The 57,671-nt window shown below is 50.1% G+C and carries 55 protein-coding genes (1 of these 55 running past the window's edge); 37 read left to right on the top strand and 18 right to left on the bottom strand.

What is annotated here, in order from left to right; all coding sequences use genetic code 11:
* The 7 genes from VIS48_05555 to VIS48_05525 form a co-directional block, all read right to left on the bottom strand.
* Nucleotides 1–789 carry the 5' portion of a protein-glutamate O-methyltransferase CheR gene (locus VIS48_05555; protein ID HEY9165609.1) on the bottom strand. Its footprint begins 81 nt before the window's first position, so 789 of the gene's 870 nt are visible here — the first part of the coding sequence; the start codon lies at nt 787–789; its stop codon lies off the left edge, out of view.
* Complete coding sequence (locus tag VIS48_05550) at nt 790–2,169, bottom strand: HEAT repeat domain-containing protein (protein ID HEY9165608.1); 1,380 nt, start codon at nt 2,167–2,169, stop codon at nt 790–792.
* Nucleotides 2,170–2,175: 6 nt separating this feature from the next.
* Nucleotides 2,176–2,580, bottom strand: coding sequence for a hypothetical protein (locus tag VIS48_05545; GenBank protein HEY9165607.1), 405 nt, complete (start codon nt 2,578–2,580; stop codon nt 2,176–2,178).
* A gap of 76 nt (nt 2,581–2,656) precedes the next feature.
* Complete coding sequence (locus VIS48_05540) at nt 2,657–3,148, bottom strand: chemotaxis protein CheW (GenBank protein HEY9165606.1); 492 nt, start codon at nt 3,146–3,148, stop codon at nt 2,657–2,659.
* Nucleotides 3,145–5,052 (bottom strand): methyl-accepting chemotaxis protein, encoded by a 1,908-nt coding sequence (locus tag VIS48_05535; protein ID HEY9165605.1) that lies wholly within the window; start codon nt 5,050–5,052, stop codon nt 3,145–3,147. The genes VIS48_05540 and VIS48_05535 overlap by 4 nt, the downstream gene beginning before the upstream one ends.
* 9 nt (nt 5,053–5,061) lie before the next feature.
* Entirely contained in the window at nt 5,062–5,631 is a 570-nt protein-coding gene (locus tag VIS48_05530) for an ABC transporter substrate binding protein (GenBank protein ID HEY9165604.1), read from the bottom strand.
* Nucleotides 5,612–5,998, bottom strand: a complete 387-nt coding sequence (locus VIS48_05525; protein ID HEY9165603.1) for a hypothetical protein — start codon at nt 5,996–5,998, stop codon at nt 5,612–5,614. The genes VIS48_05530 and VIS48_05525 overlap by 20 nt, the downstream gene beginning before the upstream one ends.
* A 340-nt stretch (nt 5,999–6,338) precedes the next feature.
* Between VIS48_05525 and VIS48_05520 the strand changes: the two genes are divergently transcribed.
* The 9 genes from VIS48_05520 to VIS48_05480 all read left to right on the top strand — a co-directional run bounded on the left by VIS48_05520 (nt 6,339) and on the right by VIS48_05480 (nt 12,821).
* Nucleotides 6,339–6,566, top strand: a complete 228-nt coding sequence (locus tag VIS48_05520) for a hypothetical protein (GenBank protein ID HEY9165602.1) — start codon at nt 6,339–6,341, stop codon at nt 6,564–6,566.
* A 16-nt stretch (nt 6,567–6,582) separates the two neighbouring features.
* The gene (locus VIS48_05515; protein HEY9165601.1) at nt 6,583–6,792 is read left to right on the top strand and encodes a hypothetical protein; all 210 of its coding nucleotides are present in this window, start codon (nt 6,583–6,585) and stop codon (nt 6,790–6,792) included.
* Nucleotides 6,793–6,924: 132 nt separating this feature from the next.
* A complete protein-coding gene (locus VIS48_05510) occupies nt 6,925–7,860 on the top strand; it encodes a 3-hydroxyacyl-CoA dehydrogenase NAD-binding domain-containing protein (protein ID HEY9165600.1) in 936 nt (311 codons plus the stop codon).
* A gap of 27 nt (nt 7,861–7,887) precedes the next feature.
* Entirely contained in the window at nt 7,888–9,096 is a 1,209-nt protein-coding gene (locus VIS48_05505) for an acetate kinase (GenBank protein HEY9165599.1), read from the top strand.
* Between the two features lie 31 nt (nt 9,097–9,127).
* Nucleotides 9,128–9,280: a hypothetical protein gene (locus VIS48_05500; protein ID HEY9165598.1), complete on the top strand. Its 153-nt coding sequence runs from the start codon at nt 9,128–9,130 to the stop codon at nt 9,278–9,280.
* The gene (locus tag VIS48_05495; GenBank protein HEY9165597.1) at nt 9,280–10,062 is read left to right on the top strand and encodes a BtpA/SgcQ family protein; all 783 of its coding nucleotides are present in this window, start codon (nt 9,280–9,282) and stop codon (nt 10,060–10,062) included. Before VIS48_05500 ends, VIS48_05495 begins: the two co-directional genes overlap by 1 nt.
* A 160-nt stretch (nt 10,063–10,222) precedes the next feature.
* Nucleotides 10,223–11,500, top strand: a complete 1,278-nt coding sequence (locus tag VIS48_05490; protein HEY9165596.1) for a cation:proton antiporter — start codon at nt 10,223–10,225, stop codon at nt 11,498–11,500.
* Nucleotides 11,501–11,580: 80 nt separating this feature from the next.
* Entirely contained in the window at nt 11,581–12,156 is a 576-nt protein-coding gene (locus VIS48_05485; GenBank protein HEY9165595.1) for a sigma-70 family RNA polymerase sigma factor, read from the top strand.
* Nucleotides 12,157–12,488: 332 nt separating this feature from the next.
* Complete coding sequence (locus VIS48_05480) at nt 12,489–12,821, top strand: hypothetical protein (protein ID HEY9165594.1); 333 nt, start codon at nt 12,489–12,491, stop codon at nt 12,819–12,821.
* Nucleotides 12,822–13,003: 182 nt separating this feature from the next.
* On the opposite strand, the gene VIS48_05475 is transcribed toward VIS48_05480, so the two are convergent.
* Both VIS48_05475 and VIS48_05470 read right to left on the bottom strand, forming a co-directional pair.
* Nucleotides 13,004–13,681: an IS1 family transposase gene (locus tag VIS48_05475; protein HEY9165593.1), complete on the bottom strand. Its 678-nt coding sequence runs from the start codon at nt 13,679–13,681 to the stop codon at nt 13,004–13,006.
* Between the two features lie 427 nt (nt 13,682–14,108).
* Complete coding sequence (locus tag VIS48_05470; protein HEY9165592.1) at nt 14,109–14,762, bottom strand: hypothetical protein; 654 nt, start codon at nt 14,760–14,762, stop codon at nt 14,109–14,111.
* Between the two features lie 173 nt (nt 14,763–14,935).
* Between VIS48_05470 and VIS48_05465 the strand changes: the two genes are divergently transcribed.
* The 14 genes from VIS48_05465 (at nt 14,936) to VIS48_05400 (ending at nt 28,981) form a co-directional block, all read left to right on the top strand.
* Nucleotides 14,936–15,298 (top strand): hypothetical protein, encoded by a 363-nt coding sequence (locus tag VIS48_05465; protein ID HEY9165591.1) that lies wholly within the window; start codon nt 14,936–14,938, stop codon nt 15,296–15,298.
* A gap of 101 nt (nt 15,299–15,399) precedes the next feature.
* The gene (locus VIS48_05460; GenBank protein ID HEY9165590.1) at nt 15,400–15,912 is read left to right on the top strand and encodes an ImmA/IrrE family metallo-endopeptidase; all 513 of its coding nucleotides are present in this window, start codon (nt 15,400–15,402) and stop codon (nt 15,910–15,912) included.
* A 211-nt stretch (nt 15,913–16,123) separates the two neighbouring features.
* A complete protein-coding gene (locus VIS48_05455; GenBank protein HEY9165589.1) occupies nt 16,124–16,624 on the top strand; it encodes a DUF177 domain-containing protein in 501 nt (166 codons plus the stop codon).
* Between the two features lie 15 nt (nt 16,625–16,639).
* Entirely contained in the window at nt 16,640–16,822 is a 183-nt protein-coding gene (gene rpmF / locus VIS48_05450; GenBank protein ID HEY9165588.1) for a 50S ribosomal protein L32, read from the top strand.
* 81 nt (nt 16,823–16,903) lie between these two features.
* Nucleotides 16,904–17,911 carry a phosphate acyltransferase PlsX gene (plsX, locus tag VIS48_05445; protein HEY9165587.1) on the top strand — a complete coding sequence of 336 codons (1,008 nt, stop codon included), beginning with the start codon at nt 16,904–16,906 and terminating at the stop codon, nt 17,909–17,911.
* Nucleotides 17,912–17,914: 3 nt separating this feature from the next.
* Complete coding sequence (locus VIS48_05440; protein ID HEY9165586.1) at nt 17,915–18,925, top strand: beta-ketoacyl-ACP synthase III; 1,011 nt, start codon at nt 17,915–17,917, stop codon at nt 18,923–18,925.
* 2 nt (nt 18,926–18,927) lie between these two features.
* Entirely contained in the window at nt 18,928–19,863 is a 936-nt protein-coding gene (fabD, locus tag VIS48_05435; protein ID HEY9165585.1) for an ACP S-malonyltransferase, read from the top strand.
* Complete coding sequence (locus VIS48_05430) at nt 19,860–20,492, top strand: DUF3109 family protein (GenBank protein ID HEY9165584.1); 633 nt, start codon at nt 19,860–19,862, stop codon at nt 20,490–20,492. The genes fabD and VIS48_05430 overlap by 4 nt, the downstream gene beginning before the upstream one ends.
* The gene (fabG, locus tag VIS48_05425; protein HEY9165583.1) at nt 20,476–21,219 is read left to right on the top strand and encodes a 3-oxoacyl-[acyl-carrier-protein] reductase; all 744 of its coding nucleotides are present in this window, start codon (nt 20,476–20,478) and stop codon (nt 21,217–21,219) included. Before VIS48_05430 ends, fabG begins: the two co-directional genes overlap by 17 nt.
* Nucleotides 21,220–21,242: 23 nt before the next feature.
* The gene (locus VIS48_05420) at nt 21,243–21,482 is read left to right on the top strand and encodes an acyl carrier protein (protein HEY9165582.1); all 240 of its coding nucleotides are present in this window, start codon (nt 21,243–21,245) and stop codon (nt 21,480–21,482) included.
* 13 nt (nt 21,483–21,495) lie between these two features.
* On the top strand, nt 21,496–22,746 hold the full coding sequence (fabF, locus tag VIS48_05415) for a beta-ketoacyl-ACP synthase II (GenBank protein ID HEY9165581.1): 1,251 nt from the start codon (nt 21,496–21,498) through the stop codon (nt 22,744–22,746).
* A 171-nt stretch (nt 22,747–22,917) separates the two neighbouring features.
* Nucleotides 22,918–23,715 (top strand): ribonuclease III, encoded by a 798-nt coding sequence (gene rnc / locus VIS48_05410; protein ID HEY9165580.1) that lies wholly within the window; start codon nt 22,918–22,920, stop codon nt 23,713–23,715.
* A 321-nt stretch (nt 23,716–24,036) separates the two neighbouring features.
* On the top strand, nt 24,037–25,173 hold the full coding sequence (locus tag VIS48_05405) for a family 10 glycosylhydrolase (protein HEY9165579.1): 1,137 nt from the start codon (nt 24,037–24,039) through the stop codon (nt 25,171–25,173).
* Nucleotides 25,174–25,384: 211 nt separating this feature from the next.
* Nucleotides 25,385–28,981, top strand: coding sequence for a discoidin domain-containing protein (locus VIS48_05400; GenBank protein HEY9165578.1), 3,597 nt, complete (start codon nt 25,385–25,387; stop codon nt 28,979–28,981).
* Between the two features lie 89 nt (nt 28,982–29,070).
* Here VIS48_05400 and VIS48_05395 read toward each other — a convergent pair whose 3' ends face one another.
* Nucleotides 29,071–31,551, bottom strand: a complete 2,481-nt coding sequence (locus VIS48_05395; GenBank protein ID HEY9165577.1) for an AAA family ATPase — start codon at nt 31,549–31,551, stop codon at nt 29,071–29,073.
* Nucleotides 31,552–31,817: 266 nt separating this feature from the next.
* On the opposite strand from VIS48_05395, the gene VIS48_05390 reads away from it, so the two are divergent.
* Genes VIS48_05390 through VIS48_05380 form a run of 3 tightly spaced genes read left to right on the top strand, consistent with a single transcriptional unit; the run spans nt 31,818 to nt 33,461 of the window.
* A complete protein-coding gene (locus tag VIS48_05390) occupies nt 31,818–32,321 on the top strand; it encodes a sigma-70 family RNA polymerase sigma factor (protein HEY9165576.1) in 504 nt (167 codons plus the stop codon).
* Nucleotide 32,322: 1 nt separating this feature from the next.
* Entirely contained in the window at nt 32,323–32,769 is a 447-nt protein-coding gene (locus tag VIS48_05385; GenBank protein ID HEY9165575.1) for a hypothetical protein, read from the top strand.
* On the top strand, nt 32,766–33,461 hold the full coding sequence (locus tag VIS48_05380; GenBank protein HEY9165574.1) for an energy transducer TonB: 696 nt from the start codon (nt 32,766–32,768) through the stop codon (nt 33,459–33,461). Before VIS48_05385 ends, VIS48_05380 begins: the two co-directional genes overlap by 4 nt.
* A gap of 107 nt (nt 33,462–33,568) precedes the next feature.
* Here the strand turns inward: VIS48_05380 and VIS48_05375 are convergent, their stop codons facing one another.
* Both VIS48_05375 and carA read right to left on the bottom strand, forming a co-directional pair.
* The gene (locus VIS48_05375; protein HEY9165573.1) at nt 33,569–34,351 is read right to left on the bottom strand and encodes a hypothetical protein; all 783 of its coding nucleotides are present in this window, start codon (nt 34,349–34,351) and stop codon (nt 33,569–33,571) included.
* A gap of 405 nt (nt 34,352–34,756) precedes the next feature.
* On the bottom strand, nt 34,757–35,866 hold the full coding sequence (gene carA, locus VIS48_05370) for a glutamine-hydrolyzing carbamoyl-phosphate synthase small subunit (GenBank protein ID HEY9165572.1): 1,110 nt from the start codon (nt 35,864–35,866) through the stop codon (nt 34,757–34,759).
* A 195-nt stretch (nt 35,867–36,061) separates the two neighbouring features.
* Between carA and VIS48_05365 the strand changes: the two genes are divergently transcribed.
* From VIS48_05365 to VIS48_05350, 4 genes are all read left to right on the top strand, one after another.
* The gene (locus VIS48_05365) at nt 36,062–36,400 is read left to right on the top strand and encodes a P-II family nitrogen regulator (GenBank protein HEY9165571.1); all 339 of its coding nucleotides are present in this window, start codon (nt 36,062–36,064) and stop codon (nt 36,398–36,400) included.
* Between the two features lie 74 nt (nt 36,401–36,474).
* Nucleotides 36,475–37,401, top strand: coding sequence for a GTPase Era (era, locus tag VIS48_05360; GenBank protein ID HEY9165570.1), 927 nt, complete (start codon nt 36,475–36,477; stop codon nt 37,399–37,401).
* Nucleotides 37,402–37,543: 142 nt separating this feature from the next.
* Nucleotides 37,544–38,008: a DinB family protein gene (locus tag VIS48_05355; protein ID HEY9165569.1), complete on the top strand. Its 465-nt coding sequence runs from the start codon at nt 37,544–37,546 to the stop codon at nt 38,006–38,008.
* 181 nt (nt 38,009–38,189) lie between these two features.
* A complete protein-coding gene (locus VIS48_05350) occupies nt 38,190–39,458 on the top strand; it encodes a DUF1015 domain-containing protein (protein ID HEY9165568.1) in 1,269 nt (422 codons plus the stop codon).
* A 173-nt stretch (nt 39,459–39,631) separates the two neighbouring features.
* Here the strand turns inward: VIS48_05350 and VIS48_05345 are convergent, their stop codons facing one another.
* From VIS48_05345 to VIS48_05325, 5 genes are all read right to left on the bottom strand, one after another.
* Nucleotides 39,632–40,771 carry a hypothetical protein gene (locus tag VIS48_05345; GenBank protein HEY9165567.1) on the bottom strand — a complete coding sequence of 380 codons (1,140 nt, stop codon included), beginning with the start codon at nt 40,769–40,771 and terminating at the stop codon, nt 39,632–39,634.
* A 156-nt stretch (nt 40,772–40,927) separates the two neighbouring features.
* Nucleotides 40,928–42,184: a hypothetical protein gene (locus VIS48_05340; GenBank protein ID HEY9165566.1), complete on the bottom strand. Its 1,257-nt coding sequence runs from the start codon at nt 42,182–42,184 to the stop codon at nt 40,928–40,930.
* Between the two features lie 24 nt (nt 42,185–42,208).
* Nucleotides 42,209–43,510, bottom strand: a complete 1,302-nt coding sequence (locus VIS48_05335) for a hypothetical protein (protein HEY9165565.1) — start codon at nt 43,508–43,510, stop codon at nt 42,209–42,211.
* 216 nt (nt 43,511–43,726) lie between these two features.
* Nucleotides 43,727–43,939: a hypothetical protein gene (locus tag VIS48_05330; protein HEY9165564.1), complete on the bottom strand. Its 213-nt coding sequence runs from the start codon at nt 43,937–43,939 to the stop codon at nt 43,727–43,729.
* Nucleotides 43,940–43,954: 15 nt separating this feature from the next.
* Nucleotides 43,955–44,407: a hypothetical protein gene (locus VIS48_05325; GenBank protein ID HEY9165563.1), complete on the bottom strand. Its 453-nt coding sequence runs from the start codon at nt 44,405–44,407 to the stop codon at nt 43,955–43,957.
* 203 nt (nt 44,408–44,610) lie between these two features.
* On the opposite strand from VIS48_05325, the gene VIS48_05320 reads away from it, so the two are divergent.
* The 7 genes from VIS48_05320 (at nt 44,611) to VIS48_05290 (ending at nt 57,274) form a co-directional block, all read left to right on the top strand.
* Nucleotides 44,611–45,744: a UDP-N-acetylmuramate dehydrogenase gene (locus VIS48_05320; protein HEY9165562.1), complete on the top strand. Its 1,134-nt coding sequence runs from the start codon at nt 44,611–44,613 to the stop codon at nt 45,742–45,744.
* Between the two features lie 94 nt (nt 45,745–45,838).
* Nucleotides 45,839–47,521 carry a DEAD/DEAH box helicase gene (locus VIS48_05315; protein HEY9165561.1) on the top strand — a complete coding sequence of 561 codons (1,683 nt, stop codon included), beginning with the start codon at nt 45,839–45,841 and terminating at the stop codon, nt 47,519–47,521.
* Nucleotides 47,522–47,562: 41 nt separating this feature from the next.
* Nucleotides 47,563–50,280: a pitrilysin family protein gene (locus VIS48_05310; protein ID HEY9165560.1), complete on the top strand. Its 2,718-nt coding sequence runs from the start codon at nt 47,563–47,565 to the stop codon at nt 50,278–50,280.
* Between the two features lie 78 nt (nt 50,281–50,358).
* The gene (locus VIS48_05305) at nt 50,359–51,099 is read left to right on the top strand and encodes an acyl-ACP thioesterase domain-containing protein (GenBank protein ID HEY9165559.1); all 741 of its coding nucleotides are present in this window, start codon (nt 50,359–50,361) and stop codon (nt 51,097–51,099) included.
* A gap of 102 nt (nt 51,100–51,201) precedes the next feature.
* Nucleotides 51,202–54,447, top strand: a complete 3,246-nt coding sequence (locus tag VIS48_05300; protein HEY9165558.1) for a S41 family peptidase — start codon at nt 51,202–51,204, stop codon at nt 54,445–54,447.
* Between the two features lie 70 nt (nt 54,448–54,517).
* Entirely contained in the window at nt 54,518–55,984 is a 1,467-nt protein-coding gene (locus VIS48_05295) for a hypothetical protein (protein HEY9165557.1), read from the top strand.
* Between the two features lie 48 nt (nt 55,985–56,032).
* On the top strand, nt 56,033–57,274 hold the full coding sequence (locus VIS48_05290; GenBank protein ID HEY9165556.1) for an MFS transporter: 1,242 nt from the start codon (nt 56,033–56,035) through the stop codon (nt 57,272–57,274).
* A gap of 185 nt (nt 57,275–57,459) precedes the next feature.
* Here VIS48_05290 and VIS48_05285 read toward each other — a convergent pair.
* On the bottom strand, nt 57,460–57,671 hold a 212-nt coding region (locus tag VIS48_05285; GenBank protein HEY9165555.1), incomplete at its 5' end, for a hypothetical protein.

The following is a 57,671-nucleotide window of genomic DNA, read 5'->3' as shown; positions in this document are numbered from 1 at the left end:
GCCAATGAAGAAATAGCCGCCCTTGTTCAGGCTATCATATATCGAAGAGACAACTGTCTGTTTGGACTTGAAATCGAAATAGATCAGTACGTTTGCGGCAAAAACCACGTCGTAGTTCCTCATTGTTCGCATCATGTTCCGGTCAAAGAGATTCAGCTGCCTGAATTCACTCATGGCGGCTACCTCCTGATCCAGCTGATATTTATCTTGATCTTGTTTGAAATATTTCCCGAGATAGTTTTTCGGAATGTTCCTGACAGCATAATCCTTGTACACCCCTTTGGCGGCGGTCTCAAGTACATGCGTGTTTATATCTGTTCCGACGATTTCAAATTTCACACCCGGGTATTTCGGTCGGATCTTTTCCCGGATGATGAGCGCGATTGTATGGGCTTCTTCTCCGGTTGAGCAAGCCGCACTCCAGATCCTGATTGCATTTGCTCCGGCCTGCATTTTCCTTTCGGCAAGCTCGGGGAGAACGATTTCTTCGAGCGCTTTGAACTGCGGCTCGTTCCTGAAGAAGAACGTTTCATTGATCGTGACTGAATTGATCAGGTGCGACAGCTCCATCGCGCCACGTCCATTCATCAGCTCACTGAAGTACCGCGAGTAGGTCTCGAGGCCGAGGGCAGCGAGACGTTTGCTCACCCTGCTTTCCAGGAGATACTTTTTGTTCTCGGCAAAAAAGATGCCGGTCTTTTCGTATATGAAGTCTCTCAGACGTATGAATACGTCGTCGTCCAGCTTGGAAACCTGAGGTGATGTATTTGATTGCGGGGTGTAACTCATCTACTCTTTCCTGTCTTCTTCGGGTGTATCGGATACACCGAGCATCGATGCAGCCGCAAAACGTATGTCCTCATCGTAATCGGTGGTAAGTCTCTGGAGCTGCTCCACAAAGAAATGAGGACCGATTCTTGCGGCAAGGTCGAGCGCGTAGGTTTTTACGGACGACTCCTCGTCTTCCAGCGCCTTGCGTACGATTCCTGTGGAACTCGAAGGTCCAAGATGCGTGAATGTACTGAGGACCGCCATTTTTGAATCGACATTGAGTTTTGCAAAGATGCCGTCTATAAACTCCGCCGCATCTGAGAAAATCGTAGAATGTGTGAAGGCGGGATCGGTGGAGCCCGAGTCGTAGAGGAGCGACAGCACAAGCTTCAGAACGGGAGCGTATTTGTCTTCCGGCACATCGGCAGAGCAAATAAATTTCAATGTGTCTTCAACCCGGCCTTTGAGCGCCGTGCAGATCGCGTTGTCTACAATCTCAAATCTCCCGAGGTGATGTACCAGGCTTTCTATGGTCTCTTTGTCATCGAAGTACTTCAGTCCTCTCACCGCGGCGCGAACATAAGAAGCGTCTGCGTCATCAAGCATTCCAAGCAGGGTATTTCTTAGATCGGAGGGAAGAGCGACAGGGCAGTTGATCGATTCGAGGAGCTGTATTACTGAGTGAAGAACCACTGGTTTTGCGAGATCGGAAACGGAGTTCATTTTTCTTATCAAGACTTCGAGAAGTCCTCTGTCCTTTCTTGAAGCCAGGGCTTCGGCGGCAGCAAGCTGGACGACCGGGTCAGCGTCGTCGAGTGCTTTTTCGAGAAATTCCAGAGCTACGCGCTCCGAAAAAACTGCGAGGGCATTGACGACATTTGGCCGGAGCGATTCGTTCTTTCCGTATATTTCCATAAGCGCATCTATGTATTTCTCGCTGTGGAGCGCGCCAAGAGCATCGATACACGCTCCTACTACATTCTGGTCCGAATCTTCCAGGTGCCCCGCTATCTTTTCCACCGATGTGTCGCTAGGAGGAAGCTGTGCCAGTACGTCGATGGCAAACTTCCGGAGATCTTTGTCGGAAGAATCGACATATGGAATGAGGGCAGGGATCGCGGCAGCTTTCATCCGGACAAGAGAATCGCCAGCGAGATTCCTCACTGCGATGTTTCCGCTCGAAATGTGGACGGCAACCAGAACTGCAGCCTGTTCATTTGAGCACAGAACGAGTAAGCGGGAAGCCGCCTCCCTCACTCCCCTATCGTCATCTGTGATCAGATTCGCAGCGGCTTTCAGAACTCTTTCATCGGAAGAGAAGTCGTACAAGCTCTCGAGCGCGCTTCTACGCTCCGATGGGTCCTGATTTTTGAGTTGTTCCAGAAGTTTCTCTACCATATGCTCTCAGATATTCTTTGTGTGGATGAATTCGTTCTTTGTCACTTCAAATGTCGCGTTACTATAAGCCTGCTTGAGGGCGAGCCGGACACCGTTAATTTCCATTACAACACTCTGGTGCGCAGTTCCCAAGACCGCCGGCTTGGCGCTCTTCTTCTTTTTTAACTCGATTGCCGTCTCCTGTTTTCTAGTACCGAGAGTTTTAATTGCGTCGCCCATTTCGCGTAGCTTGTCCTGAAGGAACTTCAGCCGTTCGCGTTTTTCTTCGGTAAAGTTTTTTCCATCGCTCCTGTCGCGAACTAGAAGGTATACCTCGTTCTTCATTTCATTCAAAGTCTTCGTTTGAATTTCAATTTCCTTGTCGATGGCGGCGACCTCGACACTTATTCTGGTTGATACAAGTTCGGACATCGGGGGACCTGCTAACGAAGGATTCCTGCCGTATGGATATTGGCTGAAGTCCCCTGCCCACTAACATTGAGATGGATCATGCGTTTGACCCCGTGTTCACTTCGGACAGATGTTCCTGCTCGTCGGATGAAAGGACCTTGTCCAGGTCAAGCAGGATGAGGAGTCGGTCCTGAAGTTTTGCCACACCCGTGATATAATTTGCGCTGACGCTCGTCGTCAACTCCGGAGGCGGTTCGATTATGCTCTTTTCGACTCTGATGACTTCCTTGACCTTATCGACGAGGAATCCGACCACTTTATCTGTCAATTCCACGACGATTATTCGTGTTTCGTTGTCCTTTTCCTTTGCGTCTATTCCAAATCTTTTCCTAAGATCTATGACAGGCACGATCTTGCCTCTCAAATTGATCACGCCTTCCACGAAAGCGGGCGCTTTAGGCACCCGGGTTATGTCCACGGTCCGTATTATTTCCTGAACCTTCAGGATGTCGACACCGAACTCTTCATGCTCGACCACGAAGCTCACCAGTTGGTAAATTGTGTCGGTCGACTGATTGACAGCGTTCATTTGAGCCTCCTGTTGTGGTCGTTATTCTTGGCGCCTTTCATTGAGACAATCCTGCCATTTTCCTGCACTCCGAAACTTCCTCTCCCGTCGCCACTCGCATTTATCTGGAACCTTTGGATGAGACTCTTCAGGTGTTCGGTCAGGTTGCCGAGCTTTTCAGCCGTGTGCGCGAGATCGACCGTGGCGTTCGAAACATTTCCTGCGGCTGACGATATGCTGTCGACGTTGTGCGATATCTGTTCGCTCGTCGACGACTGTTCCTGGCTCGCCGCCGCTATCTGGTTTATCATGTTTACGACACCGTTCACCGATGTCACGATTTCTGTCAGTGAGTCGGCAGCTTTGTCCGCCAGCCTCAGTCCATTTTCTGCCTCAGTATTTCCTTCGGTCATTGCTACAACTACTTGAGTGGTTTCCTGCTGGATACGCTTTATCATGCCGGCAATTTCTTTGGTGGCGGCGGTAGTGCGTTCTGCGAGTTTCCTTACTTCGTCCGCGACCACTGCAAATCCCCGGCCTTGTTCGCCCGCGCGGGCGGCTTCGATCGCAGCATTGAGAGCGAGAAGATTTGTCTGATCCGCGATATCGTTAATTACCTGTATTATTTCCCCGATCTGTGCGCTCGACTTTCCGAGGGTATCGACTATGTCCGCCGATTTTTTGACCAGGTGGGCAATCTTCGTCATGCCGCCGATCGTCTCCTTGAAAACCTTTTCTCCGACGTTCGCCAGTGTCGAAGCTTTCTTCGCCATTTCGGCGGCTTCACTGGCGCTCTTCGATGACTCTAAAACCGTTTTCGACATTTGTTCGACTGCCGCGGCGACTTCCCGGGTTTGACCTGCCTGTTCGGAGGCACCAGCCGACATCTCTTCTGCCGCCGTAGAAATCTGGGTCGAAGACTGCGCAAGTGAATCTCCTGCGTCGTGAACCTCTCCGATCAGAGATCCGAGGTCGTGGATCATTTGGTTAATCTTATGCATGAGAGCCGCGACTTCATCATTATTGTCTTCGATCTGGAGATCTTTTCTCAGGTCACCTTTCGTTACCGCTTCGATCACTTCGGAGATTTTTGCAAATTGCGTCCTGAGATACTCCTGCTGTTCATCGGACTCGCGCTTCATCGTTTCGGCGAACACTCGCGCTTCTTCGGCCTGTTGCGTCTTCTGGTTTATTTCGTCCAGAACCCGCTTGTTGTTTTCTACCATCGTGTTAAACGCCGAAGCGAGTTCACCAATTTCATCCATCTGATTCAACTCGACCCTGACATCGAAGTCTCCACCTGCAACTCTCTGGGCGGATTTTTTGAGTGTTTCAACCGGCCTGACGACTTCCTTTCTGATCAATGTGAGCGCGAGCGCACCAAAAAGAGCGAAAAAGACAAATGCCACGATCGTCGCCAGCATGCAGTTTGTCTTCTCCGCCTGGAGTGCCTGAGCCGATATCGCAACAAAAACAAATCCGAGAACCTGACCGGTCGCCTGGTTGTCGATCTTCATGACGGCAATCGTGATGGGCATGCCGTCTCTCATGCTGGACGATTCCTGCGAGGAAGTCAGCTTCGAGAAATCAGGTTGGGACCAATTCACCTGACTGAAATTGACCTGTGCGATCAACTTGCCGTTCTGGTCGCAGAATGCTCCCGCGAGCGCGTCGCCCGCTGCGATTATGTTCTTCAGCGATTCGGTCAAACCTCCGGAGTCGCCCATCATGAGACTGTACTGCGATTGAGCACCCATGGTCTTCGCCATAAGCGTAGCTCTGTCCTTGAACTCGGCTTCGGTCATGCTGAGCGAGTACCTCGAGTAAATAAAGACCAGCGCCCACGCGAAGAACAATATGGCACTTAACAAAATCGCGAACTTCCTGCGAAGCTTCATGTTTGAAATTCTTCGATTCGTACTCATCACAACTCCTCAGTTTGATGCGATAAACTGTGTGTTGGCGATGTATTTGTCGGGTATCTTCAGGTTCAGCGCGTTCAGAGTCTTCTGATTGACATGAAGCGTTACTTCGCCGTCATCCACAGTCAGTGCAACGCAAGCTCCTTCTGAAACCCAATCAGTATTTGGTGCGAATAGAGGTATTCCATTCAGGGTACAATTCTTAATCAAGTAGTCCCGGCTTATCTGACTCCCGATGAGCCTTTCGTTCTGTGGAATCCACAGGGCCTGAATGTGATAGTTCTCTCTCAGGTCACGGAATTTTTCGGCAACCTCATTCAGTTGAGATATTTCCTCAACCACAACTTTGATATTCAATTGTCCTGAAGCCCGCTGAATCTTGGTTTCAAGATCAGCTTGGGGATTATAGGATACATCCAGCAGAACTCCCACCGTTTTAGCATTTGGAGCGAGTTCCTTCACCAGAAATAATTGTTGCTGCGGCGACGCGTTTGATTCTAGCGCACTAGGTGATCCGAACGCTATCAGTGTGATTACAACCCCCCAAACCAAGCCCGACGCCTTAGCCTTGAACAAGAACATCTTGCGGCACCTCTGAAGTTGAACGCGCTCCTGCCACCGCTCCAGTCAACTTGCTGAATGTGAAAGGAGCCTCCAGCACGACGAGGTTCTCTGCCTCAACGAGGATCGAGAGTGTAGCAGGGTCAAGCGTGGAAACCACGACGATTCTCGCGTACTGGTTCCTTAATTTGAGAACCTTTCCAAGAAGAAGCAAACTGCCTGGATCACTCGATGAGACAACAATCGCACCTATGTTGATCGCCGACACAATTTCGGCAGTTTCAAGGGAGTCTGCGGTTGTAAATACCACAAATCCACGCTGTGAAAGGTAGCTGGCCCAGTCATTTTCGACTCCCCGCTCTTTTTCCTGTATTAGTACTGTTTTCATTTTCCTGTGTATCGTCCGACAACTGATGTGCCACGTCGGGTGTTGATTTTTCCAGTCCCATTTGCACTTTCCAACAGTTACATCCCCTCAGATGGGGAATATTGGCCACGTGCATGAATAATAGTCACCAGTATTCCCGGCGAAAACGATCAACAAAACCGACGAGTTACTACATCACATCGGAACACTTTTGCCTCAGGCTCAACCCGGTGTCATATGAATTCAGGTGAGTGACCAGATCGAATGGCGAATAGAGATCAACGTTGGAGAATATTAAGCATGCTTGCTGATGTGCTCATCGAAAATCTGTCTATTCTGTGTGTTTGTGCCGGCACAAGCATTGAAAAGTATGTACGCACAAAGGAGTGATGAAGTCAAAAAGATTTACTTCGTACTCGCGATATTTGCAGCGAGGTTCCGTTCTCTCGAAGACCAGGACTGGTACCGCCGGTTGACCTCTGCAGCTATGATCGAGCTCGGCGAGTTCTCCAAAGCGATTGGATACCTCGAGAAGATTTCCCAGTACGATAACGTTTCGCTGTCGAGTCTCGCTGGCTGCAGAATGTAGCTCGGCGACTTCGAAGGTGCTGAAGGAAGCCTATTCGCGTGCATCGCGTCTCGGGCTGGACGATCCGCAGGCCATGGAGTTTTACGGGCTTGTCCAGTTCAGATTCGGAAAATTTTCATCTGCCATCGATACGCTGACCGGACTGCTGCGAGTGGATCCGGCGAACGAACGTGCGAAAAAATTCATACAAGCCGCGAGAGCGCAAGTCGGGGCTACTGTCGTCTGAATCACTCGTTCAGACCGGTCTCAAGTAATTACCTTGTTTCTATTCCTTTGAACTGATACGTTTTTACAATACCATTCACAATTTGCGATTTCTTGAAAAACTGAACCCCGTTATCTAATTTAATAGGGCATTATGGCGCGAGAAGAAACATTCAATGAAGTTTTTAACGTTACGCCGACCGATTCGGACCGGGCAGGTTACATCGCAATCGTCGGCGGTGGACTCATGGGGAGAGGAATCGCCCAGACCACGGCTGCAGCGGGAATAAACGTTCTCATCATCGAGAGAGACGACGAATCTTCCGAGAAGTCGAAGCAGCGTCTGGCGGAGATGCTCGACGTGGAAATCGACAGGTGGGCTCTCACAAAGGGAGAGAAACGAGCGATCCTCGCGCGCACAAAATTTTCCACGGAGCTCTCCGAAGTTTCCGAGTGCGATCTCGTCGTTGAAGCGATCGACGAGGACTTCGCTTCAAAGAAGGCGATCTTCAAGCAGCTCGACAAGATCTGCGACCCGGCTACCGTATTCGTATCAAACACTGCGACTCTCAGTCTTACGAAGCTTGCCGACGCGACTACGCGGCCCGACAAAATTATCGGCATGCATTTTCTCAATCCCGTTCCCCGGGTTCCACTGGTCGAAGTTGTCCGTGCGCTAAGGACGAGCGATGACACCTTTCGAAAAATAAAAAGATTTGCCGAAGACCTCGGGAAGACTGTGGTTGAGGTTTATGAATACCCCGGCTTCGTGACGACGCGGGTCATCCTGCCGATGCTCAACCAGGCCATGCAGGTTCTTCTCGAGGGAATTGCCACCGCAGACGGAATCGACACGGCGATAAAACTCGGATACGGTTTGAACGTCGGGCCGCTCGAGATGGCGGACTCGATGGGGCTGGATGAGGTCCTGACCTGGCTCGATACATTATATCGGGAGCTGGGCGAGCCGCAGTACAGAGCAAGTCCCATCTTGCGCAGGAAAGTCCGCGAGGGTAACCTCGGGAAGAAGACGGGCGAAGGATTCTTCAAGTACGACGAATCCGGCAAGAAGAAAGAAAACCACCAATAGAAATTCTTACCAGGAAAAGACCCTAGAATGAAAGTCCTCGTAATAAATTCGGGAAGCTCGTCCGTAAAATATCAATTTATAGACGCAGAAAGGCGCGAAGTCCTCGCGAAAGGCATAATCGACCGCGTTGGGATGAGCGATTCGGTCGTGACTCACGAACGTTTCGATGGTGATAAGGTAAAGATGAGCGCCGAGGTGCTCGATCACCAGACCGCAATAGAATATGTTCTTGCGGTTCTCTTAAGCAAGAATCATGGTGTCATTCAGGATAAATCCGAAATAGATGCGGTCGGCCATAGAATAGTTCACGGGGGCGAGAGTTTTTCGGAAAGTGTTCTGATCGACGACAGTGTGATGGAAGAGATTCGCGAGAACATTGAGCTTGCTCCGCTCCACAACCCTCACAATCTTCGTGGAGTCCAGGCCGTCCTCAAGCATCTGCCGGGCACACCGCAAGTAGCCGTCTTCGACACCGCGTTCCACCAGAAAATGCCGCCGCATGCTTTCCTGTACGCGATACCTTATCTCCTCTACAGGCGTTACAAGATCCGGCGATACGGATTTCACGGCACTTCACACTCTTACGTGTCTCATCGGGCCGCGGACATTTTAGGAAAGCGCGTGGAAGAGCTCAAGATCATCACGATCCATCTCGGAAACGGATGCAGCATGGCAGCCGTGGACAGAGGAGTTTCAGTCGACACGTCGATGGGATTCACTCCTCTCGAAGGACTCGTGATGGGGACGCGCAGCGGCGACCTGGATCCGTACCTGATACTCCACATCGTGGGAAGGGAAGGACTCTCGCTTGCCGAAGCAAACACGCTGTTGAACAAGCACAGCGGCCTCCTCGGGATTTCCGGACTGACGAGCGACATGCGTGAAATTATTTCGGAGATGAAAGCAGGCAATAAACAGGCAGATCTCGCATTTAAAGTGTTCACGTATCGCGTGAAAAAATACATAGGTTCGTATGCAGCAGCCATGGGAGGAGTTGACGCGATTGTCTTTACCGGTGGGATCGGCGAGAACAGCCCTGACGTTCGGGCTGCAAGCTGCAGCGGACTTGAGTTTCTTGGAATTGTGACCGATAATGAGAGGAACAATTCTGCCGAGAAGGAGAAACTCATAAGTTCCGATGCATCAAAAGTGAAAGTGTTTGCGTTGCCTACGAATGAAGAGCTGGTTATCGCTCTCGATACGATGAGAATAGTCAAATCAGCAAAAGGTTCTTAATTCAAACGGAGAAATCCGGGAGAGTTTGGGCATGAAAAAATTATTTCTTATCGCGACTGCCGTAGCGCTCGCCCTGGGCGTGGCCTACGTCGTGACAAAAGCTGTGGAGGAAATGCAGTTTGAAGACGAGGATGACGAATTGACTTCAGAAGATATCGAGGCACAACTTCTCGAGCACGAATAGTGGACTCCGCTATCCCGGGGATAATCGGCGTAATCCATCTTCTACCGCTTCCAGGGTCGCCGATGTACCGCGCGACGATGGATGAGGTTATTCAAAGAGCGTCGGCAGACTGCGAGACCTGCGAAGAATGCGGCGTCGATGGCGCCATCGTGGAGAATTTCGGAGACGCCCCGTTTTCAGCCGACAGGGTTGAGCCAGTCACCGTTGCAGCTATGACGGCGGTTGCGTACGAGCTCAAAAGAAATTTCCCAAATTTGAGATTCGGCATAAATGTTTTGCGAAACGATGCCGTCTCAGCGTTGAGCATTGCCTCGGCCGTGAGCGCAGAGTTTATCCGTGTAAATGTTCATGTCGGTGCTGTCCTGGCGGACCAGGGAATCATTCAGGGAAAAGCATACGAAACACTTCGGCTCAGGAAGAACCTTGATGCGAGCGTGAAAATATTTGCCGATGTCGATGTAAAACATTCTGCGGGGATCGGGGATTACGGTATTTTGGCGCAGGCCGCGGATGCGCTTGAAAGAGGTCTCGCCGATGCCATCATTCTGAGCGGGCAAAGAACCGGGTCGCCAGTGGAACTTTCCCAGTTGAAAGACATAAGAAAGAAATTCTCTCACGCCAGAATAATTATCGGAAGTGGAGCAAATTACCGGAATGTCAGACATCTTATGAGATTTGCTGATAGCGTAATAGTGGGGACCTCCGTAAAAAAAGACCGTGTTACGGCGAACCCATTTGATCCGCGCATGCTCAGAGAATTCGTGAGAGCTGCAAAAAGCTGAGTGGACCTCGTCGCCGGTCCGCGACTCCTCTTTGACCGGGAGATTAACATAGTGGTTCCTTCCAATTAATGTGAACCGAAATTTCTTGTGTATCCTTTCTATTGTTTCTATTTTTGTCTGAAATGGACCTGTATCATATCGTCGGAGTCGGACGACCCAGATGACCGGAATTGATCCCTCAGTCAAAGTACTGACCTATCTTATCCTCATGCTTGCCGCAGCAAAGATCGGTGCGGAGTTGTTCGAGAGAATGAAGCAGCCTGCGGTACTTGGCGAGCTTGTAGCCGGAGTGTTCCTTGGAAACCTCATCCTTGTAAATGGCAGTTGGACCTTTTTCGAGCCTCTCAGGGCGGCGGGGCTCACAGATCACGCTGCCATAGGAATCGATATCCTTGCCAGGATCGGCATAATTCTCCTCCTTTTCCAGGTGGGACTTGAGTCCAGCCTTAGTGAAATGAGACAGATCGGTAGCTCCTCGCTTCTTGTCGCGGCTGTTGGAGTTGTTATGTCGTTTGTGCTCGGCTATCTCGTCTCGGCGGCGTGCGTGCACGAAGTCCCGAAGGCCCTCCTCGCGATTTCCCCTGGCTTCAGCATTCGGAACATACACATGTTCATTGGTGCAACACTATGCGCGACGAGCGTGGGGATTACCGCACGAGTCTTTGAGGACTTGGGAAAAATCCAGACTCGGGAGGCGCGGGTCGTTCTGGGGGCGGCCGTTATAGATGATGTCCTGGGTTTGATCATTCTGGCGACTGTCACAGCGGTCGTGTCGTCTGCCGAGGCGGGAAGGGTGATTTCATTTGGGGGAATTGCGCGCCTTGCGTTGATCGCGGTAGTCTTCCTCGCCGGAGCATTGATCATCGGCACCGCGATAGCTCCGCAGCTGATCAAGGCGGCGGCGAAGTTTAGAACCCGGGGGCTGATGCTTATCTCCGCCCTGATAATCTGCTTTGCTCTGTCGGCTCTCGCAGGATCCGCCGGGCTCGCGCCAATCGTCGGTGCGTTTTCTGCCGGCCTGATTCTGGAGGAAATCCATTTCAAGGATTTTGCCAGCGAGGTAAACGTCAAGCGCCTTCTCCAACCGATCGCAACACTTTTTGTTCCCCTCTTTTTCGTTGAGATGGGCATTCAGGTTCACCTTGAAAGCCTCCTCGTCCCTTCTGTAGCCGTGATATCTTTGGGATTGATAATTGCCGGGGTATTGGGAAAACAACTCTGCGGACTTGTGGTGCGAGGGAAAGGAATCAACCGGCTCGCTGTCGGGCTCGGGATGATACCGCGCGGGGAAGTCGAATTGATCTTCGCGAGCATAGGAAGAACTCTTGGAGTGATTGACGACGCGATCTTCTCCGCAATTGTCCTTATGGTGGTGGTGACCACTTTTATGACGCCGCCCCTATTGAAATGGTCAATTGGGAGGAGTGGATTGAAGTAGTGATTAATCTGACGGATAATTTTTCTTGATTGAATTTTATTCGGTCAAATTATTAATGGCCATCGTATGTTTGGTCAATTATGCCTGATATAATTAAACTGGCTCCTTCAGAATGGGTCCGCAGCTATGCGGATTCACTTTTTAATTATGCGGCTGCGAGAGTCGGTAGCCGGGAGACAGCGAAGGATCTGATGCAGGAAACACTTCTTTCTGCTTTCGAAAGTCGGAACGCGTTCAGGGGCGAAAGCTCAGAAAAAACCTGGCTGTTCTCGATTCTGAAGAACAAAATTGTCGATTACTTCCGCAGGAGCGCGAATGACAAGTCCCTTCCTGTATCCCAATTAACCGCCTATGATGGCGACAGTCCCTACTTTGACGAGAGAGGAGAATGGACAGTGAGCGAGCAGCCGCGGGACTGGTCGAGTGCACTTGCAGATGAGTTTCGTTCCAAAGAATTCAAAGAAGTTCTGAAAAAATGCCTCGCCAGACTGGTTGAGCAGGCCAGAAGTGTCTTTATACTGAAATATCTGGAAGAATTGGAGTCCGACGAAATCTGTAAGGAGTTGGGAATATCTGCGTCAAATTACTGGGTAATAGTGCACCGGGCTAAGCTCCAGTTAAGGAGCTGTCTTGAAAAGAATTGGTTGGAAGTTTGAAGGCTGAATGAATGAAGTTGCTGATAAGTTGTAGAGAAGCGACATTTTACATTTCAAAACAGGAAGAAGGCGTTTTATCGCCGGGTGAACGCATCGAACTCTGGATCCATCTCCTCATATGTAAGTTCTGTCGATTGTTCAGATTGCAGACTCAAATCATTTCCACACAAGCCAGAGAGCCCTTCTCTGAGATTCGTCTAACGGAAGAAGAGAAGAAGAAATTGGAAGACTTAATGAGGAATAAGACCTGAAATTCGGTAGTGTCCTAATTTGAAGGTTGGCAATTCAAGGTTTGGGGAACTATTTTAAGGGAGGCAATGGGAGGCTAATCAATGTTGAAACGAAATCAATGGTACAAGATTGAAATTACATTCGCTCAAATGCGAGAGGGAATTCCTGAATTAATTCAACAACGGGCTTGGCAATGGGTGCTTTTACATAAGGCTAACGATAGCAGCGACATTGCAATTTACGGCTATGTCAAACATGATGGGTCATACGAAATGTACTTTACCCCGAAATTTGTTCAAGAAATGGACTTCATACTTTTGATTTTTTCGCCCATTCCATGCGAGCCACCAATCGCAATAAAAGACGACTTATCTTTTTTAGGGGGAGACAAAACCTTCTTCTCAAGAATGTTACGCCAATCACCAGAGGAATGAAAGTGTAACAGCCTCTTGATATAGTCTGCAACTTCTTTTGTGGACTTGGCTTCGCTCGCAATCGCATGGAGATGCATTAACACTCCCGCAACTTCATCACGTTCATAGGGTATCATTTTATGTTTCCTTTCGGAAGACAAATAAACAAGATCGGGAAACAAATGTCAAGCATCATGGTACATTTAAGCCGCTATTCTCTCCTTCCCGTAATTCAACAAATCGTTCCAATCCCACAATCTATTAGTAACCTTGGCTTGCATAGCGGGGGTTACTCTAAGCGTTTGATGAATGCGGATAAAATTGTAGTAGAAAAAGTGAAGGGCAACAGCACATTTTAGGTTTGTCAGCTTCTTAGAGAAAGCATTTGTAAGCCTTGTGAACCTTCTCATTTGCATACGCATTGTAAGATTTTGGCGTTCAATGTGTGATGTTGAGATTCGACTTTTCTTGGGGTTTCCGATCATGGGGGTTATTTCGACTTTTATTATCTTTGCGGGGCTATACCGCTTTTCGCCCTTTCCTTCTTCGCCGTACATTTTCAGAACTTGACCGTAATCAATATTGTCGTGAAATACTTCGTCAACACAATCGAAGTAAGGTGCGAACTTATCCGTGGAAAGCTGAAATCGGTTTGTAATTCTCATTTTCAATTCTCTCATAAAGTCATAAGCCATATCGGCATTTCTCTTTCCAACACTGAAAGCGGGGACGAGTTTTGTTTCTGAATCCATAGCCACAAAAACATATTGATCGCCCCATCTTCCGATTCTTTTTTCTTCATCGGTGCATTGCTTCTGTTTTTTCATTACGAAGCCCCACAGCTCATCGACTTGAACATAACGGCATTGTAGATTTACCATTTGTGCCTCCATGATCTCCTTCGCTTGTTTTCCCGCCCGGACGAGCAAACGCATGATAGTATCACGGTGAACGCCTGTAATTCTTTCGATTGATCGAATTGAGTTTCCTTCAGCGAGAAGGGAGAGAATTGAGTTTTTCTTTTCGAGTGAGAGTGTGTTCATTGCGAGTGCCTTTCAAGTTTGGAGTTTGAAATTCCCGCAATGAACGTTATATTCGATTAGGTCATTGTCCGTTCACGCGGGCAACTGAATTAGGGCTTTGTAGGTGTATCAGCACCTATGAAGCCCGCCCTTAAGCGGGCGGTTCTATATTATAGCACGGGCGCAAGTCGTGAATCCCGCAAAGAAGTCAACGACTTCGCCCCAGGTGGAACGCATAGAATCACCTCCTTTCAATTTGGTTTGGGCGGTCGAAAGACCGCTCATTTCATTTTGTAACTGCATTTTTGCTTATCGTCTTTTTCTTCAATTCAAAGAATCCAATAATAAAATCGAAATCGTCAATCGTTACATTGTCAGGAAGACTGAATTCAAATTTGCTTCCTGTAGGTAATAGAAAATTTTGATAGTGTTGTCTGAGGGGAGTTCTTGCATCAAGAACCGCATTAGCTTCTTTAAGCCAATCTTCTGTTTGAACACCTCCTATTGCCCGGAAGGAATCAATAACGAATTCATACCACTGCTTAACCGTTTCTCTTGGAATTTGGTAGTTCTTCATCAAGATTTGTTGCGTCTGTTCTGCGGAGGGTAACTTGCCATCAGAATATTTGTTCCATAGATCGGATAAGACGTCATTCTTTTGGAATGCCTTTAATATTGCCTCTTTGTCTTCATCTCCAATCGGCTTAATGATTTGAAGGGCTAATTCAGTAAGAGCAAGATCGTCGCTTGGTGTTTTCTCAACCAATCCAAAAGCTTGGAGGGCAGCGATCTTGCGGGGAAGATAACTGCTATTAGGGGAGATGTTCAGAACTTTGGGCATGAGTTCTACCGAAGTTTCGTTGCCATGATCTACCTTCATCTTCTTGATGACGACAAGAGCCTCACTAAACGACAAAGCGGGAGGATATTTAGTAGCCATTAGTCATTTCTCCTTTCGATTCAAAGTTACAACACGAAAAACCAAAAGTCAAGAGAAATTTCACGAATCGTGAAAATCGTGGTTTGCGCCTGAATATTTGGTGGTATATCTTTACCACGTAACAAATAGCATACTGTGCTATTTCCTCTCAATACTATTGAAAGGAGAATATTATGACGTTCGGAGAATTCGTTAAACAGAGGAGGCTTTCTTTGAACATCGGATTGAGGGAGTTTTGCCTGTTGGCAAAGGTAGACCCAAGCAATTGGAGTAAAATTGAAAGGAATAGACTTGGCGTGACCGATGATCGAGAAAAGCTGAACGAAATTGTTGCGGTGTTGCAGCTTAAGAATGGCTCTTCCGAGTGGCAAAAATTCTTTGATTTGGCGTCCATTTCCCAAATGAAGCTTCCGGAAGAAGCTTATTCAGATGCCGAAGTCTTAGAGGTCTTACCGGTATTTTTCAGAACAATTCGGGGAGACAAGCCAACGCCAGAGGAATTGGATAAACTCATCACTCTTCTAAAGAACAGGTAGACTTGATACCCAGCTCATTAACCGTACCGCGGAAATCCGAAGCCGACATCTGGAAGATGGCGGAAGTGATTAGAAATGCTTGTTGGGATTCTTCTATTCCGGTGAATGTAGATTTAATCGCAGAAAAAGAGCTTGAGTTGGAGCTGGTTCCGATAGTCGGATTGCTCGCTCAAGTTAGCGCCGAAGCATATTTGACTGGAGACCTTAAGGAAATTGATTACGACCCAAACGCTTATAGCTTTCGACTTCGGTTTTCAATTGCACACGAGATCGGGCATTTTGTTCTTCACCCCACGCAGATTAAGGCGTTACGTTCGGGATCATTCACCGAATGGCATACAACCATTGCGGATTTGCCTGGAGCCATGTGGGGAACCGCGGAATACCAAGCCAGAGAATTCGCCGGAAGATTGCTGGTTCCCCTACCCGATCTCATTAGTGCTGTAAAATCAATGAAGCCGATGATTGACGAGGCAAAACGGCAAGTCAAGAATCTACTTAATGATGAACTCGCAGAGTTTGTGTCAGGCGAAATCTCCAAAAGATTTGTGGTTTCCGCGGGAGTTATTTCAAGGCGTCTGAAGTCGGAGAAAATCGATCTACTGAAAATATAAGCCCCACCTTTCTCGACCAATCCAAATTAGGACACTACCTGAAATTCGTCTTTCTTGCTTAACTTCCTCTCTCCTGTTATATTGATACGCTTTTTTTTCTCAGATTCCGCGTTTATTGTGTTATTTCAAAACGTTGAGCGAGGAATTCGAATGGCAGTCCATAATCAACATAGATGACCTGCCATGCGGCATTATAAAGAGATGGTGACGCATGAAGATAAATATTTCGAACCTCTCGGAAGGTGTACATGAATACGACTTTGCAGAAGAACCTTCCTCATTCAAGCTGGATGAGCGTTTTTCCGGAACGGTCACAGTACACGTTAAACTGGAGAAGCGCAGCAGACAGCTTTTTTTGACCGGACAAGTCAGGACCGCAGGAAGATTTTCGTGCGACAGATGTCTTGATGATTTCCGTAAAGAGATCAAGCTTGATTACAGGATGGCTTATCTCTACAACGAACACGATGCCGGGGAGATGGACAAGGACGAGATAACTGTTATTCATGCGAGCACGAACGAAATAGAAATAGATGAGGATGTCAGAGAGTACATTCTCCTCGCGGTCCCGCTGAAGCTTTTGTGTAGAGATGATTGTGCGGGCCTTTGCCCAAGCTGCGGCGCGAACCTGAATCACGGAAATTGTAACTGTCCGAAGAGAGATATTGATCCGAGATGGGAACAGCTGAAAAAGATGGTGAATAATAATTAGGTTTAAGGAGCAGATATGCCGAACCCGAAACGCAGACATTCGAAGTCAAGAGGTGCAAAGAGACGGACTCACTACAAGGCCGCGACTCCGACCATTTCCGAATGTCCACATTGCCACGAACCAAAACTTCCGCACCGCGCTTGCCCTAATTGCGGATACTACAGCGGAAGAGTCGCCTTCATCCCGAAGAGCGCATAATAAAACGGTAGCATCTGATCACAGATTCCCGCGGGCTTTTGTGAGAAGTATCGAAACCAACTTTCCGAACTGATCCAAGAAATGCGAATAGCGCTCGATGCGATGGGCGGTGATGAGGCGCCGCTCAAAATCGTCGAAGGGGGACTGGACGCTCTCAGGGAGTCGAACAACAGATTCGAGCTCGTCCTTGTCGGCCGGAAAGACCAGATAGAAAGTGAGGTCGTCCGCACTTCCGGCTCCGGGTTAAATTATTCCGTTGTCGACGCTTCTGAAGTGATCGAAATGCAGGAAACCCCCAGCATCGCGATCAAGCAAAAGCGCGATGCCTCGATGGTAGTGGCACTCAATCTTCACAAAGAGCGAAAGGTGGACGCCGTGATAAGCGCCGGCAATACTGGAGCGTTCATGACAGCGTCAACTTTGATACTCGGTCGTGTCAAAGGCGTGAGCCGCCCGGCGGTCGGGACACCTCTCCCGACAGTGAAGGATGTTTGTTTCCTCATTGATTCAGGCGCGAACTCAGATAGCCGTCCGCAACATCTCGTTGAATTCGGTACGATGGGAGCGATATATGCCGCCGAGATTTTAAAGAAAGACAACCCTTCGGTCGCCCTTCTGAATATCGGGGAAGAGAGTTCGAAGGGAAACGAGCTAGCCCAGGCCGCTTACCCGCTCCTGGAAGAAAGCGGCTTGAATTTCATAGGAAATGTCGAAGGCCGTGATATTCTGATGGGAAAAGCCGATGTCATACTATCAGACGGCTTCGTAGGAAATATCGTCTTGAAATTTGCGGAAAGCATTCTTCCCGCATTGAGGCAGAGATTCCAGTCATATGCATCTGGAAATATTTTCCGGGCAATCCGTGCGGTGATTGCTGCTGGCACTTTGAAGAACGTCCTGCGCGGATTCAGCTATGAAGCCCAGGGCGGCGCCCCGCTCCTCGGCGTGAACGGCGTTTCAATAATAGGGCACGGGGGCTCCACTGCGCTCGCAGTGAAGAACATGGTATTGCGGGCTGAAGAAATGATTAACCATAACATCAGTAAGCTCATCGAGAGCTCCATATTGAAATTAGAGACGAAAGCCTGAACGATGCTCAAACGTGCTGCGATTACCGGAGTGGGCCATTATGCACCGGAAACTAAGCTTACCAATGCGGACCTTGAAAAAATGGTCGACACGACCGACGAATGGATAAGAGCCAGGACCGGAATAGTTGAGAGAAGGATTATAAAGAACGGTGCCACGAGCGACCTCGCGGCCGGCGCAATAAATGATCTTCTTGTAAAAAGGAAAATGTCTGCTGAAGAAATCGGTCTGATCATCGTCGCTACGATCACGCCCGATATGTTCTTCCCATCGACCGCCTGTCTAGTCCAGGACAAGATCGGTGCAAAGAACGCGTGGGGGTTCGACCTGTCAGCGGCGTGCTCGGGGTTTATTTTCGCCCTCGTGACGGGCGCGCAGTTCGTGCAAACCGGCGCATACAAGAAAGTGATCGTGGTCGGTGCGGATAAAATGTCGTCCATCACTGACTATACCGACCGTTCGAACTGCATCCTCTTCGGAGATGCGGGTGCCGCAGTGCTGCTTGAGCCCTCGGAGAATAGAGACGAAGGAATTATCGACTACATATTGCACTGCGACGGATCAGGCGCTCCGTATCTCAATTTGACAGGCGGAGGAAGCCTCAATCCGCCCACTCATGAAACTGTCGACAGGAAAATGCATTTCCTGTATCAGGACGGGAAAGCGGTCTTTAAAGTAGCTGTCGTCGGCATGGCAGATATCTCGTACGAAATAATGAAAAAGAACAACCTGACCGGTAAGGACGTCGATTGGCTCGTACCACATCAGGCTAACAAGCGCATCATCGACGCGACGGCAAATCGGATGGAACTCGATTCATCAAAAGTCATGCTGAACATAGATCGCTACGGCAATACAACGGCCGCCACCATACCACTTTGCTTGTCCGAATATTATCAAAGCGGTCAGCTGAAGAAGGGTCAGACTCTTGTTCTCTCCTCGTTTGGCGCGGGATATACATGGGGCGCAATACTTGTGAAGTGGTCTATGGACAATTGCAGGAATCTTGATTGACCATGCCCGACACTCAGCGCAGGAATAAGGTCGCTTTTCTATTTCCCGGACAGGGATCGCAATATGTCGGCATGGGGAAGGACTGGTACGAGTCGGGCCCGAAGGCCAGAGCGATGTTCGAACGTGCGAATGAGATTCTCGGTTTCGACATCGCCAGGATTTGTTTTGACGGACCGGAGGAGGAGCTCCGGCAGACTGCCGTCACCCAGCCTGCGATTTTCCTTCACAGCGCGGTGGCCTTCACTCTACTTGAAATCAAGAAGTTTGATGCCACTGCGGGTCACTCGCTCGGTGAATATTCCGCTTTGTACGCCGCGGGCGCGCTCGATTTCGAACATGCGTTGAGGTTGGTCGGACTCCGCGGGAAGCTTATGCAAAACGCCGGCAATGTCCGGCCGGGAACCATGGCTGCTGTCGTCGGTCTCGATGAGAAGATTGTCGAGGAGATTTGCGAGAAGGCTTGCGGCGATGGAATTGTTCAGCCGGCGAACTATAATTCTCCCGGTCAGATAGTCATTTCCGGCGATGTCGACGCCGTCCACAAAGCGATGCAGTTCGCGAAAGCGAGAGGAGCAAAAATCGTGAAGGAGCTCGTCGTCAGCGGGGCGTTCCATTCCCCTCTCATGGATGCGGCCCGCGAGGAATTGAAAAAAGCGATCGATGTGGCGCCACTGACCGACGCGACGGTGCCGGTATATGTGAATGTGACTGCCCGGCCGGTGATTGACCTGACAGAAATCAAGGAAGCGCTTGTGAGACAGTTGACCAGCCCGGTGAGATGGCAGGAATCTATTACCCGGATGTCGACCGCAGGCGTCACGAAATTCGTGGAAATAGGACCCGGCAAGGTCCTTCAGGGACTTGTGAAGAGGATTGTGTCCACTGCCGAGGTAACCGGAATTGACAAGATCAGTGAAGCAGGCGTATTAAGTCGATGAGCGAAAAAACGATCGAGATATCCGGGCTGAAGTTCGATGGGAAAATATTTACTGAAGGCTTCCAGTCTGCAGGCGGCCCGAATTCGTGTACGTCGCAATGCTGCAGGCACGGGGTTTATCTTGACCCGGTTGAGAAAAACCGCATACTGGCACATGCTGAAATTATTGAGAAGTACCTCGATGAAACACAGACAAAGGACCGTTCGAAATGGTTCGACAATTCCGAAGAGGAAGATCCCGATTTTCCCTCAGGAAAATGTGTGAGCACTGAGGTCTACAACGACAAGTGTGCATTCCTCGACAAACATGGAAGATGTTCACTGCAGGTAGCGGAAAAGGAAGAAAAGCTGGAAAGGTTCTCACTTAAGCCTTACTACTGTGTTCTGTTTCCTCTGGTGAAAGTCAACGGCGTCATCGAGTATGACGATTTTTGCTCAGGAGAGTCGCCTTGCTGCACTGCTTCTCCCGAGGATCCATGTCCCATGGTGGAAACATGCTCCGTCGAGCTCGAGCATGCTCTTGGTCCTTCTAAGTACAGAGAAGTGCTCGAGTATTATCATTCGACGTTTCATAGGGCGAAAGAGATTTCGAACAAAGTGGGAAAGGATTTCGTTGGAACTGGAAAATAAGGTCGCGCTGGTGACGGGCGGCTCCCGCGGGATCGGTCGTGCCATAACGCTCGAGCTCGCGAGGGCGGGTGCTGATGTTGCATTCACATACAGGAGCTCCTCCAGCCATGCGCAGACTCTCGCGGGCGAGGTGAAGTCGATCGGAAGAAGAGTCCTTGCGATCGAGGCGGACGCCACGTCGTCGAAGTCGGCGTCTGAAGTAGTGGAGAAAGTCCTGGCTGACTTCAAGCGTCTGGACATCCTCGTTAACAATGCGGGAATTACCAGGGACAATCTTCTCCTTCGAATGCAGGAGCAAGATTGGGACGCCGTTATCCAGACGAATCTGAAGAGTGTTTTCAATTATACGAAGGCCGCGATCAAAACGATGATGGGACAGAGATACGGTAAGATCATAAATCTAAGCTCTGTCGTCGGGTTAAGAGGCAATGCAGGACAATCGAATTATGCTGCTTCAAAAGCGGGCATCATCGGGTTTACTAAATCAATGTCCAAGGAACTTGCGAGCAGGAACATACTTGTCAATGCTGTGGCCCCTGGTTATATTGACACCGATATGACCGCATCCTTGAACGACGATCAGCGGAAAGCTGTTCTCGATGCGATTCCGTTGAAGCGGGTTGCGAAGCCGGAAGAAGTTGCAAAAGTCGTCCGTTTTCTCGCCTCACCTGAGTCCGACTACATTACGGGCCAGGTGATCGCTGTAGACGGCGGGATGTCTGTCTAAATCAAATTAATGGAGGTAGAATCATGGCAGTAGATGTCGAAGCCAAGGTAAAAGAAATAATCGTAAACAAACTCGGCGCTGAGGAGTCGCAGGTGAAACCTGAAGCTTCGTTTACGAACGATCTCGGAGCCGATTCATTAGATACCGTTGAACTCGTCATGGAATTTGAAAAGGCGTTCAACATTCAAATCCCCGACCAGGATGCAGAGAAGATCCGGACTGTCGGAGATGCGATTAATTATCTGAAGCAAAAGGCTAGCTAAATACAAGGCGAACATGAAGAGCGGAAGACGAGTCGTGGTTACCGGGCTTGGCGCAGTCACGCCGATCGGGCTTACCGTCGGTGAGTTCTGGAACGGGATGATGGAAGGAAAAAGCGGCGCCGGCCCAATAACATATTTCGATGTCTCGAAGTACGACACGAAGTTTGCCTGCGAGGTAAAAGGATTCGATCCGCTCAAGTATCTCGATAAGAAGAGCGTACAGCGCATGGATCTGTTCACCCAGTACGCGATGGCCGCGGCCGTACAGGCGATCGAACAATGCGGTATCGATTTCGAGAAAGCCGACAGAGAACGCATCGGTGTCGTCGTCGGCAGCGGAATCGGCGGAATGTGGACCTACCAGAGGCAGCAGGAAACTGTCTTTGCGACAGGAGGTCCGGACAGAATCAGCCCGTTCTTCGTACCGATGATGATTTCAAATATCGCGGCAGGATATATTTCCATGCGCTACAGGGTTAAAGGTCCGAATTACGCGACCACATCCGCTTGCGCCACCTCCAGTCACGCAATTGCCGATGCCGCAATGCTGATCCAGCGCGGTGACGCCGACATGATGATAACCGGCGGCGCAGAGGCGGCAATCTGCCCGATGGGAATCGGCGGATTCAACTCTATGAAGGCACTTTCCACCAACAACGGCGATCCCCTTCACGCGAGCCGGCCGTTCGACGCGAAACGGGACGGTTTCGTTATGGGTGAAGGCGGCGGCATACTGGTACTTGAAAGCCTGGATCATGCGGTAAAGCGCGGCGCGCAGATCCTCGGCGAACTCGCCGGGTTCGGCCTGACTGCCGACGCTTATCATATCACGCAGCCTGCTCCGGGAGGAGAAGGTGCAGTAAGGGCAATGAAACTGGCGATCAAAGATGCTGGACTTTCTCCTGAAGATATCGACTACATCAATGCGCACGGGACTTCCACTCCGTATAACGACAAAACCGAGACCGAAGCGATAAAAACAGTTTTCGGGGAACACGCCCGCAAATTGCATGTGAGCTCCACCAAGTCCATGACTGGGCACCAGCTCGGTGCCGCCGGCAGCGTGGAAGCTGTTGCCACCATCATGGCAATATTGAACGACACTCTCCCGCCAACCATAAACTACGAATGCCCCGATCCGGAATGCGATCTCAGCTATGTTCCGAATAAGCCGATCAAGAAGAGCGTCAATGCGGCCATAAGCAATACTTTCGGATTTGGCGGACACAACGCGACCCTGCTGTTCACCAAATTCCGGGGATAGACACTCGGCAGGGAAGTATTCTTGTCGGTTACCCGGAGGAGCTGATGACGCAATGACTCAAGTCGTCCCACCAAAGGAATTTCGAAAGGCAATGTCAGCGAGTGCTCTGCTGCATACCGGATGGATTTACAGTTGAAATTGAAGTCCGGAAATTAGAAATTCATTCAAGTGATGTCTTTTTCGCCGAAAAAGATTCTCGACATACTGGGCCTGACACGGGGTCATCTCTTAAGGAACAAGAAGGATCTGGAGCGAACCTTAGGGATCAGGATTGAACACGAAGAATATTTTGTCGAGGCGCTTACTCATAGGTCCGCTCTTTCAATTCCCTCGAACGGAGACAAGAAGTCGAATGAGAGGATGGAATTTCTTGGCGACGCGGTGCTGAATCTCGTTGTCGCGGAGATCCTGTTCGGGAGATATCCAGATACGGACGAGGGGCAGCTTACACGCATGAGGAGCCTTCTTGTAAATCAACACGCGCTTGCCGAGGTCGCTGCCGGATTGAACCTCTCGACATTTCTCACCATGAGCAGCAGCGCCCAGCAGGCCATCGACAAAGGTTACGAGACGATTATATCGGATGCCTTCGAGGCGGTCATAGCTGCTATTTACATGGATGGCGGCATAAATGCTGCAAGGAAATTCGTGAGTGAAAAAGTAATGCAAAAAGAGCTGCGTGCGGAAGGCGAAATGTTTAATGCACTCGATAGAAATTTCAAGAGCGCCCTGTTGGAATTCGCCCAGGGGCGGGGACTGGGCGCGCCGAAATATAATCTCCTCAAGGAAGAAGGCCCGGACCACGACAGAACGTTCACTGTAGAGGTCCTGATCGGTGAGTCCAGTAAAGGGATCGGATCCGGCAAAACCAAGAAAGCTGCGGAACAATCCGCCGCGGAAGAAGCTTATGAAAAGCTGAAACGGGAACTCCCCGAAGAAGACGGTGCAGTTGACTCGCGAGCGGGATGATTGAGTCCGGTCAGCGTAAAATTAACATCTGAATCTTACAGGCGTTGCCCGTGCCTCGTCCCGTATCTTTCCTACGTAAACCTCCGCCTGCTTTGATGGGCGTCGACTCGCGGGAGGATTACGCGCGGAAAAGACCTCTAATCATTCCTGAAACTCTTTATTAATCTCCTCCAGGACATAAAACATCGGCGGCTCGAGCAATTCGGATTCTAACCGAAAAAATTTTATCTCGTAAAAAAACGCGTGCGTCTGTTCCGTCCGAGTAGGCCGTGTGCTATCTTCTTGAAAAAAGATTTGATGTACTGATCCAAAGAGATTCCGATGAACAAAAGAGAATTCTTGAAGTTGGCTAGTCTCGCGGCTGTAAGCCTTGCGGGAAATCGATTCATCCGAAAGAGTCCGTTCCTCTTTCGCGGCCGATACGAAGACAAAAGGAAGAATTGGGCCTGGCTCTCAAACGATACAAAGACCTCGATCGATGATTGGAAATCACGTTTTGCCAACATGCGTGACGCCGGCATCAATGCAATCCTTCCCGAGATTTACAATAGCCGCAAAGCGTTCTACTCAAGCACGAGGCTTCCGGTTGCCGACGCATGGCTGGAGAGAATACTGCCGCTCGCGAAAGCCGAAGGCCTTGAGGTTCACGCCTGGATGTGGTCCATGCCCTGCAATCTTGATGATATTGTGAACGGTCATCCCGACTGGTTCGTGGTGAACAGGCACGGCGATTCAGCCGCAGCAAAACCCGCTTATGTACCATATTACAAGTTTTTGTGTCCATCGCACCCTGAAGTCCGTGAGTTTGTGCGGGATACCGTAGAGGAGCTGTCCGCGATCCGCGAACTTGACGGAATTCACCTGGACTATATCAGGTACCCGGATGTGATTTTGCCGGAAGGTCTCCAACCAAATTACCATCTGCACCAGGATCGCGAGTACCCGCAGTTTGATTATTGTTATTGCGATCTGTGCTGCCATGATTTCAAAGAGGCATCGGGAATTGATCCGAGAACAATCGACGATCCATCATCGAACCAGGCATGGTTGCAGTTCAGGTATGACAGGATTACGCATCTCGTGAATGATGCGCTCGTACCGGCTGCACATAATCACGGCAAAAAGATTTCAGCGGCAGTATTCCCGAACTGGAAAAACGTCAGACAGGAATGGCCCGCATGGAATCTGGATGCGGTCATTCCCATGCTGTACGCCGGCTTTTACAACGAAGGCGTCGACTGGATAGCAGACCAGACCGCACTCGAGGTGAAATCTTTGAATGGCCGCATTCCCCTTTACAGCGGATTGATGGTGCCACAACTGAAACCCGATGACCTGGTGAAGGCGGTCAACGCAGCAGTCACTGCCGGAGCTGCGGGCGTATCCCTTTTCTCAGGAGAGAGTATGTCCGATGAGAAGTGGTCCGCTTTCAAATCAGCGGTCGTGACCAAAGGGTAAGCCTGTCGCCCTTCATCCTGAGTTGCCGAATGTCACGCCTGAATAATGGGACGTGAATTCTTGCTCTTCCTTCGGATTTAGTTGAGACACGATCTAATGCCGGACTTCTTGTCATTCATGAATATTCAGACTAACTTGGCAAATCTCTTCAGGTTCGTGATCATGGCACGGTCGATCAGATTAAAAAACCCATTTTCAATTTGAGGTTGAAATGAACTTTCTCACAATATGGTTTCGATTCACGGTCAGGAAACGGACGCTCAGCAGCGTGCTGCTCGTTACAGCGGCTGTTCTTTTTCTGTCGTTCCATTTTGCGGATGCTCAGAGATACACGCGCGGAATCGGAGTCTACCCGGGCGATCCCGCCGAAGATTTTTCGCCGCTCATGCAAATCGATTCGGTCCACTATCGAAACATCGCGCTCCATCGACCCGTGTATCAATCGAGCGCGTACGATTTCAATCTCACCGCTCAACTGGTTACCGACGGCATCATAGATTCGAAGCTTCCCGGATGGATAGTTATTTCGACATCAAACGGTATCGTTCCGCGAAACGAGAGGGAATGGATTCTCGACAGAAACCCGATGACAAGGAAAAGTATTGAGGGTTCTAATGCATGGATACAGGTTGAATTGGCGGGCGGTTATGAGATTCCTGATGTGGACAGTTTCAATGTGGCAGGGACTCTTCTTGTCGACAGCCTGCCGCCTAAACCGTGGACCATAACCATAGGTGGTTCAAATGACGGCACAAAGTGGGACACTCTCGGGACGGTCGGGGGCGGCGGGCTTCCCGGCGATACGCTTACAGGTTTCTTCAGGAGATTCTTTCCTCAGAACCTGAGGGCGTTCGGATTTCCACTCGGATTGAAAAAGGACTATCGCTATAAATATTACCGTTGCTTTATGAACTCTCCCAACGCGGAAAGCTGGAGCATCGGGGAGCTCGGAATGTACCATGACGGTAAGCACGCTGCGATTGGTGGACCGTACCACTTTACGAGCGCTTGGAAGAGCGGGGACAATGGAGAAGAATGGATCTATGTCGATCTCGGAGATATCTGTTCATTCAATCGCGTCGAACTGTACTGGATAAGACGCGCACTCGAGGGAAGTGTAGAGGTGTCGAACGACGCTTCGACTTGGTCTAACGTCGCTCCACTTCCCGGGAATTCGGGAGACACAGTCGACGTAAGACTTAAGGAAGATGTAAAAGCAAGATATGTTCGAATCCTGATGGCGAAACCCTCGTCGGACGACGGCTACATCCTAAGCGAGCTGCAAATCTACGGTACAGGCGGACCGGTAGCGGTATCGCATGAGAAGGATCCAATTCAAAAAGACGGCGTGATGAATCTTTCCGGTGGTTCATGGAAGCTCGAACGTCAGTCACTTGTGAATTCTGATGGTGAGAGTCTCTCGCGTCCGGGTTTTGCCGATACCGGCTGGATGATTGCGACAGTACCAGCCACGGTTCTCGTAAGCTATCTGAACGACGGCGCGCTGCCCGATCCGAATTATGGAGACAACCAGTTCCTCATTTCAGATTCGTATTTCTATTCTGACTTCTGGTACCGTGACGTTTTTATGGCGCCGGCTGATTATCAGGGAAAGCAAACGTACCTGAACTTCGACGGAATAAATTGGAAAGCGGAAGTCTATTTGAATGGCAAAAAGCTCGGCGACATCGACGGCGCATTCATTCGCGGCAAGTTCGATGTCACAGACATACTTATGCCCGGAAAAGAGAATGTGCTTGCAGTTCGGATAATTAAGAACGACGCGCCTGGGTTTGTGAAGGAACAGACCAAATACAGCCACGACTCGAACGGCGGCGAGCTAGGCACGGACAATCCGACATTTCATGCATCGGTCGGTTGGGACTGGATACCGACTATCCGAGGCAGAAACACCGGCATATGGAACAAAGTGTACCTTTCTGAATCCGGTCCGGTGACAATCGACGAACCGTTTGTGTCGGCTGCACTCCCCCTTCCTGACACGACCAGTGCCGACATAACGATCACCGCCGCGCTTACAAACCATACGGCCGGCAAAGTTGCCGGTCTTCTGAAAGGAAAATTCGGAGATGCTGAGTTCGAGCGGGAAGTAGATCTTGAACCATCAGAGACGAAAACGATCACTCTCGACCCCTTGACAAACGCGTCGCTGAGGGTCCGCGATCCGCATCTTTGGTGGCCGAACGGTTATGGCGCGCAGAATCTTTACGATGTGAAATTGGAATTCGTGACCGCGGACGGCGATCGATCGGACTCGAAGAGTTTCAAGACCGGCATCAGGGAAATGTCTTACTCGGAAGATGGAGGCGTGCTCAGGATCTGGGTCAACGGAAGAAGGTTTATCGCCAGAGGCGGCAACTGGGGATTTTCCGAATCAATGCTCAGATACCGGAAGCGCGAATACGACATTGCGGTCCGCTATCAAAAGGAAATGAATTTCACGATGATAAGGAACTGGGTCGGTCAGACAGCCGACGACGCCTTCTACGATGCGTGCGACAAATACGGGATCATGGTGTGGCAGGATTTCTGGCTGGCTAACCCGCTTGACGGTCCGAACCCGAGCGATAACAAAATGTTCTTGGACAATGTAAATGATTTCGTAAAACGGATACGGAATCATCCGTCGATCGGTTTGTACGTAGGCCGGAACGAAGGTAATCCGCCGGCAGCAATAGACTCGTCGATAAGAAAATTTCTTCCTGAAATACATCCGGGTATCCACTATATCTCGAATTCCGCCTTCGGAGTGGTGAGCGGCGGCGGACCATACAGGGCAATGCCTGTGAAATTCTATTTCGAGCAGCGGGCAACTACGAAATTGCATAGCGAGATGGGAATGCCGAATGTCGTCTCGTTCGAAAGTCTGAAGAGAATGATGCCCGATAGCTCACTCTGGCCGATCAACACGATGTGGGGGATACACGATTTCAATCTCGAAAGCGCGCAGTACGCCGATTCGTTTTTGAAGATGATAACGGACGACTTCGGCAGCGTCGATTCGCTCCGTGAGTGGCTGACACTTGCGCAATGGATAAACTACCAGGGATACCGGGCGATGTTCGAGGCGCAGAGCAGGAACAGGATGGGTGTGCTTCTCTGGATGAGCCATCCGGCATGGCCGTCGATGGTGTGGCAAACTTACGATTACTACTTCGAGCCGACCGCTGCTTATTTCGGCAGCAAGAAAGCATGCGAGCCGCTCCACATTCAATGGAACGCTTTGACGGACAGTATCGAAGTCGTGAACTACAGCGTTCCAAACGGAGCGGGGCTCACAGCCGCGATGGAACTTCTCGGCCTCGATGGAAAAGTGAAATTTCGAAAACAGGCATCGGTAAGTTGTCCGGAGGATAGCACGGTGAGAGTTTTCGCTGTGCAGCGGCCGGCCGATCTGACCGATGTTCACTTCATCAGACTGAAATTGACGAGGAACAGCAAACTCATCTCCGAGAATTTCTACTGGGAGGGCAACAAGGAAAGCGATCTGAAGGCGATTACGGAACTGCCGAAGGTGAAATTGAAAGTCCGGACGAAGTCCGTAAAGAAAGGAAGCAGCTGGCATCTTACGACAACGCTTGTCAACAACACGAAGATGCCTGCGTTGATGGTAAGATTGAAAGTCGTCGGCAGCAAAAGTGAAATGCGGATCCTGCCTCTGATATTCAGTGACAATTATATTTCACTCATGCCCGGCGAGAAGCGTGCTGTCGAGATTGAGCTGGAAAATGCGGACACGCGCGGAGAGAAGCCGGTGGTGGTAGCGGAAGGGATTAATTTGAAGTAACACGGGAATTTCGCAATGGATTCATGAACCTCGCGAAGGTTCATTTTATACAACCATGCAAACCTTCGCAAGGTTAAGAAGGTTTACTTTTACCTTTTCGCTTTCCTCTTTCTCCTGCTTCCAGTCTTCTTCTTCTCTCCCGACATTGACTTCAGCCTCTTCTCGACAAGACTGAAGAGAGAACCTTTCGGATAGGCGCCCTTCTTGTCCGGTACTCCCGCAGTCCTCCCCGTCAGAAGCTCGATCCCTTCTTCAATCCTTTCAACCGGATAAACGTGAAACTTCTTTGCCTTGACAGCTTCTATGACTTCGTTCCTCAGTACCAGGTCTTTGATGTTGCGCTTTGGTATGATGACACCCTGTTTGCCCGTTAGTCCTTTCGCCTTGCAGACCTGGTAAAATCCTTCGATCTTCTGGTTCACTCCGCCGATGGGTTGTATGTCGCCCTTCTGATTCACGCTTCCGGTAACGGCAATTCCTTGTTTTATCGGGAGCCCGCTGAGGCTCGAGAGTATCGCGTAGAGTTCTGTCGAGGATGCGCTGTCGCCGTCCACACCGCTGTATGACTGCTCGAACGCAATGCTTGCCGAAAGTGAGAGCGGCTTCTCGCTCGCAAACTTCTCGCGGAGGTAGCCGGAGAGTGTCATCACTCCCTTGTTGTGTATCTTGCCCGACATGTTGGCCTCGCGCTCGATGCTCGTGATGTCCGCCTTTCCGGCGCTGACTGCCGCGGTGATGCGCGTCGGCCTGCCAAATGAATGATAACCGATATCGTAAACGGACAGCCCGTTCACCTGACCGACACGCTCGCCGTCTGTGTCGATCATCAGCACGTCCTGCTCGATTGCTTCCTGCACCTTGTCTTCAAACAAGCTGTTTCTTTCAATGAGCGAGTCAAGACTTTTAAGCACGTCCTCCCGGTTCACAAGTTTATGACCGTTCTTGCTCGCCCAGAAGTTTGCTTCGCGCAGCAGGTCCGCGATATCGCTGAACCTTGTCCAGAGTTTATCCTGCTTTCCTGCCCGCCGCGACGCGAATTCGATAACAGCTGCAACTCCGGATTTGTCAAAGTGCATCAGCTTTTCGACTCCGCAGATTCTCGCGACGAATCTTGCGTACTCGCCGATCTTGGTCGAGTCCAATTTCACCTCGCTGTCGAAATCCGCTTTCACCTTGAAAATTTTTTTAAAATCCTCTTCCGCGTCGTAGAGAATGTCGTAAATGTATGGATCACCGATGAGAATCACCTTGACATTGAGATCTATCGGTTCCGGTTTGATAGCGAGCTGGCTGATCTGGAAGAAAGTGTCGAGCGGCTGGATCTCAAGTTTCCTGTACATCAATGTGCGCTTGAGCGCTTTCCAGACTCCGGGTTCGGTAAGTGCGTCGAGCGCGTTCAAAACAATGTACCCCCCGTCCGCGCGAAGAAGTGCGCCTCCTTTAATCTTTGTGTGATCTGTCTGGTAAAAACCGCGCGCGTCTATCGTCCGTTCTATTGTCCCGAAAAGGTTAGTATAAGTCGGACTGGTTTCGATGACGACCGGACAGAGTTCCCGGTCAGTGTTGTCCTGGATAAGGTTGACTTTATATACGATAAACGGATCGCTTTCGTATTTCATCGATCCGGGCGGAATTTGTGATTCCGTGTCCTGGTCTTCGTTCCGCTTGAAGATCTGGATGTTGCCGAGCGTATACTCCTGGACCAGCTTCAGGTATTCGAGGACGTTCGCGTTTTCCTTATAGCGGCTCTCGAGCTCTTCGAAGATCAGCGATACGACACCGACGACAGACTGGCGTTCCATTTCTTCGACCTTGCGCATCATCTCACCGGCAAGCGCGGTACCTTTCCTGACCACGGACGAGAGTTCCTTCCTGAATTCCTGAAGTTTGTGGTCGGCTTCCGTGTATTCCTTCGCGGCGATCTTTCCTTCCTTCGCCATTTGCTCGAGCTCTTCTATGTTTACCGGCTTCCCGCTCAATGTCGGAAAGACCTGCGGCTGTGTAACCGGGCCTATCTGCACCGGCACCAATGCAAACCCATCCGCCTCAAGCTTCTTCTGAAATTCTACAAGAAGAGATTTCTCTCTTTTCTCGTAGGTCTCCACGATCTTATTTCGTGCGTCCGTATAAGATTCTCCCGCGAGGAGCTCCGGAATCTTCTTTCTGAGATAACGAACTGTCGCTTCGAGGTCATCCTGGAATTTTCGTCCGTGGCCGCGCTCAAATTCAAGAAGGTGCGGATTGTCCGGCGTCCTGAGATTATGGACGTAGCATCTGTCGGGCGATGGTGTGCACTCGACCTGGATTTCTTCGAGGAGGCGCTTGATAGTGGTCAGTCTCCCCGTGCCCGCAAGTCCGCTCACGAACACATTGTAGCCCGGACTTTTTATTTCGACTCCGAAGCGAAGCGCTTTCACCGCTCTTTCCTGACCTATGACGGAATCGATGGGTTCGAGCTCCGCCGTGGATTTGAATTTCAGCTCGCTTTCCGGACATCGCCACGTGAGTTGTTCCGGAGACAATTCACGACACGCCGCAGTCTGCTTTGAAGTCTTCTTTCTTGTTTTCAAATCAAGCCCTGCCTTTTTACCAATTTATCGGGGACAGGGGGAAAAGGAAAGGGGGAAGTTCAAAGGCAAGAAAGGACACACGCACAGAGGCGATAAGGGAAAAGGTGAATGGGAGAAATGACCAGAACGGGAGTTTGAGATTCAGGGATTTGCAATTAAGCGTCCATCCGGGAATATTACTCGACAGCAACTTTTGTCGTGCTCGCGGGTTCTACCTATGATGGCTCGGTAATCGTGAAGAGCAAAACGATCTAAGACAGATTGGAATGAAAGACTTGCTGACGTCAGGGAGCGACATTGATTTTGAAGTGGTCTACAACCGGTATAAGACAGCTGTCTACCGATTCTGCCGCAGGATGCTCAACGATGATGACGCAAAGGATATCGTCCAGGAGATATTCATGAAATTTCTTGAGACTCCATTCTCTTATGACGGTGACGCCCGCGTGAAGGGCTGGCTCTTCAAAGCTGCGAGGAACAGATGTCTCAATGTAATCCGGGACAAGGAGAAATTTACACTCGCGGCTGACGATGAGACCGCCCCCGCCGAGAATCGCGAATTCAACGATACGGATACGGTTGTCAAAGCTCTCCTCGATAAGATGCCTCTCGAGTACCGGGAAATTCTCATAATGCGCGAGTGGAGCGAGCTGAGCTACGATGAGATTGCGGAAGCACTCGATACCACCGCCTCATCGGTGAAGTCGAAGATATTCAAAGCAAGAAAGAAAGCAAGAGAAATTTACGAGAAGTTGTATGGAGAGAAATAATATGAACTGCGATAACGCACAGGAATTGTTGAGCGCTTTCCTCGACAACGAGGTGTCAGGAGATATCGGCCCGGCGCTCAGCCATCTTTACGGTTGCCAGAATTGCCAGGCCTTCTTTGTCTCGGCTGCAAGAGTCCGGTCGCTTGCTAAGGAGGATGCGCTACCTTTTCCGCAAGGAATCGACGAACGTGTTCCGTCTGCAGCAGCAAGAAAAAGGAAGTCATCCTTGTTACGGTATCGCTTCAGGCTCCCTGCATACGCAGTATCGGCAGCCGCCGTCATGCTGATGGTTCTTTCTTTTATGTTCGGGTACCTGGAACAAAGGGAGTCCTATGAGAAAGAACTAAAAATGCTTATGCAGGCGCCGCCCTCGCATGTCGTTTACGGAATGAATGCGGTAACGGTTTACCCTGTGATGAATCATGGTCGAGAAGGAGACAAAAGATGAGTAAGGCGAAAGTAACTTTGGCAGGGATCTACCTCTTACTTGTCCCGTTTGCACCGGTCCTGGCACAGACAGAAGAAATGCCGCGAATCGCAGCGGAGATCATGGACACTACATCTGAAAAGGCACCGGCTGATTACGTAAATGTCGACAGGGAGCCGGAAATTGTTTCACAATCCTTTCCGCAGTATCCAGGGCTCGCGATAAGGGCAGGGATCGAAGGCCGCGTCATCGTGAAAATGTGGGTCGACAAGAAAGGGAGTGTGAGGAAAGCTTATGTGGTCAAGAGCGACAACGAAATTTTTGACAAACCTTCTCTCGATGCGGCGATGAAGTACAGGTTCAGCCCCGCGATATACAGGGACAGTCCTGTCGATGTGTGGGTCATGATTCCTTTCACATTCAAGATGAAACCCGACTCGACCGCGAATGCAACTGATGATTCCGCTGCGGTGAAATACCGCAAGGAGATGATAGATCAAGCCATGAGCTATCAATCATATGAACAAATGATAAACACATATGATCTCGCGATGTACTATGAGCGAACAAAGAAATACAAAGAAGCGGTCAAGTCTTACGAGGAATTCGTCAAGAAGTCGGAAAACTTTCGAAACAGCCCGAAGGAAATGATCAGGCACGCGAGGATAATCATGAAGAAATATTCATCAGGCGAGTCAGGTGCAGGCAAATAAAAAACGAGGCCCGCCGTCGTGCCACGGCAAGCCTCGCTGTGTCTCATGTAGCGTCAACTCTCTCCCGGGGGTCTTCCCGTCAACCTTCCGGGAGGTAATTATGGGACTTAAAAGAAATCATGCCTCGAATGATCCCATCGCCCGCAGCGGCCATCTTGTAACGACAGCCGTATCGCGTGCCGGATCATGAGCTGGTTCTGAAACGACTGGTCCGTGGGATCGATCGCTGTGCCGTTGAACGGATTTGTGAACCACGATCCCATGTTGAAATTAAGAGCGATGTCGATAGACGACGTCGAGGTCGGAATCGTGAACGTGCCTCTCACTTTGAACTCTATGTTCTCATTGTCCTTGTATTCGAACGGCACCCACACGCTGTCTTTAAGTACCGCGCCCCAAACGACAATGCTATAATTTGTCACTGCGCTGTCGCCATTCGAAGTGCTGTCACGATGGTTGAAACCGTCGCTGTCTTCAAACCCCTCGCCCGGTTCCATCCTGTGAATGAAGAATGAAATTCCGTTATAAGTGCCTGCCGGCAGCGTTTGATTCGCGAAATCTATTGTGGATGTGTCACGCACGTGTACAGTGAAGGGCCCGCGGAATATTACACTCGAGTCGCTGTCATTAACGGTGATCGTAGTGCTGCCGTTTGATGTATCGACCTGTACTGCGTCTATATTAGATTCAAATTTTATTCTTGCAAATACAACAATCGCGCTGTCGATCCGTATCGAAGTCGCGCCGGTTATATTTCCGACTTTGCGCATGCCGATCTGGCTGCCGTTGTCCGAAAATGCTACCGACATCGTCACGTCTCCAGATGATCCCGCTGAAATCGGGTTCGTGGATTTCGTGCAGCCGAACATCAAGGCGGAAATGATCAACATTCCTAAGGTTTTCCGAATCAACTTGTCATCTCCCTTTTTCCTGAAATGACTCATTTGCTGTGCCAAAACAGAATATCGAAACGGGAGAAATTTCTTCCGTCTGATTCGAAGGGAGTGCAACTTCTGCGACCATACGCGCTAGTCTTGCACCCGGGTAATGGAAATGGGATATGCTCCGACCGCTAGATCGTGTCAGATCTTTACAGTCTGTCGCAGAAAATGATTGCAACCATTCGCTGGAGTAAACCCAGCGGAATTTTTTGAATTTGGAAATTGAGTGATTCAGCTCAGCAGCATCTCGGGCCGGACCCGCGATCGGAAAAAACGCCGGTAATGAATTCTCTGAGTGCGCGCCAGAACTTCATTAACGCGGAAGTCACAACTGCTGTAGTCATCTTTTGGAATTTATATTTCTCTTGCTCTCACGGGTGCGACGGTCTCCATCATCGCCATGAACTCATCGAAAAGATAATCGCTGTCGTGGGGTCCGGGTGACGCTTCAGGATGATATTGCACGCAGAAAAGCGGGAGGCTCTTGTGCCTGTAACCTTCGAGTATGTTATCGTTCAGGTCGATGTGCGTGACTTCATAATCGGAGGGTAAACTATCCGGGTCGACGGCAAATCCGTGGTTGTGTGAAGTAACCTCCACCGTCGCGTTCATGAGGTTCTTGACCGGATGGTTTGCACCACGGTGGCCGAATTTCATCTTGAATGTCTTAGCGCCCGCGGCAAGTGCGATGATCTGATGACCCAGACAAATCCCGAACATCGGCTTCTTACCTATCAGTTTTCTCACATTCGAAATTGCATAAGTCACGGCGGCCGGATCACCGGGCCCGTTTGAGAGGAAAATGCCGTCAGGATCGTCGTTTAGAACCTCTTCTGCGGAATAACCTGCAGGCACGACAGTCACGTCGCAGCCGCGTTCGTATAGCTTCCTCAGAATATTCGTCTTGATCCCGTAATCGTACGCGACGACCCTGAATTTCTTTCCCGACTTTCCGTTCGTCGAGAATTTATAGGGAGTCTTCGTGGTGACGACTTTTGCGAGATCGAGTCCCGACATCGATGGAAATTCGCGCGCCTTCTGAACAAGGGAGGAATCATCGGGATCGACTGTCGATATGACGGCATTCATCGCGCCGACGGTCCTGATTATTCTCGTGAGCTTCCTTGTGTCGATGGCTTCTATGCCGACAATGTTGTTTCTGCGGAGGTAGTCGCCGAGGCTTTCGGTCGCGCGGAAGTTGCTGTAGAACTTGCTGTATTCTCTGACTACGAAACCTGCCACCTGCGGTTTGGATGACTCGACATCTTCAGGATTAATCCCGTAATTGCCGATTTGAGGATACGTCATCGTTACGATTTGCCCGCAATAAGATGGATCGGTAAGGACTTCCTGGTAACCGATCATGCTTGTATTGAAAACAACTTCACCCGCGGTCTCTCCCGCCGCGCCGAATGATTGTCCGGTGAAAACCGTTCCGTCGGCCAATGCCAGTTTTGCGATCAATTCTGCTCCGATTGCTGTACGTAAAATTTAACACACATCGGTTTCCGTTACAATTGCCGGTGTTGATGGGTAGACCTTAGATTATCAAACGTCTCCGGCCCATGGTTCGACTGTTTCTTGCTTCTAACACCGGTTTGTGCCCATATTGGTTTCAAGAGGCTGAAGACCAGTTCTCGTTTCAAAAAGGAGTTGGAAATGAAAAAGATCGAAGCAATCATCCGTCCGTTCAAGATCGATGATGTTCGGGAGGCGCTGATTGAAATCGGTATAAAGGGCATGACGATTACTGAGGTCAAGGGCTACGGGCGGCAAAAGGGCCACACTGAAATGTATCGCGGGTCGGAATATCAGATTGATTTTCTGCCGAAGATGAAAATTGAGATCATCGCACCGGATGATAGTGTAAATAAGATAGTTGAGACAATAATCAAGAGCGCGAAGACCGGACAGGTCGGCGACGGGAAGATATTTATTTATCCGGTCGAAGAAGTAATCAGGGTCCGCACGGAGGAAAGCGGCGAAGCGGCGCTTTGACGAGCTTCTGTCGGAAGGACCGGTACTGATTTGAATAGAATCGTGACCGCTCAGAACCCGTAGCACGAGTGGGGATGGGAGCAAAATCCAAAGAGGGGAAGCCGTACCGTTCGGGTTATGTCGCCCTCATCGGGGAACCAAATGTAGGCAAGTCGACTCTGCTGAATGCGCTTCTGGGTCAGAAACTTTCCATCGTAACTCCTAAACCACAGACCACCCGGCATAAGATAGCGGGAATACTCACCGGCGAAAATTACCAGGTCGTCTTCCTCGATACACCGGGTATCATAAATCCGAGATACGCGCTGCAAGAAGTGATGATGTCGTCCACAGAAGAAGCGATCGGCGAGGCGGACATTATCGTGCTCATGGTTGACGCGAGCGGGAGTGCGGCGGCAGATTCTCTCAGGCATTCGGCGATCGTTCGTCAATTATCCGGCGAGAAAGAGAAGAGACCGGTGCTCCTCGCGTTGAATAAAGTGGATCTTGTGAAGAAGTCCGAAATACTTCCAATGATCCAGAAGGCGAGTGAAATCTATCCGTTCAAAGATATCTTCCCCGTGTCGGCGGTAAAGGGAGACAATCTCGACGAATTAAAGAAGTGCCTCGTCGACTATCTTCCCGAGGGCGAGCAGTTCTATCCGGAAGACTATATGAGCGACAGGGACGAGAGGTTCTTCGTGAGCGAAATCATCCGCGAGGAGATATTTAAAATGTTCAGGGAGGAAGTCCCGTACTCCACCACTGTCGAGATCGAGGAATTCAGGGATAGCGACACTGAGCGAAAAACATACATCCGGGCAGTAATCTACGTGGAGAAGGACTCTCAGAAGGGAATATTGATCGGGAGATCCGGTTCCGCGCTCAAGCAGATCGGCCAGTCATCGAGAAGACAGATCGAGAAAATGATCGGGCATGAGATTTTTCTAGAACTTTTTGTGAAGGTCGAAAAGGAGTGGCGTGACGACGCGGCAAAGATAAGAAGGCTCGGGTACCGCTAAGATCCGGCCTGGAGAAGTTGGAACTTCCGGATGCGCGGGGATGTCGGGGGGTGAAACTCAAAACGGGGAAATTCGGTTAACGATATTGAGGCCTCAGGGAAAAAACTCCTATTCAAGAATCAATTTCCGGGAGGAATTCCAGATGAATGAAGTAAATAGAATTGTCAAGGAACTTCGTGAGATGTACGAGGGGAAACCGTGGCATGGATCTTCGGTCAAAGAAATTCTTTCGGGCGTGACGCACACAATGGCCGCGGACAAGCAGGCTAACGGGGGACACTCGATCTGGGAGATGGTGCTTCACATCTCCTCGTGGATCGACATTTCAACTCAACGACTCGGGGGAATCGCAGTCGAGCCGCCGCCTGAACAGGACTGGCCCGCTGTGAAAGAGACGAGCAAGGAAGCATGGAACAGGACGATTAAGCAGCTCGACTCGCGGGAGAAAAAACTGGAAGAAGCGGTATCGAAGCTGAACGAGAACAGGCTCGAGCAGACGGCGCCCGGCCGGGACCATGGAGTCAGGTTTATGCTCCAGGGAGTAATTTATCATAACGTTTACCACAGCGCACAAATAGCGATGGCGAAGAAGACGCTGGGGAAATAGACGATTCCCTTAGAATCGTAAAACCCGAGAGTATCCCGGCTCGTTCGGAGCTTCCGATCCAGATGATTCCGCCGGAAGGGAGTCCCTTTGATCTTCGGAGCATCGTAAGTTGCGATGCAATTCCCCCTTGCAAGTCGAAACCTTCAATTGTTATTATGATTTCGGCAAACAGGAGAAAACCATGGCGCTGATCATGCCCTTCAAGGCAATCCATTACAACACACAATCGACAAATCTTTCAGAAGTAGTTGCACCACCATATGACATTATAAGCAAAGATCTTCAAGCTGAGCTCTACAGGAGGAGTCAAAACAATATCATCAGGCTCGATCTCAACAGAGAATCGAATCCTTATCCCGTCGCCGCATCAGAGATGCAGCGGATGATCAAAGAGAAGATATTGGTCCAGGATACTGAGCCGGCGATCTATCCATACTTCCAGACATTCAAGACGCAGGCCGGAAGGTCAGTCATGAGGAGGGGGTTCGTATCGTGGATCAAGCTCGAACCGTTCGAAGCGGGTGTTGTCCTTCCTCATGAACACACTCTGTCAGGGCCTAAGTTGGATCGACTCCAGCTCATGCAAGCGACGAAAGCGACATTCAGCCAGATATTCGGGATCTACGGCGAGGAAGGAAGGACCCTCGAGAAGGAGTACGAAAAGCTCAACCGGACAAAGCCGTACCTCGAAGCAGATTATGATGGAATCAAAAATGTGATTCACCGGATTGCAGATCCAGCTGTGGTGAAGGTCTTCCAGACGGTGATGTCAAAGCTTCCCGTTTACATTGCCGACGGCCACCACAGATACGAGACCGCGCTGGAATATCAACGGCTCATGCTCGAGAGGAAAAGCTCGGGCGAGGAAGCATTTGATTATATAATGATGTATTTCACGAACATGTTCGATTCCGGGCTGATTGTTTATCCGACACACAGGATCATACACAGCCTGAATGGTTTCAATCCTGCACAACTGAAAACCGGGGTCGGCGAATATTTTGATTTGACCCGGAAGGATGATATCAACTCGCTCGCTAATTCACTCCAGTCGTCAGGAGATCATTCATTCGGACTTGTCCTCTCCGAAAAAGAGTATCATATAATGAAACTAAAGCCGACTTCGGATGTGCAATCGATCGTTAAAGAAAATCTACCGGTACCTGTGAAGAGACTGGATGTAACGCTCCTTCACGACTATGTGCTGCGTCAGAAGCTCGGTATCTCCAAAGAGGCGCAGGAGAAAAAGTTGAACATCAACTACACAATAGACAAGGACGAGGTGGACGCTGCCGTCCAGTCAGGAAAGGGTCAGGTGGGATTCATACTCAACGCGACGAAAGTCGAGCAGGTCCGCGAAGTTGCTGACGCGGGAGCTGTCATGCCGCAGAAGTCGACTTATTTCTACCCGAAGCTGCTTTCGGGGATCTTGATGAGCAGTTTGGAGTGAAGAGTGAAAGGTGAAGAGTAAATAGGAAAAAGTTGAGAGCCAGTGGTGATGAATGGGGAATAATAAATTATTGACGAAGCGCGAAGGATGGGAATATGAAAGGCTTTTTTCTATTTCTGGTCGATTCTCGATTTTGTCGTTTTCACATCATATAATGATCGTCCATTCTCTTCTCACCGAACGACCAAATTGATCGCCTGGAACTTTGTCCCATCGAGTCCGGGCTCGTAACCCGATTTGTAGACGCTGGAATGATACTGCAGGTCGATATGATCGAGGAAAAACCGCGTGAATCCTGTCCCAGGATTGACTATTCCGCAAACGGAAAGAAGTCTGATAAACCCGTTCAGCTTTATGCTCGTGCCGAAAGTATAGTAAGTGAATACGAAGTTCTCCACCGAACCGCCGCGGATGTAGATAAATTCAGCCGCCCCGATCTGCCAACCCTTATGCAATTCGTCCACGCCATAAATCTTTCCGAGAATGAGGTTGGCGATTGGTTTGAATGTTCCGAACCCGCTGGCGTATCCGTATTCGTAGAAGGGATAATCCATCGAGGTATCATCAACAGCTGTCGCCTTCACCATGGTGTTTTCTGCTTCGCGTGCCCAGACGAATGAGAGAAGAGTCCACTCCTTGTTACCCACTTGCGTTCGAAGGCCCAACTCAAAATTAAGTCCGAGCGTCGCCGTTCGTGGCTGCGGAAAAGAATCCGACAGGAGCGGATAGATCGCGTAACCACCTATATTCCTTTTGGAGTAGCCCAAATTAATATCGACAAATGGCTTGACGGCAGGAAACAACATGATCGGTTTTCCCGAAAGTCGCGACACGATTTCACTGAGGGGTAATTGCATCATCACCCCATAGTCGTGAGTATATACTCTTGAGTTCTGTGAGGAAGTGTTGAATACATCCGATCCGGGCTCGATCGAGTTTCCGATCTTCAAACTGTATCCCATTCCTAAGCGTACGATCCAATCAAAGCCGGCTCCAATCGTGTAGCACTCCTGGTTCTCCTTCCATGGGGAGATGCCGTACTCAGTTTCAATTGATCCTAAATCAAAGAACACCGTGGAATAGCCGAGACCTACACTCGCCTGAAACGGCATTGAAAAAAAATTGCTGAGATTGATACCGACATTGAGCGCGGAAGCGTTCAACGACATGTAAGGGCTGGATGACCAATTTGTCTTCGTCAAGTAAGTGCTCGCGTTAAGAATTCCATTGAGGCTGAACATACCGAGCTGGGCGGGATTAGCGATAGTTGCCGTTGCATTATCCGATGCGAATGATGCGGCAATTGCACCCATTCCATTTGCATCCGCAGAAGTCGGTAATTGCATAATCAAATCTTGCGCGCTGGCTATACTCTGCACAAGAAGAAAAGCAAACAAAATAAGATAATGTGGCTTCAACTTCCCGGTCCCTGTTTTGAGTTTGCTCTAAGACTTTATTGCCACCGATGATTACTTGAATACCACATTTATCGTGTTGAAGGTTGTGCCGCTCACTACCGGATTTGTAGCGCTTGAGTATTCGGCATGATCATATTGCACGTCAACGTGGTCCAGGAGAAATCCGAAGACATCGTCGTCGGCATCCACAAGATTACAGGCAGCAAGGAGGTTTACCATTCCATCCAATCTTAACCCTATTCCGAATGTCGTGTAACCCGGAAGAATTTCACCCTGGAATGAACCGCCCCTGACATACACGAATTCCGCAACCTGTACCTGCCAGCCCTTTTTCAAATCGACATTCCCGTCATTTCTTCCGAAGATCAGGTTATCGAGGAACGAAATATTTCCTAGTCCACTCCTGTACCCGGGTTGATATCTTACGATTCCCGATAGCGGATCGATATATGAATTCACCTGCGTCAGGTTGTCGCCTGCTTCTCTTGCCCAGATAAATGAAAAAACATCCCACGGTCGGCCGTTGAAAATTGTTCTCAGCTTGAAGTTCAAATTCAGTCCGAGCATCGCTTCGCGTGGGAGATTGGACCCGCCGTAAGGAGTCATGAGCCCAGTGTCGCTCCCCACATTTCTTATGGCCGACGCAAGCGTAAAATCTAAAACGGGTTTGATTTTTCCCGAAATAGAAAGTTCCTCGCCGCGGACGAGCGACAGGAAATCGAAAACCGGTATTTCGAGGATGACGCCGTAATTGGAGCTGGCCGTATTTATATTTTCGGTGGGGCCCCAATTGTGGATCTCGGAATTGAGAGTGCTCCGTGTGTATCCCAATCCCAAACTCGCGAACCATTTGAAACCGATCGCGATTGTGTAATTGTCTTCGTGTTCCCACCAATCAAGGATGTGAGTGTAACCAGAGTTTTCGTCGAGATTGAGTCTTGAGTAACCACCTCCCAGGCTGAAATCGAAAGGCAATCCGATTTCTTCGCCGAAGCTTGTGCCGATGTTCAGTGACGAGGCAGTCAGATTGATATCGTAGCCGCTGAAGCCGTCACTGTATGGAGTGCTCATGAGATAAGTGCCGGCATTAAAAATGTTGTGGAGAGTAAAAATTCCGAGCTGAGCAGGATTAGAAATCGTCGCCATCGAGTTTTCAGAGATGACAGATCCTGATACGCCTCCCATTCCGTTCGCTTCCGCAGAGACTGGAACCGACATTACCGGAATTTCACTGATTTCCTGGCAGCGGGATAATTGAGGAGCCGCAACGAGTGCAATCAATCCAGCATAGAAAAATAATCGTGCCATGCCAGTCCCTCCTGATTAGGTATACTACCTGACGACAAAGTTGAGCGAGCTGAATTGTGTGCCGTTCAAAGCTGCATTCACATTGCTGGTGAAGTTACTCATGCTGTATTGAATATCGAGATGGTTCAACAAAAATGATTCCATGGCTCCCTCGTGACCGAGGAGACCGATATATTTGAGCATGCGGAGGAATCCATTCAACTTGAATGTCGCGCCACGACTATTGTAGCTCCAGTTTTCGACCCCATTGCACCACCCTCCGCGGATATACAGACATTCCCCTATCTGGAACTGCCACCCGGTCTGAAGATCGATCTTGTTAAACGTTTTTCCCAGGATAAGGTTGCTCCACGGCCTTAAATCACCGAGGCCGCTCTGGTATGCTATCGAGTTGGAATAAATTATGCCTCCGGGAGAAGGGACCGAATCCGTCGTGACGTTCACGATTAAGTCCTCGGCTTCCCGACCCCACATGAAAGACATGAGGTCCAACTTATTGCCGTTCAAATCCGTTCTCAATCCGATCTCGAAGTTCCATCCGAGGACGGCCTGTCTCGGAAGCGGATCTCCCTGCGAAGCATTGCCGTACGAGACCAGCGGTCCGATATTTCGTCGCGCGTAGCCGAATGTCAGATCGAGAAATGGTTCAACGCCGTTTCCGAATGTCGGCCGGTCGTCAAGAATTGCCCCATACAAGTCGACGAGAGGAACCTGGGCGATTGCACCGAAGTCATGTGCAAGCACTTTGGCAGAAGCTGAGTTGGTCTCCTGTCCGCTTCCGGAAGGCGCAAGCTCGGAATCGATCCACTTCAGCGTGAACCCGGCTCCGAATTTGACAACGTAGTCGACGCCGAGACCAATTGTAAGGTTGTCTGTCTTCTCATACGGATGATACTGCCCGATAATTGTCGGGCCTTCGGATGAAGTCAGGTCGAAAACACCGAGATCGAAATACACACGTGAATAAGTTACTCCGAGTCCCACGGGCATCGGAAGGTCGAGAGCCCTGTCAAGTCTGCTCCCTATGCTCAGTGCCGTCGCGTCAATGCTCATATCGGATGTGAAGTAAGGGAGCCATGCAGTTCTCGGAGCATAAAAGCTGAGACTGAGCGTTCTGTCGAGACCGAAAATTCCTGATTGCGCCGGGTTCGCGATGTTCGATATAGCGTCGTCGGTTATGAGCGACGCCGCGATCCCGCCCATTCCGTTTCCCTGCGCCGACGTGGGTATCGTCATGAAGGGCACGCCTGTTTCTACCTGCGCGTGGACGTCTACCGCTTTGGCGAAGAAGACCATGAACAGAATCAACCAGGATTTCTTATTCATTTGATCATCCCGACATTTGTTATCCCGCAAGAACTTAAAGCACCCCTATTACACTGTCAATGACACTCATTGCAACCGGTCATGCTGATGGGTCGTTCTAGCCAGATTGCCGTCGGTAGTGGCTCACATTGAATCGGAAAGAAGGACTCTATATAGGGCCTTCGGAAAAAATGGCGATTAGTCCCGATCCCGGCCTGCGGGATCGAGGATGCCGCATCATAAATAAAACCATAATGTAGAAGCGGCAGAAATTTCCAGAGCGGGTTTAAGTCCCGCCATGCGGGATGCCGCATCATTATTGACACCTATAATGACGAAGCGGCAAAACAAATACTGTCCGACGGCGCCAAAGGCGCCTAGTTTATCCCGCTCATTAATATTAATTGCGGATAATGCGGGATGCCGCAAGGCGGCATTTTTTTCTTCCAAGGGGAAATTTCCAACTCAACGAGTTGAGTTGTCAACCATTTTTTCCGTAAGCTCGACGAGTCGAGTCATCGACCTTGACTTTTTTCCGCCGGAGGACGGATCCGCCTCTGGCGGACTTTGGTACTCTCTGGAGCCTGTCCCGACCTTCGTCGGGATGTCAAGACAAAAGAAAGTACTGTTAATTCCTACATATCTTGTATATCCCCTGCTGTTCACTTTTCGCGCTCCATTTGTGTCTACAAATGCGCGCGATCCGCAAGGCGGACTTTTGCTCACCCAAAAGTCCCGCTCTACGGGATCCCGTTCATCGTATGGTTGTTTCTGAACGGGAAAAGTGAACCGAAAGTCCGCCAGAAGCGGATGCGCCGCATATACAATAATTGGAGGCGCAAAAAGGGTGCCCGCGAAAATGGTCCCGACTAGCGTCCCGTCCAAATATTTATATGTCGGGATGCCGCAAGGCGGCATCGGGATCGTCCCGTGCTCAGCTGTACGCGATTTTTTGAATATCTACTCCCATTCATCCGCCCGACAAAAAATCGCAATAACCAGACATCAAGCCGAAGAGAAGTTCTTCCTACCCCACGGGACTCTCCCGAAGGGATCCCTTTCCCTAAGGGACTCCTTCGGAGCGGGACATTTTCGCAAGGGGATAGACGCAGTTGAACTTGATGCACTACCTTACCCTCTCTTCCGCTTATTATCTCATCGGAATTGGTTATCTTTACTCAATAGTAATGGTTTCGTCCCAAAATCTGATCGGATTGCAGACACGAGTCCCTCTCGCCGGGTATACTACCATCAGACTTGGCGGAGAAGCGAAGTTTTTCCTGTCTTGTCAAACGGTTGATGAACTTTCTTCCGCTCTCCATTTCGCAAATGCCGAGAGGCTTCGAGTAATAATTATGGGAGGCGGGAGCAATATCGTGTTTTCCGACGGAGGCGTTGATGGCCTGGTTATCAAAATCGACCTGAGAGGAATATCGATCGAAGACGGAAGCGATTATGCGAGTGTCCATGCTGGTGCAGGCGAAGTCTGGGACAACCTTGTAGGGCTCTGCGTCGCGAATAAGTTTGCCGGAGTGGAATGCCTGTCGGGTATACCCGGTTCTGTCGGCGCGACGCCCATCCAGAATGTCGGCGCATACGGGCAAGAAGTGAAGGATGTTATCGAATCTGTAAAAGCGATTGACAGACATTCCGGTGAGCTCGTTGAGATTAGTTCCGCTGAGTGTGGCTTCGGTTACCGCAAAAGTAGGTTCAAATCCGAAGACAAAGAGAGATTTGTAATCGTTGAGGTGACATATAAATTCAGGAGATCGGATGTTGCTGTGGTCAGGTACGCCGAGTTAATGAATTACCTCGAAGCCGAATCCATAGCAGCCGATAAATGTTCCCTAGCTGACGCTCGGAATGCGGTGCTTGAGTTGAGAAGAAAAAAATCCATGCTCATTGATGAGAACGATCCAAACTCCAGATCTGTCGGGTCGTTTTTTGTAAATCCCGTCCTTTCTGAAATGGAGTTCTCAAAATTTGCCGAGAGATTGAAAGCGAACAACATCGATCGAGCTCCCGGATTCAAGAGCGACGGAGGAATCAAGATACCGGCAGCGTGGCTCGTCGAGAATTCCGGTTTCAGGAAGGGGTACAAAAGAAACGGGGTCGGTATTTCATCGAATCACGCGCTTGCCCTTGTGAATTATTCTGGTACGTCGGCAGGGATCCTATCGCTCGCACAAGATATCGAATCTGCCGTTTCAAAGAAATTCGGTATCAATCTGGAAAGAGAGGCGGTGGTTATTTGAAACCAGCGTCCGTGAAATTTTTGCTTTGCCGATCAAACAAAACTTACGGCGAAGAAGATTAGTCACATATAAATGAAGGAATGGTGGAAGTAATTTGTTAAGAGAGATATTAAAGAAACTTTTCGGCCGGTCAAAGACTCCAAAGGAGAACAAGGCGGTCGAGCAAAGACCAAAGAGCGAACCGGGTCCGGTGCGTCAGACGGAATCCAGACCGGTTCAGACGGGCCAACAGGGAGCAAGGCAGGAGGGTCGGCGGGAGCAGAGAGTTGGCGAGGAGCGGGATCACGCTCACGATAGAAAGAATTTTCAAGGCGGAAGACCGAAGTACGAGAGGCAGCAGCGGCCAGGCGGACAAAATCGCCCGCCGAGGTCCACGGGCAAGGAACAAGGAGGCGCCGCGCGACAGGCCGGTCAGGCGGCGGTTAGTTTCAAAGATGATCACGCACGATGGGATCCGTCGAGTTATGCCGTCCCTCCCTCGGAAGGCAAAGTGCGCTTCCACGATTTCGATCTGCCGTCGGAGGTCATGCACGCGATTGCCGACCTTGGATTTCAATACTGCACTCCGATCCAGGCGGGGATTCTTCCCAAGCTTCTCGCCGGGCTGGACGCCGCGGGCCGCGCGCAAACCGGTACGGGAAAGACCGCAGCATTCCTTATCGCGATTCTTAATTACCTCTTGAGAAATCCCAGGCCGCAGCCGGGTCGGAAGTCGCCGCGAGTTCTGATACTCGCGCCTACAAGAGAGCTCGCGATGCAGATTAAAAAAGATGCGGACGGGTTGAAAAAATACACCGGACTGAAAGTCCTCGAAGTTCTTGGAGGAATCGATTATAAAGAACAGAGAGAACTGCTTTCAGCCGACGACATCGATATAGTAGTCGCGACGCCCGGACGACTCCTTGACTTTAAAAAGCAAGGCAACGTCCATCTCGACAAAGTCGAAATTCTCGTCATCGACGAAGCCGACCGAATGCTCGATATGGGATTCATTCCGGATGTGCGGAGAATAATAGAAAGTACCCCGCCGAAAAACAAAAGACAGACGGTGCTTTTCAGCGCAACTCTTACACCGGAGATCAACCGACTTGCTTCGAGGTGGACTCGCGAACACGAGCTGGTTGAAATAGAACCGGAAAGTGTCGTCGTAAAGACCATAAAGCAGATTTTCTACCTGACGACAGACCTGGAGAAATTCAAGATACTTTACAACCTGATAATGGTCAGAGGACTGCAGCGTGTTCTTGTTTTCGCGAACAGGAAAGACATCGCGAGGGATCTCAAAGATTACCTCTCTGCGTATGGAATAAGTTGTACTCTTATGTCGGGCGATGTGGAGCAGACGAGGAGGATCAAACGGCTCGAAGACTTCAGGGAGGGGAAGATAAAAGTCCTGGTTGCCACCGACGTCGCCGCCAGGGGACTTCATGTCGAGGGAATAAGTCACGTAGTCAATTATACTTTGCCTGAAAATCCAGAGGACTACGTACACAGGATTGGACGGACAGGGAGAGCGGGCGCGGAGGGGGTCTCGATAAGTTTTGCGAGCGAGACCGACGCTTACTTCGTGCCCGCGATAAAGCAATTCCTTGGTGAGGATATCCCGTCAATTTATCCGGAGGACGATTTGCTGACGCCGCTACCCGAGCCGAAGTCTCCTCTTCCTTCCAGGAAAGATATCCACAGAAAGCGATTCTCAGGAAACCGGGGCTATGGTCGTGATCGGGGAGGCGGTCACGATCACAGGCGGCCTCGCGGCAGGCAAAGCCATTCATAACGACTTTCAAAATCAGAACGATCAATACTCATGGAGGAATAATGTTGAGGAATTTATTTCAAAAAGATCTTGGCGAAATTGCCAGATCGATTTCGGCAACGATCGCACTACTTTTTGCAGCGACAGTTGCAGTGGTTAATGCAGGCAACGTTTACGGAAAGAGCAACGCCGGCACTGAGACAGTCTTGAGATCGACTCTTAAGAATGGGCTGAAAGTCGTCATAGTCCGAAATCCACTCGCTCCTGTTGTGACGACCGAGATCAACTACCTGGTCGGATCAGACGAAGCACCACAGGGGTTTCCCGGAACAGCGCACGCGCTTGAACATATGATGTTCCGCGGAAGTCCGGGTCTCTCGGCGGCTCAGCTTGCCGACGTGACAGCGGCGATGGGCGGAGACTACAACGCCGATACTCAGCAAATGGTGACGCAGTACTTTTTCACGGTCCCGTCAGAAGACCTGGACGTCGCGTTACGCATCGAGGCGATCAGGATGAAGAATATTCTCGACAGCGATAGCCTCTGGGACAAGGAGCGCGGGGCAATAGAACAAGAGGTCGCGGCTGACCTATCGAATCCGCAGTACGTCTTCTTCACTAAATTGCTCGAGGCGATGTTCAAGGGTACGCCATACGCTCACGACGCGCTTGGCACGCGACCGTCTTTCGACAGTACCACCGCCGACATGCTCGAACAGTTTCACAGGACATGGTATGTACCGAATAACGCGGTACTCGTTATCGTCGGCGATGTAAATCCAAACGAAGCGCTCAGGGAGGCGAAAAAACTCTTCGAAGACATTCCCGCCCGCGAATTACCGTCGAAGCCGGCGTTCGATTTCAACGGAGTAAGAACTGACACGCTGAGCTCGACGACCGACCTGCCATACGGATTTTCCGTGATCGCCTATAGATTTCCCGGAACTGATAGTCCGGATTACGCCGCGACGCAAGTGTTGTCCGATGTCCTCAGTAATCAGCGGGGTAGACTGTATGGATTGGTTCCGGAAGGCCGCGCGCTGTTTGCCGGCTTCGAGTTGGACCCAATGCCGAAATCAAGCCTGGGATTTGCTGTCGCTGCTTTCCCGAAATCATTTGATGGACTGAACATCGTTCATTTGATGGACGACATAATTTCCAACGAGCTGAAAAATGGAGTCTCCCCTGAGCTTGTCGAAGCATCGAAGCGTCACGAAATATCCGACGCCGAATTCCAAAAGAACTCCGTGTCCGGATTGGCGTCGGCGTGGTCAGACGCCGTCGCGATTGAAGGAAGGAATTCTCCTGATGACGATCTAAAAATGATGGAGAGCGTAACCGTCGAGGATGTCAACAGGGTTGCGAGAAAATATATTGACCGTGAGCATGCCATCGTGGCAGTGCTGACGCCCGAAGCATCGGGTAAACCCGTGTCCTCGAGCGGATTCGGAGGAGCTGAATCGTTCACCCCGAAGGAAGTCAAGGGAGTCAAGCTGCCGGAGTGGGCCGAAGTTGCAGTCGGTCGGGTCACCGTCCCTAATTCAACTGTGAAACCGAAAGTTTTTACGCTGGCGAACGGACTGAAACTTATTATCCAGCCGGAGACAATCAGCAATACGATTACCGTCTCTGGCTATGTCAAGAACAATCCCGAGCTGCAGGAACCCGCGGGAAAGGAAGGAACGGCAGGAATCCTGAATCAACTTTTCGAATACGGATCCACAACTCTTGATAGAATCGCGTTTCAGAAATCGCTTGACGATATAGGCGCCAACGCTTCGGGAGGCGCGAACTTTTCACTCAGCGTTCTTGCGGGAAGGTTCGACCGCGGTGTCCAACTCCTCGCTGACGACGAACTCAATCCGGCATTTCCTGAATCAGCTTTCAAGACAATCCAGCGACAGACGTCCGCAACTCTCGCGGGGCGGCTTGAAAGTCCAGATTATCTCACTACCCGTGCGATTCATTCCACGATATTACCGAAAAATGATCCGGCACTTCGTGAGACGACTCCCTCGACAGTGGATTCCCTGACACTTCAGGATGTAAAGAGCTATTACTCGGCCGCGTTTCGCCCGGACATGACCACTATTGTGGTCATAGGGAATGTCTCGGCGGATTCCGCAAAAGAAGTTGTATCCAAATACTTCGGAACATGGAAGACGTCGGGACCGAAACCCGAAACAGAACTTCCATCTGTCCCGCTGAATAAGACCGCGAATGCCAGCGTCCCGGACAAGAGCCGGGTCCAGGACAAAGTCTATCTTGCCGAGATGCTCGGGGTTAAACGTTCGGATCCCGATTATTATTCACTTCAACTCGGTAATCACGTCCTAGGCGGTGCGTTTTACGCGACAAGATTGTACCGCGACCTCCGTGAGAATGAAGGATTGGTTTACTATGTCGGCTCCAGCTTCGACGTTTCGAAAACTCGCGGTATGTATGAAGCGAGTTATGCCTGCGACCCGGACAAAGTCACACTCGCCCGCACGATTATCATCAGGGACCTGAAGCAGATGCAGGATGAGGAAGTGACTCATGACGAACTAAAGCAGGCAAAAGCACTTCTCATGAGGGAGATACCACTCTCGGAATCCAGCGTTAACAGTATCGCAGGAGGATTACTATCGAGGGCCGCGCACGATCTTCCGCTCGACGAACCCATAAGGGCTGCACATATTTATCTCAAGCTCACGGCGAAAGACGTGAAGGATGCCTTTGCAAAGTGGCTCCGTCCTGATGACCTCGTTGAGGTAACGGAAGGTCCGGAACCGAAATAATAAGTGGATGAATCCGCCGGTGTGCGGATGCGCCGGTTCCTCGTTTTTTCAACTCTGTCTTCGCATTGAAGGAGCGTCATGACAGTACCACCTGTTCTCGAGCGAACATTCCATCTCCATTCTCATGAAGTCGATCAGCGGGGAAGGGCGAAGCCCGATGTCCTCTTTTGTTTCCTGATGGATAGCGCCTGGGCTCACGCCAATAAATCCGAATTCAGCTACGATGCACTCAAAGCGGAGGGGCAGCTGTGGGTCCTCTCCAGATTCCTGGCATTGTTCCATAAGTTTCCCATGTGGGATCAGGATGTACACGTCGAAACCTGGGGAAAGGGGACGGACAAGCTTTTCGGTCTTAGAGACTTTGTGATCTGGTCCGATAAAAAAGAAAAGCTCGTTTCAGCAACGTCAGCCTGGCTCGTGATTGACAGAAAGACATCGAGGATTCAAAGAATCGATCTGCTTAAAAGTAATTTTCCCCATCAAGTTGACAAGAACGAGATCGAGACAAGACTCGACAAGATTGAGAAGCTTGATGCCCATAAAACAGATTTCGAGCAGGTCGTTAGATATGGGGACATCGATGTTAACAGGCATGTCAATTCCTCGAAATACATGACATGGATACTCGATAGCTTTCCGCGTGACATACTCGAAACTAAAACTCTGAAATCGTTTGAGATTAATTTCTTGTCCGAAGCACAGCTCGGCGAGAAGATGATTGTGTCTTCGGTCGAATCAAACGGAAAATATTATTGCGAGATCGGGCGGGAAGGCGACGGAGCTGAAGTCTGTCGGGCGATGGTGGATTGGAAAGAATAATCAGCCCGGCAAAGATGGTGGTGCAAAGCCAGTCGCAATCCCTTTGATCTGCGAAACCAATTCACTTGTCTCATTTATAAGAAAGGGTCGGAGGAATAAAACATGAAAACGTTCACGCTTTTCTCTTTATTCTGTCTGTTGGTTACGGCGGTCAGCTTCGCGCAGCAAGAAGGAAGGTTCATGACCGATCCCGACATCTATGGAAATAAAATCGTGTTCACTTACGAGGGCGATCTTTGGCTTGTCGCTTCGGACGGCGGCACCGCGATCCGCCTCACTACTTTTCCTGGAGTTGAGTACAGAGCAAGGTTCTCCCCCGACGGCAAACAAATTGCGTTCACGGCAAGTTACGACGGCACGCCGGCGATCTATGTAATGCCGTCCGGAGGCGGTGCACCCACACGCATAACATACAATCCCGGCGGCGACGAAACGGTAACTTGGACTCCCGATGGTAAGCGCGTTGTGTTCCGCTCGTATTGGGAGGACTTCATAGCAAGGGATCCGAATCTCTACTTCGTGGACAAAGACGGATCCGCACCCGATAGGTTTCCGATCGATCGCGGAGTCGATTGCAGTTTTTCTCCGGACGGTAATAAGATGGTCTATGTGAGAAAAGGTCCTGAAGCATATTACTGGAAAAGATATAAAGGCGGATGGCACTCCGATATCTGGATGTATGATTTCAAATCTAATCAGTTTACCCCGATCAGCAGCTACGTAGGCGTGAATGCCTACCCGATGTGGATCGGGAACGAAATGTACTTCGTTTGCGACAGCACGAATGGAATATCGAATTTGTGCAAAGAAGATTTATCCGGTATGACAATTACGCCCGTCACGAATTACTCCGATGTTGACGTAATGACGCCGTCGACGGACCGGAAGGAGATTGTGTACGTTCATGACGGATACCTGAATGTTCTCGATCCTTCAACCGGTCTCTCAAAGCAAATCAATGTGAATATCCCGTCGGATAGATGGGAGATCAGGAACCGCGTCATCAATCCGAAAGACTATATTCACTCTTTCAATATTTCGGATGACGGAAAAGCTATCGCGCTCGAGGCCAGAGGCGATGTGTACATGGTCCCAACTGAAAAAGGACAACCCGTGAATCTTTCCAACACTCCGGGTACGCGAGAGATGTACCCCGAAATCTCACCCGACGGGAAATGGGTCGCATTCTTCTCGGATAAGACCGGGGAATACGAGCTGTATACCCAAAAACTTGACGGCGGAGATTGGATACCTCTGACCACTTCTCTGGACAGAACCGGCTACCACCTCCTATGGTCCCCTGACGGCAAGAAAATTCTCTTCGGAAACAAGAATTTCGATATCTATTACATCGATGTCGCGACGAAGCAACTTTATAAATTCGCCTCATCGGACCAGTTGAAAAATGACGAGTTCTACTGGCAGATAAGCGATTACTCCTGGTCTCCCGACAGCAAATGGATCGCATATTCTTTTGTCAATTACAACAAGAACAGCGTCATTTATCTTTACAGCCTCGAACAAAACAAGAGCTTCTCAATCACTGACGATTTTTTCGACAACATTAATCCTGTTTTTGATGCGGACGGAAAGTATCTGTACTACTTGTCCAGCAGGAATTTTCATGTGCAGATGGATTTTTACGAGGACAACCATGTCATAGACGTCCCGCAACAAGTTATGGTGGTACAGCTGCAGTCGGGTCTGGAGCCTCCCTTCTCGGACCCGGTTGAGAAAGATGAGCCGGCCGCATCCGCTTCGTTCAGAATCGATCTCGATGGCATCGGTCAGCGGACATGTCCTCTCCCGGTCGAGTCGGGTAACTATTTCTTCTTGAAGGCGGCGACGGACATGGTCGGGTGGTGCTCCGTTCCGAAATTTACCGAAGACGAGTACGGCGAGATCTTCGAACCGGGCGGCGAAACAAAATGGGATTTCCATATTTTCGATATGAAAACGAAAAAAGAAGTTGTCCTCCCCGACAAGATCGCGGACTTCGGTACTTCACTGAACGGCGATAATCTTATAATCAGCAAAGACAAGGACATTTATACCACAACATGGGGAGATGCCTTTAAGACCAAGAGCCTCGGAGAGAAACTTAACCTGGACGGGATGACTTACACTGTCGACCCGCAGAAAGAATGGTTGCAAATATTCGACGACACGTGGCGCTGGTACAGGGATTTCTTCTTCGACCCGAGTATGTTCGGACTGAACTGGAAGGCGATCGGAGAAAGATACCGCTCGTACATTCCATATATAACTTCGCGGGCTCAACTCAACTGGGTGATGCAGCAGATGGTCGGCGAACTGAGCGTCTCGCATACATACATAAGCGGCGGCGACTTTGGACCTGTCGACCCGCCGAAATCCAAAGTCTACACCGGCTGGCTCGGCGCGGATGTTGTCCCGGACAAGTCGGGATACTATAGATTCTCGACAATTTATGGACCGACAGAATATGACCTCGACCTCAAGTCGCCTCTCGTCAGGCCCGACATCAATCTCAAAGAAGGCAATTTTCTCATCGCGATTGATGGTCATGTTATAAAAACGCCTGATGATTATTTCAAATATCTGCAGGTGGTGAAGGACCAGAAGGTGAAGGTCACCGTCAACAGCGAACCGACTGAAGAAGGAGCCAGGACATACGAAGTAACGCCTCTGAATGGCGGTTCCAATCTCAGGTATTTTAAATGGCTGACTGACAACATTCATAAAGTATTGAAAGAGAGCAACGGCGATCTCGGCTACATGCACATTAATGCGATGGGTTCCGATAATATCGGCGAGTTCGATAAATTCTGGAGGGCTTTCCGGTACAAAAAGGGAATCATAATAGATGTCCGCCGGAATTCAGGAGGATGGACGGAATACTTCCTCATCGACAAGCTGGAGAGGCAGATGGTGGCACACAACGTCCTGGCAAACATGGTACCGTTTAGATATCCGGGAAGCACGTCGACGGGAAAATATGTCGTCGTCTCGAATGAGTATAACGGATCCGATGGAGAGGCATTCCTCATGGACTTCAAGGCACGTAATCTCGGAAAGATTGTAGGAACGCTTTCATGGGGCGGGCTTACAGGGATCGTCAATACCCAGACGACTATCGACAATGGACACGTCGAACAATCCAACAACGGTTTCTTCGGCGAGCAGGACAAATGGTGGATCGAGAACCATGGCGGTGACCCGGACATATATGTCGACAATGATCCGGCGTCGGTGATGGCCGGAAGGGATCCGCAACTCGAGGCGGCGATCCAGGAAGCCTTGAAGGAGGTAAAGGAAAGTCCTGCGACGTTCCCCGAAACTCCGCCTTATCCCATGAAGGCGAAGTAGCCTGACTAATGTACTAATTGCTAATTGACCGTCACCTTTAAGGTGATGGTCAATTAAAAGTAGAATGACGTTGAAAGCTTTCTTGCAGCTGACGCTCATATTCATCGCGTCAGCAGTACTGTTTTCCGATGAGACCGTCGCACAAATCGTTACGAGCCAGAGAATCGAGCGGTTTATCCGCCATCTTGTCTCCGACAGCGATTCGCTGAGGTACGATATCGATCCGGCCGGTCTGCAGCAGTCCTCGCGTCTTGGAATAAAATACGAAGGGGTCAAGAATAAATTTCTCATCTCGTACGGACTCACCGCGCAAGTTCTGCCGTCTTTCCTGAACGGTTCGTTCGCTTCTGAAATCGATTCGCTTCCTGATGGGTTCTGTCGGCTGAATCTTGCTGTTCCACAATTGGATTTCCATCGGACTTATTACTTCCGAAATGGGAATTTGGTATCTCCCATTGCTTACTTCTCGCGTAAGTGGAAACGAATCGATAGCAAGTTCTTCACATTTGTGGTCAGCGATACGGTCAGCACCAATACATACTGCATCTCGGTTCTTGACAGGTTTATCGAAAGAATGGTCGACTTCCTCGGGATCGACTCTGTCTCGAATGTACTGTTGAAGCGTGAGAAAATCTTTTATTATCTGTGTAAGAACCAGGACGAAATCAGATCAATGACCGGATTCAATACCCGAGGAATTTACAATCTTGCCTACGACTGCGTCGTGAGCACTTATCCCTGCCATTTCCACGAGCTTCTCCATCTCTTGATGAACTATAAGCTCAGAATGTTGCCGCTCTATGCTCATCCTTTCTTCCAGGAGGGTTTTGCGGTAGCGTTAGGCGGACGCGGCGGACTCGATCCCGGAGTGGTACTGAACGCAGGAATTTTCCTGGAAAAATCGGGATCGCTGGATTTCAGCGAACTCCTGTCGAAGGATGGATTTGAGAAGAACGACCCGAGCATCTCATACCCCGTTGCCGGTCTCTATTCAAAATTTCTCATGGAAAGAGTCGGGATCGGAAATTATATCAGACTCTACAGGGATTACTCGGGAACAGAAGACGAAGTTCGCACAATGCGGATCGACACGAGTCGGCTTCCTCCATCGACAGAATGGATGGAATTTATCGGGACCGAAGATTCCTGCAGCCCGGTCGGGATTACAGTGAGAAAACCGTTTCCATCAGCCGTTGGCAACGGCAGGATGGGGTTTATGGTTTCGGATTCATCCCGGATCTATTTCTGGATTAAAGACACACTACTTCTAACGCTGGTCGCATCTCCTGCGATCTACTGCAGCGACAAGTTCCGCGAGCTCTTTCCTTCTCGCGAGTACACCGGACAGAAGTATTCGATAATCGCGGACAGTTCAGGCATTTCAATCTACAATTTATTTACCGGGAACCTCATCGCTGCGTATGTAGAATCGTTTGCGCTCCCGCCGCGAAAGGTGGAGTGCGAAAAGGGGTACTTCAAATTCTCGGCTGCCAGAAGTCTATTCGACGAACCCCCTGTATATCTTTCCATTCACTGAATCGGGTTTTTCTTCTTTCCTTCATGTCGTTATCTTCACTGATTATTTATGATCGAATCCCTCGACAATACCGATCCTTACGCATCTCTTAAGGTTCGCGACTTCCGATGGTTTGTGCTCGCACGGTTCGCTCAGACATTCGCAATTCAGATGCAGTCACTTGTTGTGGGATGGCAGGTGTACCAGGAAACTCACGATGCGTTGTCGCTCGGACTGATTGGATTCTGTGAAGCTGCGCCCTTTCTCGGAATCGCACTAGTTGCGGGTCATGTCGCGGATGTTGTCTCAAGGAAGAAGATAATCCTGGTCACTGGCGGTGTCTACTCGCTGTGCGCCGCGACCCTTCTGTTGATTTCCACGGAGCTCCACTTTATTCTCCTCCAGCACGGCGTGTTTCCAATTTACGTGGTCATTTTCGTGATCGGACTGACTCGGGGATTCATGTCGCCGGCTCAGGCGGCGTTTTCGTCCCAGCTGGTACCGCGCGCGTTATACGGGAATGCTTCCACATGGGGAACCGTTTCCTGGCAGATATCGGAGGTGGTGGGACCTGCTGTGGGCGGATTGGTTTACAGCTTTGCGGACATCGGGACCGCTTATGGCGCAGTCATCCTCTTGAGCGCAATCGGATTTGCGTTCTTCGCGTTGATCCATAATAAGCCGATGCCGGTGAGAAACCGGCAAGAAACTGTAATGCAGAGCCTCTCGGTTGGAGTTCGATTTGTATTTCGTAACCAGGCGCTCCTGAGCGCGGTTACTCTCGACATGTTTGCGGTTTTCTTCGGCGGAGCTTTTGCCGTGCTCCCGATATTTGCAGATAAGGTGCTCCACGTTGGCCCGAGAGGACTCGGCCTCTTGAGAGCTTCGCCCGCGGTGGGAGCGATCATAATATCAGTCGTGATGGCGAACTATCCCATGTTCAGAAAAGCGGGAAGAAATCTCTTCGCATGTGTTTTCGCCTACGGTGTAATGGTGATCGCCTTTGCGCTATCGCGGAATTTCTATCTGTCGCTCGCATTCCTCCTCTTGAGCGGCATGTTCGATAATGTGAGTGTCGTTATTCGCAGCACGATCCTTCAGCTTTTGACTCCCGACGAAATGCGCGGGCGCGTGTCCGCAGTGAATGGGATCTTCACGGGTACTTCCGACGGGCTCGGCTCGTTCGAATCGGGAGTCGCCGCCAAACTCCTCGGCCTCGTTCCTTCAGTCGTGTTCGGAGGGAGTATGACACTCGTGACAGTGGCGGCTGTCCGCGTCGCGGCACCGGAACTGAGAACGCTGAAATTATGATTTGCTTCCGTCTGAAACCGTGAACCTTTGCGATGACCGACAACCCTGTGCTTGAAGTTTGGGCAGTGTCTCACTTCGAATTAAGAATGACGAATTCCAGATATGGCCTTCGGAAAAAATGGCGATTAGGAAATTTCCAGGGTCGGATTTGGAAACAAATACTGTCCGACGGCGCCGTTAGACGCCTAGTTTATCCCGCTCATTAATATTAATTGCGGATAATGCGGGATGCCGCAAGGCGGCATTTGTTTCTTCAGAGTGGAAATTTCCAGCCGTTTTTTCCGATAGCTACACTTCACGAAGCGTTTCGCGTAGTGAACGCTTGATTTTTCTCCGCCGGAGGACGGATCCGCCTTCGGCGGACTTTGGTACTTTCCGGCGCCTGTCCCGATTTCAA

Source organism: Candidatus Kryptoniota bacterium (assembly GCA_036567965.1).
GTDB lineage: Bacteria > Bacteroidota > Ignavibacteria > Kryptoniales > JAKASW01 > JAKASW01.
Note: the sequence above shows the minus strand (reverse complement) of the source record. Positions and strands in the feature narration are given on the sequence as shown.

What these genes read in the sequence shown, in the direction of transcription:
- VIS48_05420 (HEY9165582.1), top strand. Translation starts at nt 21,243, where the DNA reads ATGGCAGTAGATGTCGAAGCCAAGGTAAAAGAAATAATCGTAAACAAA.
- VIS48_05470 (HEY9165592.1), bottom strand. Translation starts at nt 14,762, where the DNA reads ATGGCTACTAAATATCCTCCCGCTTTGTCGTTTAGTGAGGCTCTTGTC.
- VIS48_05545 (HEY9165607.1), bottom strand. Translation starts at nt 2,580, where the DNA reads ATGTCCGAACTTGTATCAACCAGAATAAGTGTCGAGGTCGCCGCCATC.
- VIS48_05505 (HEY9165599.1), top strand. Translation starts at nt 7,888, where the DNA reads ATGAAAGTCCTCGTAATAAATTCGGGAAGCTCGTCCGTAAAATATCAA.
- VIS48_05465 (HEY9165591.1), top strand. Translation starts at nt 14,936, where the DNA reads ATGACGTTCGGAGAATTCGTTAAACAGAGGAGGCTTTCTTTGAACATC.
- VIS48_05485 (HEY9165595.1), top strand. Translation starts at nt 11,581, where the DNA reads ATGCCTGATATAATTAAACTGGCTCCTTCAGAATGGGTCCGCAGCTAT.
- VIS48_05380 (HEY9165574.1), top strand. Translation starts at nt 32,766, where the DNA reads ATGAGTAAGGCGAAAGTAACTTTGGCAGGGATCTACCTCTTACTTGTC.
- VIS48_05430 (HEY9165584.1), top strand. Translation starts at nt 19,860, where the DNA reads ATGAGCGAAAAAACGATCGAGATATCCGGGCTGAAGTTCGATGGGAAA.
- VIS48_05530 (HEY9165604.1), bottom strand. Translation starts at nt 5,631, where the DNA reads ATGTTCTTGTTCAAGGCTAAGGCGTCGGGCTTGGTTTGGGGGGTTGTA.
- VIS48_05540 (HEY9165606.1), bottom strand. Translation starts at nt 3,148, where the DNA reads ATGAACGCTGTCAATCAGTCGACCGACACAATTTACCAACTGGTGAGC.
- VIS48_05475 (HEY9165593.1), bottom strand. Translation starts at nt 13,681, where the DNA reads ATGGTAAATCTACAATGCCGTTATGTTCAAGTCGATGAGCTGTGGGGC.
- VIS48_05440 (HEY9165586.1), top strand. Translation starts at nt 17,915, where the DNA reads ATGCTCAAACGTGCTGCGATTACCGGAGTGGGCCATTATGCACCGGAA.
- VIS48_05350 (HEY9165568.1), top strand. Translation starts at nt 38,190, where the DNA reads ATGGCGCTGATCATGCCCTTCAAGGCAATCCATTACAACACACAATCG.
- VIS48_05290 (HEY9165556.1), top strand. Translation starts at nt 56,033, where the DNA reads ATGATCGAATCCCTCGACAATACCGATCCTTACGCATCTCTTAAGGTT.
- VIS48_05525 (HEY9165603.1), bottom strand. Translation starts at nt 5,998, where the DNA reads ATGAAAACAGTACTAATACAGGAAAAAGAGCGGGGAGTCGAAAATGAC.
- VIS48_05535 (HEY9165605.1), bottom strand. Translation starts at nt 5,052, where the DNA reads ATGAGTACGAATCGAAGAATTTCAAACATGAAGCTTCGCAGGAAGTTC.
- VIS48_05340 (HEY9165566.1), bottom strand. Translation starts at nt 42,184, where the DNA reads ATGGCACGATTATTTTTCTATGCTGGATTGATTGCACTCGTTGCGGCT.
- VIS48_05500 (HEY9165598.1), top strand. Translation starts at nt 9,128, where the DNA reads ATGAAAAAATTATTTCTTATCGCGACTGCCGTAGCGCTCGCCCTGGGC.
- VIS48_05455 (HEY9165589.1), top strand. Translation starts at nt 16,124, where the DNA reads ATGAAGATAAATATTTCGAACCTCTCGGAAGGTGTACATGAATACGAC.
- VIS48_05325 (HEY9165563.1), bottom strand. Translation starts at nt 44,407, where the DNA reads ATGCCGCCTTGCGGCATCCCGACATATAAATATTTGGACGGGACGCTA.
- VIS48_05355 (HEY9165569.1), top strand. Translation starts at nt 37,544, where the DNA reads ATGAATGAAGTAAATAGAATTGTCAAGGAACTTCGTGAGATGTACGAG.
- era (HEY9165570.1), top strand. Translation starts at nt 36,475, where the DNA reads ATGGGAGCAAAATCCAAAGAGGGGAAGCCGTACCGTTCGGGTTATGTC.
- VIS48_05375 (HEY9165573.1), bottom strand. Translation starts at nt 34,351, where the DNA reads ATGTTGATCATTTCCGCCTTGATGTTCGGCTGCACGAAATCCACGAAC.
- VIS48_05335 (HEY9165565.1), bottom strand. Translation starts at nt 43,510, where the DNA reads ATGAATAAGAAATCCTGGTTGATTCTGTTCATGGTCTTCTTCGCCAAA.
- VIS48_05510 (HEY9165600.1), top strand. Translation starts at nt 6,925, where the DNA reads ATGGCGCGAGAAGAAACATTCAATGAAGTTTTTAACGTTACGCCGACC.
- VIS48_05480 (HEY9165594.1), top strand. Translation starts at nt 12,489, where the DNA reads ATGTTGAAACGAAATCAATGGTACAAGATTGAAATTACATTCGCTCAA.
- fabD (HEY9165585.1), top strand. Translation starts at nt 18,928, where the DNA reads ATGCCCGACACTCAGCGCAGGAATAAGGTCGCTTTTCTATTTCCCGGA.
- VIS48_05390 (HEY9165576.1), top strand. Translation starts at nt 31,818, where the DNA reads ATGAAAGACTTGCTGACGTCAGGGAGCGACATTGATTTTGAAGTGGTC.
- VIS48_05305 (HEY9165559.1), top strand. Translation starts at nt 50,359, where the DNA reads ATGACAGTACCACCTGTTCTCGAGCGAACATTCCATCTCCATTCTCAT.
- VIS48_05490 (HEY9165596.1), top strand. Translation starts at nt 10,223, where the DNA reads ATGACCGGAATTGATCCCTCAGTCAAAGTACTGACCTATCTTATCCTC.
- VIS48_05310 (HEY9165560.1), top strand. Translation starts at nt 47,563, where the DNA reads ATGTTGAGGAATTTATTTCAAAAAGATCTTGGCGAAATTGCCAGATCG.
- VIS48_05405 (HEY9165579.1), top strand. Translation starts at nt 24,037, where the DNA reads ATGAACAAAAGAGAATTCTTGAAGTTGGCTAGTCTCGCGGCTGTAAGC.
- rnc (HEY9165580.1), top strand. Translation starts at nt 22,918, where the DNA reads ATGTCTTTTTCGCCGAAAAAGATTCTCGACATACTGGGCCTGACACGG.
- VIS48_05400 (HEY9165578.1), top strand. Translation starts at nt 25,385, where the DNA reads ATGAACTTTCTCACAATATGGTTTCGATTCACGGTCAGGAAACGGACG.
- VIS48_05550 (HEY9165608.1), bottom strand. Translation starts at nt 2,169, where the DNA reads ATGGTAGAGAAACTTCTGGAACAACTCAAAAATCAGGACCCATCGGAG.
- VIS48_05345 (HEY9165567.1), bottom strand. Translation starts at nt 40,771, where the DNA reads ATGGGTGCAATTGCCGCATCATTCGCATCGGATAATGCAACGGCAACT.
- plsX (HEY9165587.1), top strand. Translation starts at nt 16,904, where the DNA reads ATGCGAATAGCGCTCGATGCGATGGGCGGTGATGAGGCGCCGCTCAAA.
- VIS48_05300 (HEY9165558.1), top strand. Translation starts at nt 51,202, where the DNA reads ATGAAAACGTTCACGCTTTTCTCTTTATTCTGTCTGTTGGTTACGGCG.
- VIS48_05365 (HEY9165571.1), top strand. Translation starts at nt 36,062, where the DNA reads ATGAAAAAGATCGAAGCAATCATCCGTCCGTTCAAGATCGATGATGTT.
- VIS48_05385 (HEY9165575.1), top strand. Translation starts at nt 32,323, where the DNA reads ATGAACTGCGATAACGCACAGGAATTGTTGAGCGCTTTCCTCGACAAC.
- rpmF (HEY9165588.1), top strand. Translation starts at nt 16,640, where the DNA reads ATGCCGAACCCGAAACGCAGACATTCGAAGTCAAGAGGTGCAAAGAGA.
- fabF (HEY9165581.1), top strand. Translation starts at nt 21,496, where the DNA reads ATGAAGAGCGGAAGACGAGTCGTGGTTACCGGGCTTGGCGCAGTCACG.
- VIS48_05320 (HEY9165562.1), top strand. Translation starts at nt 44,611, where the DNA reads ATGCACTACCTTACCCTCTCTTCCGCTTATTATCTCATCGGAATTGGT.